Origin of the sequence: Pseudomonas sp. PDM10, assembly GCF_014852295.1 — a bacterium.
In the GTDB taxonomy this organism is placed as follows: domain Bacteria; phylum Pseudomonadota; class Gammaproteobacteria; order Pseudomonadales; family Pseudomonadaceae; genus Aquipseudomonas.
This window is the reverse complement of the sequence record NZ_JACVBJ010000003.1, coordinates 169,290-226,108: the sequence shown is the minus strand read 5'-3', so window position 1 is coordinate 226,108 and position 56,819 is coordinate 169,290. Positions and strand designations below refer to the sequence as shown.

Below are 56,819 nucleotides of genomic sequence, written 5' to 3'. Positions count from 1 at the left end.
CCCCGACACGTCTACGCTCGACTGGTTGTTCGATGAAGGCTCTTTGACCCGACGGCTGATCCGTCTGTCGAATGACGGTTTCAGCGTCACGCCACTCTTCGAAGGCTGGCAATCACTGCGCGCCGACGAATGTGCCGCGCTGGACCTGGCCGAAGGCAGCGAGGGCTGGGTTCGCGAGGTGTATCTGCGCGGCCACGGCGAAGCCTGGGTGTTTGCCCGCAGCGTGGCAGCGCGCAGTGCATTGCAGGGCGACGGTCTGCACATGGACGAATTGGGCAGCCGCTCCCTGGGCGAATTGCTGTTTTGCGATCAGGCATTTCAACGGCGCGTCATTGAGGTTTGTCACTACCCTCAGGCGTGGCTGCCGATGGAGTGCCGCGCACCTGAACTGTGGGGCCGCCGTTCGCGTTTCGACCGCGGCGCCTTGAGCGTGCTGGTGGCCGAAATTTTCTTGCCGACCTTGTGGAACGCCACCCGCGCCCATCCGGAGAACTGCTGATGTACCAGAGCCTGCTCAAGTCCCTGAATCGCTTGAACCCACGGGCCTGGGATTTCATTCAGCTGACCCGCATGGACAAACCGATCGGCATTTACCTGCTGCTGTGGCCGACGCTGTGGGCGCTGTGGATTGCTGGTAAAGGTTCGCCGTCGCTGGCCAACATCGTGATTTTCGTCCTGGGCGTGGTGCTGACCCGCGCCGGCGGCTGCGTGATCAACGATTGGGCGGACCGCAAGGTCGACGGCCACGTGAAACGCACAGAACAGCGGCCGTTGGTGAGCGGCAAGATCAGTTCCAAAGAAGCACTGGTGTTCTTCGCGCTGCTGATGGGCGTGAGTTTCCTGCTGGTGTTGTGCACCAATGCGGCTACGGTCTGGCTGTCGTTCGGCGGTTTGGCACTGGCCTTCACTTACCCGTTCATGAAGCGCTACACCTATTACCCGCAAGTGGTGCTGGGCGCGGCGTTCTCCTGGGGGATGCCGATGGCATTCACCGCCCAAACCGGTGAGCTGCCAGCGGCGGCGTGGTTGCTGTGGATCGCCAACCTGCTGTGGACGGTGGGCTACGACACTTATTACGCCATGACCGACCGCGACGACGATTTGAAGATCGGCGTGAAATCCACGGCCATTCTGTTTGGCGAAGCAGACCGGGTGATCATTTTGATCCTGCAGGGGCTGGCGCTGGGTTGCCTGCTGCTGGCCGGGTCGAAATTCGAACTCGGCGGCTGGTTCCACTTGGGATTGCTGGCGGCGGCGGGCTGTTTTGCGTGGGAATTCTGGTACACCCGTGGCAAGGACCGGATGCGTTGCTTCAAGGCGTTTCTGCACAACCATTGGGCCGGGTTGGCGATTTTTGTCGGGATCGTGCTGGATTACGCGCTGCATTGACCGTTGGAAAAGATCGCAGCCTGCGCCAGCTCCAACAGGGGGATGGAGCGACCTCAGGCTGCGAACTGTTTACGGCGCAGGCGAATCGCTTATTTATGCTCGCGCATGATGTGCCAGACTTCTTTCATATTGTCGCCTGCCATGTCACCAGGTTTTTTGTCCTTCATGAACGTGTAAAGCGGCTTGCCGTCATAGGCCCACTGCATCTTACCGTCGTCACGCTTGATCGTGCTCCACTTGCCTTCGGGCTTGGCGCCCGCCGGCGCCATCATTGGCGGCCAGTATTCAGCGCACTCGCCGTTGCACATCGACTTTCCGCCTGAGTCCTTGTCGTATGTGTACACCGTCATGCCCTTATGATCGACCATCATCCCGTCTTTCATCATCGCCGGATCGGCGGCGAAGGCCAGTGTCGGCAGCGTTAGCGCAGCCGTGACCAGCAGAGCCTTCCAGGTTTGAGCAATGTGTTTCATGGAAACCTTCCTTTGTGGTTGTCAGGAGTCGGACTTAGAGCTTAGTTCAGGATCATGACAATCGCCGGGCGACTAAAATACTGTCACACGACTGCAATAATTCCGTTATCTAATGCGGCGCAAGACAGTTAAATGACAAGAGGATTAAAGGCATGGTTGGCAGGAGCATTCTGATCGTCGACGACGAAGCGCCCATTCGCGAAATGATCGCCGTTGCGTTGGAGATGGCCGGCTATGACTGCATGGAGGCTGAGAACTCGCAACAGGCCCACGCCATCATCGTCGACCGCAAGCCGGACCTGATCCTGCTCGACTGGATGCTGCCCGGCACGTCCGGCATCGAGCTGGCCCGCCGCCTCAAGCGCGATGAGCTGACCGGGGACATCCCGATCATCATGCTCACTGCCAAGGGCGAAGAGGACAACAAGATCCAGGGCCTGGAGGTCGGCGCCGATGACTACATCACCAAGCCTTTTTCCCCACGTGAGCTGGTTGCGCGCCTGAAGGCCGTGCTGCGCCGTGCCGGGCCAACCGATGGCGAGACGCCGATCGAAGTCGGCGGCCTGCTGCTGGACCCGATCAGCCACCGCGTGACCATCGACGGCAAACCCGCCGAGATGGGCCCGACCGAATACCGCCTGCTGCAATTCTTCATGACCCACCAGGAACGTGCCTACACCCGTGGCCAGTTGCTGGATCAGGTCTGGGGCGGCAACGTGTATGTTGAAGAGCGCACCGTCGACGTGCACATCCGCCGCCTGCGCAAAGCCCTCGGTGATGCTTACGAAAATCTGGTACAAACCGTGCGCGGCACCGGCTACCGGTTCTCCACCAAGGCCTGATCCGGATCTATCTCGCTCGACAAGCTGACAAGGACGCGCGTTCAAGTGAACCAAAACTGGCATGGCACCCTGATCCGCCACATGCTTTTGCTGGTGACCGGTTGCCTGGTGATCGGCCTGATTACCGGCTATTACGGCTGGAGCCTCGCCGCGGGCCTGGGTCTTTACCTGGCCTGGACCCTCAAGCAACTGCTGCGTCTGCACGAATGGCTGCGCCTGCACAAACCCGATGAAGCACCGCCCGATGGCTATGGCCTGTGGGGCGAAGTGTTCGATAGCATCTATCACCTGCAACGTCGCGACCAACGCGTACGCGGGCGCCTGCAAGCAGTGATCGACCGGGTCCAGGAATCCACAGCCGCGCTGAAAGACGCGGTGATCATGCTCGACAGCGACGGCAACCTGGAGTGGTGGAACCGCGCCGCCGAAACCTTGCTCGGTCTCAAGACCCCGCAAGACAGCGGTCAACCGGTGACCAACCTCGTACGCCATCCGCGCTTCAAGGAATACTTCGAGCAGGACAGCTACGCCGAGCCGCTGGAAATTCCGTCACCGATCAATGATCGCCTGCGCATTCAGCTGTACATCACCCGCTACGGCAACAATGAACACTTGATGCTGGTGCGCGACGTGACGCGTATCCATCAACTGGAACAGATGCGCAAAGACTTCATCGCCAACGTCTCCCATGAACTGCGCACGCCGTTGACGGTGATCTGCGGTTATCTGGAAACCCTGCTCGACAACGTCGAGGACGTAAACCCGCGCTGGTCCCGTGCCCTGCAACAAATGCAGCAGCAAGGCGGACGCATGCAGACGTTGCTCAACGACTTGCTGCTGTTGGCCAAACTGGAAGCCACCGATTACCCGTCAGACAACCAGCCGGTGGCCATCGACGGCTTGCTGCAATCGATCAAGAGCGACGCTCAGCAACTGTCCGCCCAGCGCAATCAGAAGATCACCCTGGAAGCCGACCCGACGATTCTGCTCAAGGGCAGCGAAGCCGAGTTGCGCAGCGCGTTTTCCAATCTGGTGTTCAACGCGGTGAAATACACCCCGGCCGAAGGCAATATCCGCATTCGCTGGTGGGGGGATGAGCAAGGCGCGCACCTGAGCGTGCAGGACTCCGGCATCGGTATCGACAGCAAACACCTGCCGCGCCTGACCGAACGCTTCTATCGCGTCGATTCCAGCCGCAACTCCAACACCGGCGGCACGGGGCTGGGACTTGCGATCGTCAAACACGTGCTGCTGCGCCATCGCGCGCGGATGGAAATCAGCAGTGTGCCGGGCCACGGCAGCACGTTTACCTGCCATTTTGCGCCGGCCCAGGTCACCAAATCCCGGGTCATCAGCGCGACCGACTGATACCGGCCGGCACGCGCCACTAGGCAATCGACCAGTCAGCCGCTACATTGGCTGACTTGTGCCTGCCCTTCAGGCGCACTTTTTTCTTTCCTTTCGAATACACGGAACCCGCAAAACTCCATCATGGACCCTTCCCCTGGCTTGACCCTCGCGACACTCTTCGCCGATTTCGGCATGATTCTTTTTGCTCTGATCCTGGTTTTGCTCAACGGCTTTTTCGTTGCGGCGGAATTTGCCATGGTCAAATTGCGCTCGACCCGGGTCGAAGCCATCGCTGATAAAAACGGCTGGCGCGGGCATATCCTGCGCACCGTTCACAGTCAGCTCGATGCTTACCTGTCGGCGTGCCAATTGGGTATCACCCTCGCCTCTCTCGGCCTCGGTTGGGTCGGTGAGCCGGCGTTCGCGCACATCCTCGAACCGATCCTTGAAGCCGTCGGTGTGCAGTCGGCCGAAGTGATCAAAGGCGTGTCGTTCTTCGCCGCGTTCTTCGTCATCTCGTACCTGCACATCGTGGTCGGTGAGCTGGCGCCCAAATCCTGGGCCATCCGCAAACCCGAGCTGCTGTCGCTGTGGACCGCCGTGCCGCTGTACCTGTTCTACTGGGCGATGTATCCGGCGATTTACCTGCTCAACGCCAGCGCCAACACGATCCTGCGGATCGCCGGCCAAGGGGAACCCGGCCCTCATCACGAGCACCATTACAGCCGTGAAGAACTGAAGCTGATCCTGCACTCCAGCCGTGGCCAGGACCCGAGCGACCAAGGCATGCGCGTTTTGGCCTCGGCGGTGGAAATGGGCGAGCTGGAAGTGGTCGACTGGGCCAATTCCCGGGAAGACCTGGTGACCCTGGAGTTCAACGCGCCGCTGAAGGAAATCCTGGCGATGTTCCGTCGCCACAAGTTCAGCCGTTATCCGGTGTACGACAGCGATCGTCAGGAGTTCGTCGGCCTGCTACACATCAAGGATCTGCTGCTGGAACTGGCGGCCCTGGACCACATTCCCGAGTCGTTCAACCTCGCCGAACTGACCCGGCCGCTGGAGCGTGTTTCGCGCCATATGCCGCTGTCGCAGTTGCTGGAACAGTTCCGCAAAGGCGGCTCGCACTTCGCCCTGGTCGAAGAAGCCGATGGCAACATCATCGGCTACCTGACCATGGAAGACGTGTTGGAAGTACTGGTCGGCGACATTCAGGACGAACACCGCAAGGCTGAGCGCGGGATCCTCGCGTACCAGCCGGGCAAGCTGCTGGTGCGCGGCGACACGCCGCTGTTCAAGGTCGAGCGCCTGCTGGGCATCGATCTGGACCACATCGAAGCCGAAACCCTCGCCGGGCTGGTCTACGAAACCCTGAAACGGGTGCCGGAAGAGGAAGAAGTGCTGGAAGTCGAAGGCTTGCGGATCATCATCAAGAAGATGAAAGGGCCGAAGATCATTCTAGCCAAGGTGTTGATGCTCGATTGATCCGGGCCTGCAGGGCTTTTGTGATGAGGGGATTTATCTGTGGCGAGGGGATTTATCCCCGTTGGACGGCGAAGCCGTCCCAATGCTTCTAAATACGACGGGATCGCTTCGCGACCCAACGGGGATAAATCCCCTCGCCACATTTAAACTCTCTCACCAAAGATAAATCCTCTCACCTCAATAGATTCTCACCGCCTCTACTGCTTGCCCAACGCAAAGTTGGGCAGGTTGCCTACCGGTTGATTGAACTGGTACGGAATCGACACCAGCCCCAACCCGGTATTGCGCTGCACCACGAAATGCAGGTGCGGCCCGCTGCTGTTGCCGGTGTTGCCCGACAAGGCCAGCGGGCTCCCCACCGACACCCGTTGCCCCTCGCGAACGCTCACCGAACCTCGTTTGAGGTGCAGATACACGCCCATCGTCCCGTCATCGTGCAGCACCCGCACGAAATTACCCGACGGATCGGTGCCGCGCCCGGTCTGGGCATTCTCGGTTTTCACCACCACACCGCCACGCGCCGCGATGATCGGCGTGCCTTCGGGCATGGCGATGTCCATGGCGTAGCGGTTCTTGGGACCAAAGTGGCTGTATTGACCATTGGCGCCCTGACTCAGACGAAACGGTCCGCCACGCCATGGCAGCGGGTATCGATAGGCCATAGTGGCCCCTGAGGGGTCGCCCAAGGAGTATTCAAATTTCGGGGTGTACGCGAGCGGCCTTTCGGACTGCGTGGCCGTGAGCAGCGCCAGACGAATACTGCTGCGTGCCGGCATCACCCGACGAATCGGTCGGCTTGGCGCACCGCTGACGTTCTTCAGCCCGCCGAAGCTCAACTCGATTTCTACCGGCGCATACAGGTCATTGCGCACGTAAACGCTGTCCACGCCCTTCTTCTTCGTGATGACGAGGTACACCTGACGCTCTAGATTCTCGACCATGCGATCACGAAAAACCAACACCTTGGAGCCTGTCGTGGGGCGGTCGCTGTAGGAGACCACGCCATTGGCGTCGGTGGACTTGTAGATCGTCATGGCCAACGCCGAGGTGGAGGCCATGAAAAGACCGCAAAAAAACAGCAGGCGCGCGAGCATGGGCAAGATTCTGTCGAGTAAGTACTGGGTAGGAGCCTAGCAGCTGCAATGGACCCGGGTAGTCGGCAGATGTTTCAAAATGGGCCGTTCGGCGGATGTGTGGTGAATTCAATGGCCCCTTCGCGAGCAAGCCCGCTCCCACATTGGAATGCATTTCAAATGTGGGAGTGAGCCTGCTCGCGATGGCGGACTATCAGGCGACGCGAGGCTTAAGCGCCCGGTACGAAATGCTTCTGCGCCGTACCACGTGCGATCAACCGGGAGATGTAGTCGAGCTTCTGCGCGTCCTGATCGACGAAACGGAAGGTCAGTTGCAGCCAGTCGCTGTCGGGTTTTGGCTCGTGGGCGACGATGGCGTGCAGGTAGCCATTCAGACGGGCGGTTTCGGCGTTATCGCCCTGCTCCAGGTCGAGCACGGCGCTGTCGAGCACTTGTGGCAGGGTGTCGGTGCGTTTCACCACCAGCAGCGCTTCCTTAAGGCTCAAGGCCTTGATCACACATTGCGCAATGCCGTTCGGCAGGCGCAGTTGGCCCTGGCCACGTCCGCCCGTTGGCGCTGCGGAGGATGCTGGAGGCTTGATCGGCGGGCTGTTGAGCAGACCGCGAGACGCAGCAGCCGCCGGGGCCGGCGCGGCAGCGGCAGGTTTGGCGAACGGGTTGACCGGCGCCGCGGCGGGTGCGACCACGGCAGCCTTGCCACCGGTCAATGCGCTCAGGGAATCGTTGCCGAACGCCGAGTTCATTTTGGTCGGCGCGCTGTTCATCAAGGTGTCGAGCTTGCCGACCTTGTTCAGGGCCTGCTTGACCTTGGTCAGCAGTTGCTCGTTGGTGAACGGCTTGCTGACGTAGCCGGAAACCCCGGCCTGGATCGCCTGGACGACGTTCTCTTTATCGCCACGGCTGGTCACCATCACGAACGGCATGGTCTTGAGGTTGTCCTGCTCGCGGCACCAGGTCAGCAGCTCCAGGCCGGACATTTCCGGCATTTCCCAGTCGCACAGGACCAGGTCGAACGCTTCCCGAGCCAGCAAGGCCTGAGCCTTCTTGCCGTTGACCGCGTCTTCGATCCGGATCCCCGGGAAGTAGTTGCGCAAGCACTTCTTCACCAGGTCACGAATAAACGACGCGTCGTCCACGACCAACACACTGACCTTACTCATCCATCACCCCTTTAAAAAATCCCGGCAAGCATACCGCTTTGCTGATGGCACATTGCCAAAAACCTTCAGTCACGCCGGGACTTTTCGTTCGCGGGTGCTGCTTTCGAATTCATCAACCACAAACAAAAACGCCCGGCCAAAAGGCCGGGCGCTTTTCTCAGGCAATCTTACTTATCGTCAGCTTTGCCCGGAACATTAGCGGTTTCGCCACTTGTGCCTTCAACTTCTTCTTTCATGCGCTTGAGGCCCAGGTGCCGCACGTCGGTACCGCGCACCAGGTAAATCACCAGCTCCGAGATATTGCGCGCGTGGTCGCCGATCCGTTCCAGCGAACGCAGCACCCAAATGATGCTCAAGACCCGCGAGATAGAGCGCGGGTCTTCCATCATGTAGGTGGCCAGTTCACGCAACGCGGTCTTGTACTCGCGGTCGATGATCTTGTCGTACTGGGCCACCGACAACGCCAGGTCGGCGTCGAAGCGGGCAAAGGCGTCCAGTGCATCGCGAACCATGTTGCGCACCTGGTCACCGATGTGGCGAACCTCGACGTAACCCCGCGGGGCTTCGCCTTCTTCGCACAACTGGATGGCACGACGGGCGATCTTGGTCGCTTCGTCACCGATGCGCTCCAGGTCGATCACCGACTTGGAGATGCTGATGATCAAACGCAAGTCCGACGCCGCCGGCTGACGACGGGCCAGAATGCGCAGGCATTCTTCGTCGATGTTGCGTTCCATCTGGTTGATCTGGTCGTCGATCTCGCGAACCTGCTGGGCCAGGCCGGAGTCGGCCTCGATCAGCGCGGTCACCGCGTCGTTGACTTGCTTTTCCACCAGCCCGCCCATGGCCAGGAGGTGGCTGCGCACCTCCTCGAGCTCAGCGTTGAACTGCGCGGAGATGTGATGGGTAAGGCCTTCTTTACTAATCATGTTGGCGTCCTTGGAGCGTCCGGTAAGGTGCGGTGGACCGCAGCGTCAGTTCAGTGAGCAACAACAGCTTCCTAGCCGTAGCGACCGGTGATGTAGTCTTCGGTCTGCTTCTTCGCCGGATTGGTGAACAGGGTGTCGGTGTCGCCGAATTCCACCAGTTTGCCCATGTACATGAACGCTGTGTAATCGGAAACCCGCGCGGCCTGTTGCATGTTGTGGGTCACGATGACGATGGTGAACTTCGATTTCAGTTCGTAGATCAGCTCTTCGACTTTCAGCGTGGAGATCGGGTCGAGTGCCGAGCACGGTTCGTCGAGCAGCAACACTTCCGGCTCCACGGCAATGGTGCGAGCGATCACCAGACGTTGTTGCTGACCACCGGACAGGCCAAGTGCCGACTCGTGCAGACGGTCTTTGACTTCGTCCCACAGCGCCGCGCCTTTCAACGCCCACTCGACGGCTTCGTCGAGGATGCGTTTCTTGTTGATGCCCTGGATGCGCAAGCCGTAGACCACGTTCTCGTAGATGGTTTTCGGGAACGGGTTGGGCTTCTGGAACACCATGCCAACGCGACGACGCAGCTCGGCCACGTCTTCGCCCTTGCGGTAGATGTTGTTGCCGTACAGGTTGATCGCGCCTTCGACTCGGCAGCCATCCACCAGGTCGTTCATGCGGTTGAAGGTGCGCAGCAGCGTGGACTTGCCGCAGCCGGACGGGCCGATGAAGGCGGTCACGCGCTGTTTCGGGATGTTCATGCTGACGTCGTACAGCGCTTGTTTGTCGCCGTAGAACAGGCTCAGGCCCGGCACTTCAATCGCGACGGTTTCCTGTTCAAGGCTCAAGCTCTGTTTGTCGCGGCCCAGGGCCGACATGTTGATGCCGTGGGTATGTGCTTCGTGCTGCATGGGAGGCTCCCTGTGCTAACAAATTCGGTTCGGTTTTTGTGGGAGCCGGCCTGCTGGCGATCAGCCGGGGTCGCGCTCGACCAACGCGGTCAATCTGTAAACCGCGGTGATGCCATCGCCAGCAGGCTGGCTCCCACATAGAAATCAGTGCTGCATGAATCAACTATCCAGCGCTTTGTATTTTTCGCGCAGGTGGTTACGGATATAAACGGCCGACAAGTTAAGCGTGGCGATCACCAGCACCAGCAGCAGCGCCGTGGCGTACACCAGCGGCCGCGCGGCCTCGACGTTCGGGCTCTGGAAGCCGACGTCATAGATGTGGAAGCCCAGGTGCATGATCTTCTGGTCCAGGTGCAAGTACGGGTAGTTGCCATCCAGCGGCAGCGATGGCGCCAGTTTCACCACACCCACCAGCATCAGCGGCGCCACTTCACCCGCGGCGCGAGCCACGGCGAGGATCATGCCGGTCATCATCGCCGGGCTGGCCATTGGCAGTACGATCTTCCACAAGGTTTCAGCCTTGGTTGCGCCGAGGGCCAACGAGCCTTCGCGCACGGTGCGAGGAATCCGCGCCAGGCCTTCTTCCGTGGCCACGATCACCACCGGCACAGCCAGCAGCGCCAGGGTCAGGGACGCCCAGAGCAGACCCGGCGTCCCGAATGTCGGCGCTGGCAGCGCTTCCGGGAAGAACAACCGGTCGACCGAACCACCCAGCACATAGACGAAGAAACCCAGACCGAACACGCCGTATACGATGGCTGGAACGCCCGCCAGGTTGTTCACCGCGATGCGGATCAAGCGCGTCATGGTGTTCTGCTTCGCATATTCACGCAGGTAAACCGCAGCCAGTACGCCAAACGGGGTCACGATCATCGCCATGATCAACGTCATCATCACGGTGCCGAAAATCGCCGGGAAGATCCCGCCTTCGGTGTTCGCTTCACGCGGGTCGTCGCTCAAGAACTCCCAGACCTTGCTGAAGTAGAAGCCGATCTTGGTGAAGGTGTTCATGGCGTTCGGCTGATAGGCGTGAACCACTTTGCCGATACCGATTTCGATCTCTTTGCCGTTCGCGTCGCGGGCCGTCAGGCTGTCGCGGTTGAACTGGGCGTGCAGGTCGTTCAGGCGTGCTTCGATGTCCTGATAACGCGCGTTCAGTTCGGCACGCTCGGACTCCATGTCCGCTTGCGCGGCAGCGTCCATCGTTCCGGTCAGTTCCAGTTTGCGACCGTGCAGACGGACGCGCTCGAGGCCCGCGTTGATCGCGCCAATGTCGGTTTTTTCCAGGCTCTTGAGCTGGGCGGCGAGCTGGTTGACGCGAGCGACACGGGCCTGCAGCTCAGGCCATGCAGCTTCGCCTTCAGCGATGACCTTGCCGTCCTGTTTGACGTTGACCAGGTAGCCGTAGAAGTTGCCCCACTCGCGACGCTCGATGGTCATCAACTCGGGTGGAGTCTTCTGATTGGTCAGCCACTCGCCGACGATCCAGGTGAAGTCGTTGCCATTGAGGTCACGGTTGCCGACCTTGATCAGCTCGCGGGTCATGAACTCCGGGCCCTGATCGGGCACCGGCAGGCCAGCACTTTTAAGGCGCTCGCGCGGCACTTCTTCTTTCTGCACCACTTCGCCGATGACGAGGTGATTGGCCTGGCCCGGTACGTCGTAACTGGCGTGCACCAGGTCCGCCGGCCAGAAATGGCCCAGACCGCGCACGGCAATCACGGCCAGCAAGCCAATGGTCATGATGACCGCGATGGACACCGCGCCACCGCTGATCCAGACGCCAGGGGCGCCGCTCTTGAACCATCCTTTCAGGGAGTTCTGTTTCACAGACTTCTACCTTTCTTAAAGCGACGAGTATTTCTTGCGCAGACGCTGACGAATCAGTTCCGCGAGGGTGTTCATGACGAAGGTGAACAACAGCAGCACCAGCGCCGAGAGGAACAGCACGCGGTAGTGGCTGCCGCCGACTTCCGATTCGGGCATTTCCACCGCAACGTTGGCCGCCAGGGTGCGCAGGCCTTCGAACAGGTTCATTTCCATGACCGGGGTGTTGCCGGTGGCCATCAGCACGATCATGGTTTCACCGACCGCACGGCCCATGCCGATCATCAGCGCCGAGAAGATGCCCGGGCTGGCGGTGAGGATCACCACGCGAGTCATGGTCTGCCATGGCGTGGCCCCGAGGGCCAGGGAACCGAGGGTCAAACCGCGCGGCACGCTGAACACGGCGTCTTCGGCGATGGAATAGATGTTCGGGATCACCGCAAAGCCCATGGCCAGACCGACCACCAGTGCGTTGCGCTGGTCGTAGGTGATGCCCAGGTCGTGGGAGATCCACATGCGCATGTCGCCGCCGAAGAACCAGGTTTCCATGTACGGGCTCATGTACAGCGAGAGCCAGCCCACGAACAGGATCACCGGAATCAGGATCGCGCTTTCCCAACCGTCCGGCACTTTCAGGCGGATGGACTCAGGCAGGCGGCTGAAGGTGAAACCGGCGACCAGGATGCCGATCGGCATCAACAGCAGCAGGCTGAAGATGCCCGGCAAATGTCCTTCCACATACGGTGCGAGGAACAGACCGGCGAAGAAACCGAGGATCACCGTCGGCATCGCTTCCATCAGTTCGATCACCGGCTTGACCTTGCGGCGCATGCCCGGAGCCATGAAGTACGCGGTGTAGATGGCAGCGGCGACGGCCAGTGGAGCGGCCAGCAGCATGGCGTAGAACGCGGCTTTCAAGGTACCGAAGGTCAGCGGTGACAGGCTCAGCTTGGGTTCGAAGTCAGTGTTGGCGGCGGTCGATTGCCAGACGTATTTAGGCTCGTCGTAGTTCTCGTACCAGACCTTGCTCCACAACGCGCTCCAGGAAACTTCTGGGTGCGGGTTGTCGAGCAGCAGCGGTTGAATCTTGCCGCCCGCCTCCACGATCACCCGGTTGGCCCGTGGCGACAGGCCAAAGATGCCTTCGCCATCGACCACCTGATCCACCAGCAAGGTGCGGTGGGCGGTGCTGTGGAACACGCCGAGCTTGCCGGACGCATCAAGGGCGATGAAACCTTTGCGACGTTCTTCAGCGGTGATTTCAACGATCGGCGCAGTGCCCATCTGGAAGTTACGAATCTGCTTCAGACGCAGTTCGCCATCGTGGTCGCGGGCCATGAACCATTGGGCCAGACCACCCTTGGAATCGCCGAGGATCAGCGAGATGCCACCCACCAGCTGAGTACTGGCAGTGATTTGCGCTTCGCCATCATCCAGCAGTTTGTAGCGACCGTTGAGGCTCTTGTCGCGCAGGCTGAACACGTCGGCCTGGGCGCGACCGTTAATCACGTACAGCCACTGCTGACGCGGGTCGACGAAGATATTTTTCACCGGCTCGGTCATCTGTGGCAGATCGATACGTTTCTGCTCGTTGGTGATTTCGCCGGTCATCATGTTTTCTTCGCTGGTCAGCGACAAAACATTGAGTTGCGAACCGGTGGAGCCGACCAGCATCAGCGTCGTATCGGTCGCGTTGAGGCTGACGTGCTCAAGGGCTCCGCCCGCCTCGTTCAGCGCGATCGGCGTTTCGCCGTACGGGTATTCAATGGCTGGCGAGATGGTTTTCTTGCCGTCCGGGTAGCTGACTTTATAAGTGTGACGGAACACCAGCGCCTGGCCGTTGGACAAGCCCACCGCCACCAATGGATGGCCTGGTTGGTCTTTGCCGATGGAGGTCACGGTAGTGCCGGCCGGAATCGACAGATCGACACGCGCGAGTTCAGCGCCACTGTCGATATCGAAGAACAACGCCTGGCCCTTGTCGGAAACCCGCATGGCGACCTGGTTCTGTTCTTCCAGGGAGATCATCAACGGCTTGCCGGCGTCCTGCATCCAGGCCGGCGTGATGGCTTCCTTGGCGGTCAGGTCGGCGCCCTGAAACAGGGGCGCGACAACGTAGGCAAGGAAGAAAAAGATCAGCGTGATCGCGCCGAGAACGGCGAGGCCGCCCACAAGGACGTACCAGCGGGTCAGGCGATCTTTGAGCGCGCGGATGCGGCGCTTGCGTTGCAACTCAGGCGTATTGAAGTCAATTCGCTTGGGGGGATTTGTAGTCATGGTGGAATTGGCCAGATCATTCATTCGCACACCCTAGCGATCCTGTATGACAGAAAGATGACAATGCAGTGACGCAACAAATCCGCCGCCAGCGGGAACTGGCAGTGGACTGGAAATTTGGGGAGGCCGGGTCGCCTGCATGGCAACCCTGAGCCGTTGTAGGAGCAAAGCTTGCTCGCGATTGCGGACTGTCAGTCACATCTTTGTTGAATGTGCCGACGCCATCGCGGGCAAGCCTTGCTCCTACAGGTCCGGGTTTACCCCGGACCTACGGTTTTACTTTTTTGCGACTTCAGCGCCGCCTTCCTGCAGACCCAGGTCAGCCAGTGCTTTTGCAGCAACCTTGGCCGGCAGTGGGATGTAGCCGTCTTTCACCACAACTTCCTGGCCCTGTTTGGACAGAACCAGTTTCACGAACTCGGCTTCCAGCGGGGCCAGAGGCTTGTTCGGGGCTTTGTTGACGTAAACGTAGAGGAAACGCGACAGCGGGTACTTGCCGTTCAGGGCGTTTTCTTCGGTGTCTTCGATGAATTCAGTGCTGCCTTTCTTGGCCAGGGCCACGGTCTTCACGCTAGCGGTCTTGTAGCCGATGCCCGAGTAACCAACGCCATTCAGCGAGGAGCTGATCGACTGCACGACCGAAGCCGAGCCTGGTTGTTCGTTGACGTTTGGCTTGTAATCGCCTTTGCACAGGGCTTCTTCTTTGAAGTAGCCATAAGTGCCGGATACCGAGTTACGACCGAACAGTTGAACCGGCTTGTTGGCCAGGTCGCCGGTCACACCCAGGTCGCCCCAGGTTTTCACGTCGGCTTTGGCGCCGCACAGACGAGTCGAGGAGAAGATCGCGTCGACCTGTTCCATGGTCAGGTGCTGGATCGGGTTGTCTTTGTGAACGAAGACAGCCAAGGCATCCACAGCAACCGGGATAGCTGTTGGCTTGTAGCCGTATTTGGTTTCGAAGGCCTGCAGCTCGTTGTCCTTCATCTTGCGGCTCATCGGGCCCAGGTTAGCGGTGCCTTCAGTCAGCGCAGGTGGCGCGGTAGAAGAACCGGCAGCCTGAATCTGGATGTTTACGTTCGGGTATTCTTTTTTGTAGTTCTCAGCCCACAGGGTCATGAGGTTGGCCAGGGTATCGGAGCCGACGCTGGACAGGTTGCCCGACACACCAGTGGTTTTGGTGTAGCTCGGGATAGCAGGGTCAACAGCGGCAACCGCGTTGGCAGTCGCAACGCCAGCAGCGACAAAAGTCATTGCCGCCATCAAACGCTTCAGTTTCATGCCTTACTCCTAGCAGATAGGTGTGTTAAGTCGGGGCCAAGTATCAGCAGGCCGTGTGAACACTCTATGGCTGAAATATGACAATTGGATGAAAGGCCAGCATTCGAAATACAGAAACACCGAGGCAATGAATCAAGGTTGACAAATCACATTCAAAAGATAGTCTTGTCAATCACGAGAGGAACCGATGATCAACGACCGAATTCGCCGCGCTCGCCTTCTGCGAGGCATGTCCCTGGAAGCCTTGGCACTCCAGCTTGGCGACATCACCAAGCAAGGCCTGAGCAAATACGAGAAAGGGTTAAGTACCCCGAACTCCTCTCGCGTGCTGCAACTGGCCAAGGTGCTGCAGGTCAGTCCCGAGTACTTCTTTCGTGCCGAAGCCGTGCCTCTTGCGCCGCTGGAGTTTCGTAAACTTGCCAAGATGCCCAGGTATCGCCAGGTTCAAGTCGAAGAACAGATTCGTGAACACCTTGAGCGCTACATTGCTCTGGAAGAATGCTTTGACCCGGCAGACATCCAGACTCCGGCCACCCCCGCGCAAATGCTGCCGGTCTCCTCTATTGAGGAAGCTGAGCACGCTGCCGAGGCACTACGCGAATATTGGGGAATTGGCAGCGATCCAATTTCTAACCTCACCGAGCAACTGGAAGAGCACAGCATCAAGGTCGCGATGCTCATGGGGCCGGCTGACTTCGACGGGGCCTGCGCCGCTACCGGTGACGGTCGCCACGTCTTGATTGCACTCAATGCCGAGCGCCCAGGCGAACGAATACGCTTTACCGCAGCACATGAACTCGGTCACTGGGTCATGCAATTACCCGACGACATGCCCGAGCGTGACAAGGAAAACTGCTGCCATCGCTTCGCTGGCGCGTTCCTCTACCCGGCTAAAGGTGTCACCAGTGACTTCGGTAGCCACCCTCGCTCACGCGTCCATCCCCGCGAATTGCTCATCGCCAAGCGCCAATATGGGATCTCGATGCATGCCGCTCTGCGACGCCTCAAAGATTTGAAGCTGCTTAGCGATGGGGGCTACAAATCCATCACCATTCAATTCAGCGCGAACGGCTGGCGCAAGGCCGAGCCTGAACCCTTGCCATGCAAACCACCACAACGTTTTGAATCGTTGGTGTTCTGGGGCTTAGCGGAAGGGTTGATCACCAAATCCCGTGCAGCCGAACTTCTACGCAAACCAGTGAGCGCTCTTGACCCCAATTTTCTGGGCTCACTGGAGAGTGCATGAGTCTGATCTACATCAGCGATACGAATATCTGGATCGACTTCAGAAATGCCGGACTGCTGGAGCAGATGTTCAAACTGCCATTCACTCTTTGCTGCACAGATTTCGTATTGCATGAGCTCGAAGATTTCCCCCATGACGAATTACTCGGTCGGGGATTGATTGTTGAATCCTTCGACGAGCCAGGGGTTACCAGGCTGTTCACTCTCAAAATAGAGCACAACAACAGCTCATTGGCCGATGTGTCGTGCTACCTGCTCGCACAAGAGACAGGTCGGCCGTTGCTCACTGGAGATGGCAAGCTGAGGCGTCAAGCGCAGAGGGATGGGTTACAAGTGCATTGCGCACTCTGGTTGCTCGATTTGATGGTGGAACATCAGGTCATTAAACCCAAGAATGCTGCGGATGCTCTGGACCATATGCTTGAGCATGGAGCACGTTTACCGGCGGGCGAATGTGGAGTAAGGCTTTCGCACTGGCGAAAGCCTTAACAACTGGCGGTTTTAGCGTTATCGACCTTTCTTCCAGAGGTAGGCACCCACCAGAACCCCGACACCACAAATGATCGCTACGTAATAGGCAGGCCCCATCGGGCTTTCCTTGAGCAGCAAGGTGACCACCATCGGGGTCAGGCCGCCGAAGATGGCGTAGGCCAGGTTGTAGGAGAACGACAGCCCGCTGAAACGCACCACCGCCGGGAAGGCTTTGACCATCACGTACGGCACCGCACCGATGGTGCCGACCAGCAAGCCGGTCAAGGCGTACATCGGGAACAGCCAGTCCGGGTGGTTGAACAGGCTGTGGTAGAAGGTCCATGAACTGATCAGCAATGCAGCACTGCCGAACACGAAGACACGACCCGCGCCGAAGCGGTCAGCCAGCGCACCGGAGGCGACGCAACCCAGGCTCAGAAACACAATCGCCAGGCTGTTGGCCTGCAACGCGGTGGTTGGCGAGAAGTGGTACACGGTCTGCAGCACGGTCGGGGTCATCAGGATGACCACGATGATGCCGGCGGACAGCAGCCAGGTCAGCAGCATGGAAATCAGGATCGCCCCGCGATGGTCGCGCAACACGGCGCGCAGCGGCACTTCTTCTGCCAGGGCCTTGCGCAGTTGCAGCTCGGCGAATACCGGCGTCTCGTGCAACCAGCGGCGCAGGTAAACCGAGAACAGGCCGAATACGCCACCCAACAGGAACGGAATCCGCCAGGCGTAATCCGAAACTTCGACCGGGGTGTAAATGCTGTTGATTGCGGTGGCGACCAGCGAGCCCAGCAGGATACCGGCCGTCAGGCCGCAGGTCAGGGTGCCGCAGGCGTAGCCGATGTGCCGCTGCGGCACGTGTTCGGAAACGAATACCCACGCGCCCGGTACTTCACCGCCAATCGCAGCGCCTTGAATTACCCTCATCAGCAGCAACAGGATCGGCGCCCACATGCCGATCTGCGCGTAAGTCGGCAGCAGGCCCATGATCAGGGTCGGCACCGCCATCATGAAAATGCTCAGGGTGAACATCTTCTTGCGTCCCAGCAGGTCGCCGAAGTGCGCCATGACGATGCCGCCCAGTGGCCGCGCCAGGTAGCCGGCGGCAAAGATCCCGAAGGTCTGCATCAAGCGCAGCCACTCGGGCATGTCGGCCGGGAAGAACAGCTTGCCGACCACCGTGGCGAAGAACACGAAGATGATGAAATCGTAAAACTCCAGCGCACCGCCCAGGGCAGACAGCGACAAAGTCTTGTAATCGCTGCGGGTCAGCGGACGTGCGGATTGAGTGGACGGCGCGATGCTCGAGGGCGCTGTGGTCATGGCAAGGCTTCTCTTATAGTCGGATCTGCAACCTCAACAACGCTGGCGGAGGCTTGGGCAGGTCCGGCACGATAGCAAATTGTTCGAAAAAGCACATAGAGGTGCGTATTTGACGGTCGAAATGAGAACCGGACGGTCGTCTCGGAGTCTACCGATCGATATACTCGCAATCTTGCGACAGCTTGCAAGGGTTGCTGTGCGAAGACGCTGCTGGCTCTACCAGTCGATTTCGCAGAGTTTCCCTTTAGGCGCCTTACGAAAAACGTGACGAACGTAGTATGTTCGGGGCTGAATCGTTTTTCCTTGAGACGGCTATTCACCTGAAGTACTTATGAGAGTCACGGGTCAGAGGCACCCCCGGCATGATAGAGCTCGAACAAGAAGATCCAATCCCGCAAGGCGATCTGGCCCTGCAAATTACCGCGCTTCCCCGCGAAACCAACGGCTTTGGCGATATTTTCGGCGGTTGGCTGGTGTCGCAGATGGATTTGGCCGGCACCGCAATGGCCAGCAAAGTCGCGGCTGGCCGCGTGGCTACGGTGGCGATCGACCGCATGGCGTTTCTGGTTCCGGTCGCGGTGGGTGCCCAGCTCTCCTTTTATACCCAGGCGCTGGAAATCGGCCGCAGCTCGATTCAGATGATGGTCGAAGTCTGGAGTGACGATCCGCTGTCCAGCGAATGGCGCAAAGTGACTGAAGCCGTGTTTGTGTTCGTCGCCATCGACGGCAGCGGTCGCACCCGTTCGGTTCCGCCAAGAGCTCGTTAAACACTGCGACCTTTCTGCGGTCCATTGCAGTCATTGTTCCTGATCGAGAGTTGCCCCATGAGCACGCCCAACGTTGAAGCCGTGAAACTGGATGAACTGAACTGCTGGCGCATCCGCCACGGGCAGGCCGAATTGCTGGTTGCCCAGCAAGGCGCGCACATCCTCAGTTATCAAGTGGCCGGGGAACCGCCGCTGATCTGGCTCAACGACGAGGCAGTGTTCAAGGCTGGCAAGAGCATCCGCGCCGGGGTTCCGGTGTGCTGGCCGTGGTTCGGCAATCTGGCGCGTAACCCGCAGAGCGTTCAAGCCATGCGCGTCAGCAACGAAGCGCCGACCGCCCACGGGCTGGTAAGGGCAATGGATTGGGAACTGGGCGGCATTGAAACCGAGGGCGAAAGCCTCAAGGTGGAGTTTGTTCTGCCTTACCCTGAAGGCGGCTTGCCTGGCTGGCCGCATCAGGTGGATTTGAAGCTGAGCATTCGTCTGGATGAGCAACTCCACATCAGTCTGACCAGCCATAACCAGGGCACAGACAAAGTCACCATCAGCCAGGCGCTGCATAGCTATTTCGCGGTCAGCGATGTACGCGAAGTGCATGTCGAAGGGCTGGATGGCTTGAGTTACATCGAAACCCTGGACGACTGGAAAACCGTCACTCAGACCGGCGATCTGCGTTTTGCCGGCGAGACCGATCGTATCTATCTCAATACCCCGGCGAAGCTGAGCATTGTCGATCCGGCCTGGGAACGGCGCATCGAGCTGACCAGCAGCGGTTCACGCTCGGCGGTGATCTGGAATCCGTGGATTGAACGCGCCGCGGCGTTCAGCGACATGGCCGACGATGGCTGGCAGCGCATGCTGTGCATTGAAACGGCGAACGTGATGGATGATGTGGTGACGCTGGCGCCGGGGGCTAGTCATACCTTGGGCGTCAGCATCGGCGCAAAACCGCTCTAAGTCATACCGCAATACGAAATGTGGGAGCCAGCCTGCTGGCGATGGCGTCATGTCGGTCAAATTGAAAGTATCTGACGGACCGCTATCGCCAGCAGGCAGGCTCCCACAGTTATTTCGGGTGGCTGCTAGAGATCTGATTCTTTTACCACCCGCACTTTCGCCGCATCCAGCGCATACGCCGCGTCAGCCAGGTCATTGTTGACCTTCTCGATCTTCAGCGTGCCAGTCACCCACAGCGGTGTATAGATGTCATTCAGCTTCAAACCTTTCGGATAACGCACCAACACCAGTTGGTTTGGGGGCGGTGGTGGCACGTGGATGCAGGCGCCCGGATACGGCACGAGGAAGAACAGCGTGCTGCGGCCCTGGGCGTCGGATTCCAGCGGCACCGGATAACCACCGATGCGGATGTTCTTGTCGTTCATCGACGGCACGGTTTTGGTCGAATACATCACCGCCGGCAAGCCCTTGCTCTGCTTCATGCCACCCTTTTTGGTAAAGGTGCCATTGGCTTCGGGGGAGTTGTGGTCGATTTCGGGCATGGCCTCGAGGGCTTTCTGGTCCGACTTGGGCATCAGTTCGAGCCAGTCGGTTTCCGGCAGCTCGCCGGCATGGGCAAGGCCCGAGCCCAATAAAAGGATAGTCAGTAAAAGACGGCGCATGAAGATGCTCGGCAAAGGAGAGGACGGTACAACGCCGAGCATTCTAGCCCTCTCTGCGTGCGGCGCAGAGGGGGCTTTGTCGCTTTGGATCAGTTCTTTTTGATCAAGCCGTAGATCACCAGCAACACCACAGCGCCAACCAGCGCACCGATGAAGCCTGCACCTTCGCCCGCGTGATAGATGCCCAAGGCCTGGCCGCCATAAGTGGCCGCCAGCGAACCGCCGATACCGAGCAGGATGGTCATGATCCAGCCCATGCTGTCATCGCCCGGTTTCAGGAACCGAGCCAGCAGGCCGACGATCAAGCCGATAAAGATGGTTCCAATAATTCCCATGGCATTTCCCTCTGATTGAATGGCTATGCGAAAGCCTAGTCAGACTTCTGCATCCTGCCATGAGAGAACGGCGGCCCCTGAATGGTTCCGCCGCTGCCACATGAAACTGTTTACTCGGCGATGAGCGCTTCGACCTTGAGGATCTGCGCGGCCAGTGTTTCGCGGTTTGCACAACGCAGGTTAGCGTGACCGACCTTGCGACCGACCTTGAACGCCTTGCCATAGTGATGCAGATGGCAATCGGCGATGGCCAGGACTTTCTCGGTCTCCGGTACTTTACCGATGAAGTTGAGCATCGCGCTCTCGCCGACCTTGGCCGTCGAACCCAGCGGCAGACCGGCAACGGCCCGCAGATGGTTTTCGAACTGGCTGCACTCAGCGCCTTCAGTGGTCCAGTGACCCGAGTTATGCACACGCGGGGCGATCTCGTTGGCCTTGAGGCCACCGTCGACTTCAAAGAACTCGAACGCCATCACGCCGACGTAATTCAGCTGCTTGAGCACACGGCTGGAATAGTCTTCCGCCAAGGCTTGCAGCGGGTGGTCGGTGCTGGCCACGGACAACTTGAGGATGCCGCTGTCGTGGGTGTTGTGAACCAGCGGATAGAACCTGGTTTCGCCATCGCGAGCGCGCACGGCGATCAACGAGACTTCACCGGTAAACGGCACGAAGCCTTCCAGCAGGCAGGCCACGCTGCCCAGCTCGGCGAACGTGCCGACCACGTCTTCAGGCTTGCGCAGGACTTTCTGGCCCTTGCCGTCGTAACCCAGGGTGCGGGTTTTCAGCACGGCTGGCAGACCGATGGAAGCCACTGCAGCGTCCAGATCGGCTTGCGATTGAATGTCGGCGAACGCCGGGGTGGGAATCCCCAGGTCCTTGAACATGCTCTTCTCGAACCAGCGATCACGGGCGATGCGCAAGGCTTCGGCGCTCGGGTACACCGGGACGAATTGCGACAGGAACGCCACGGTTTCGGCCGGGACGCTTTCGAACTCGAACGTCACCAGATCGACTTCATCGGCCAGCTGACGCAGGTGGTCCTGATCGCCGTAATCGGCCCGCAGGTGTTCGCCCAACGCGGCTGCGCAAGCATCCGGCGCGGGGTCCAGGAAAGCGAAGTTCATGCCCAGCGGAGTGCCCGCCAGCGCCAACATGCGACCCAACTGGCCGCCACCGATTACACCGATCTTCATCGTCAACAACCTCAGGCGATGCGTGGGTCTGGATTTTCCAGGACGCTGTCTGTCTGTTCAGCGCGAAATTTTTTCAGCACCGCGTGGAACTGCGGGTGCTTGGCGCCGAGAATGCTCGCCGAGAGCAGCGCGGCGTTGATCGCACCGGCCTTGCCGATGGCCAGGGTGGCGACCGGAATGCCCGCGGGCATCTGCACGATGGACAGCAGCGAATCGACGCCCGAGAGCATCGACGATTGCACCGGCACGCCCAGCACCGGCAAGTGGGTCTTGGCCGCACACATGCCTGGCAAGTGCGCCGCGCCGCCGGCACCGGCGATGATCACCTCGATGCCACGCGCCTCAGCCTCTTCGGCGTACTGGAAGAGCAGGTCCGGGGTGCGGTGGGCAGAGACCACTTTCACCTCGTAAGGAATGCCGAGCTTTTCCAGCATATCGGCGGTGTGGCTAAGGGTGGACCAATCGGACTTGGAGCCCATGATCACGCCAACCAGTGCACTCATCGTCGTGCCTCTTCTCTCTGGGCGCCCGCAGGCGCGTCAAAAAACAACAAGCCACGCAATATGCGTGGCTTGATTGTACGAATTATGGCCGGACGAACCGGCCGAAGGCCGCGCAGTATACCTCAATGAAGCAGATAAACAGCCCCCGATACGACCATCTGTCATACGGCGCAAAGTGCCGGTTTTATTGACTCGAAGGTCAACCAAATACACCACAAATCCCTTGTGGGAGCGAGCCTGCTCGCGATAGCGGTCGTCCATCCAACATTGATGCTGACTGACACACCGCCATCGCGAGCAGGCTCGCTCCCACATTTGATTTTCAGCGGTCTCAGGATCCGGTTGTTCCTTGGGCTGCGCCGCCTTCCAGTTTGCGCCACAGCAACCGCACGTTCGCCTTGCGCACCAGCGCGCAGCGGTACAGACGAATCTCCAGCGGCACATGCCATTGCGGGCCGCCGCACACCACCAGCTCACCCCGAGCCAGTTCGGCGCGCACGCTGAGCCGCGGCACCCAGGCAATGCCCAATCCTTCCAGCGCCATGCTTTTAAGGCTGTCGGCCATGGCGGTCTCATAGATGGTGGTGAAGCGCAGCGCACGCTGACGCAGCAGCATGTTCACCGAACGCCCGAGAAATGCACCGGCGCTGTAGGCGAGCAGCGGCACACTGCCTTCGCCTTCCAGATCGAACAGCGGCTTGCCCTCGGCGTCCGCCGCGCAAACCGGGAGCATTTCGGTATTGCCAAGGTGCAGCGACGGAAAAATTTCCGGGTCCATCTGCATCGCGGCATCCGGGTCGTAGAACGCCAGCATCAGATCGCAACCGCCTTCACGCAGGGCATGCACGGCATCACCGACGTTGGTCGCCACCAGGCGCGTCGCGATGTTCAGGCCTTCATTACGCAACTGCGCGATCCAGCGCGGGAAGAAACCCAGCGCCAGGGAGTGAGCGGCGGCGACCTGCATCACCTCGCCCTGCCCGCCTTCCAAGTGATGAAGGTGACGCAACACTTCACCGAGCTGCTCGACCACCGTCCGCGCGGTGACCAGAAACAGCTGCCCGGCCGCCGTCAGTTCGATCGGCGTGCGCGAGCGATTGACCAGGGTCAGCCCCAGCGCGGCTTCAAGGCTGCGGATCCGTCGGCTGAATGCCGGCTGAGTCACGAAGCGCCGTTCGGCAGCCTGGGAGAAACTGCGGGTGGCGGCCAGGGCACTAAAGTCCTCAAGCCATTTACTTTCAAGGTTCATCACGGCCTCCCGGACACGCACCAATTTAGGTCACACGCTCGCCGCAGACACGGCGTCACATGGGCATTATGCCGAATGTGCATAGGCTAGTGTTTAACAGCATTGGCCCAAAATTCTCCACAAGCCTAGCATTTGCAGTGTTCCGGCACAGACCGGGTCCATATCGAGATGATTTCTATCATGTCCTCCGCTGCATCTTTCCGCACAGAAAAAGACCTGCTTGGCGTACTCGAAGTACCTGCTCAAGCGTATTACGGCATCCAGACCCTGCGAGCGGTGAACAACTTCCGTCTCTCCGGCGTTCCGATTTCGCATTATCCGAAGCTGGTTGTCGGCCTGGCGATGGTTAAACAAGCCGCCGCTGACGCCAACCGCGAGCTGGGTCACCTGAGCGAAGCCAAGCACGCTGCCATCAGCGAAGCCTGTGCACGTTTGATCCGCGGCGATTTCCACGAAGAATTCGTAGTGGACATGATTCAAGGCGGCGCTGGCACTTCAACCAACATGAATGCCAACGAAGTCATCGCCAACATCGCGCTGGAGGCCATGGGTCACCAGAAGGGCGAATACCAATACCTGCACCCGAACAATGACGTGAACATGGCGCAGTCGACCAACGACGCCTACCCGACCGCGATCCGTCTGGGTCTGCTGCTGGGTCACGACGCGCTGCTGGCCAGCCTCGACAGCCTGATCCAGGCGTTCGCCGCCAAGGGCCAAGAGTTCGCTCACGTCCTGAAAATGGGCCGTACCCAACTGCAAGACGCTGTGCCAATGACCCTCGGCCAGGAATTCCGCGCATTCGCCACCACACTGGGCGAAGACCTGGCCCGTCTGAAGACGCTGGCCCCGGAACTGCTGACTGAAGTGAACCTGGGCGGCACCGCGATCGGTACCGGCATCAACGCCGACCCGCGTTACCAGCACCTGGCTGTTCAGCGCCTGGCCCTGATCAGCGGTCAACCGCTGGTTCCGGCTGCCGACCTGATCGAAGCCACCTCCGACATGGGCGCCTTCGTGCTGTTCTCCGGCATGCTCAAGCGCACTGCGGTCAAGCTGTCGAAGATCTGCAACGACCTGCGCCTGCTGTCCAGCGGCCCACGCACCGGCATCAACGAAATCAACCTGCCAGCGCGTCAGCCAGGCAGCTCGATCATGCCAGGCAAGGTCAACCCGGTTATCCCGGAAGCGGTTAACCAGGTAGCGTTCCAGATCATCGGCAACGACCTGGCGCTGACCATCGCAGCCGAAGGCGGCCAACTGCAACTGAACGTGATGGAGCCGCTGATCGCGTTCAAGATCTTCGACTCGATCCGCCTGCTGCAACGCGCCATGGACATGCTGCGCGAGCACTGCATCGTCGGCATCACTGCCAACGAAGAGCGCTGCCGCGAACTGGTCGAGCACTCGATCGGTCTGGTCACCGCGCTGAACCCGTACATCGGCTATGAAAACGCTACCCGTATCGCCCGTATCGCCCTCGAAAGCGGCCGCGGCGTGCTGGAACTGGTGCGCGAAGAAGGCTTGCTCGACGATGAAATGCTCGCCGACATCCTGCGCCCGGAAAACATGATTGCTCCGCGTCTGGTTCCGCTTAAGGCTTGATCAAACGCTGCACACGCTCACCAGGTCGAGGGACTAGACACCTCTCACCTTTTGAGGGCTTGGGGATTTATTCCCCAAGCCCTTTTTTTTAACTATTTGGCAGCAAAAGGATGTCTGGAGGCTGAGAAATGTGGGAGCGAGCCTGCTCGCGAAAGCGGTTGTTCAGTCACATCGATGCTGGATGTGCTACGCCTTCGCGAGCAGGCTCGCTCCCACAGAAAAGCAGCTCCCGCATAAGCCTGGCACCGAAAATGTCAGGTGATTCAAAGCCTTGCTACATCGCTTGCACCACAACCGTGCAGACGGACGGCGCGCTCATAGGTATAGTGCCGCCCCTCTTCGCGTGAGCGGTCGTCGGTAACGAGGCCCAAACCCATGCGAAACCCGAACTAATAACAAACCCGCAATATGAAATCGGGACGAACCTTCGCCTCACCTGTTTTGCCGCGCGCAATCCGGTGTAACGCGATATTTCTGACCGCACAGCATTTGCCTACACAAAAAACAGCGAGGAATAATCCATGCTCGAAGTCATTAACGACTTCCTCTCAGGGAAAGTACTGATCGTGCTCATTGTCGGGCTCGGTAGCTACTTCACGATCCGCTCGCGTTTCGTTCAATTGCGTCACTTCTTCCACATGTTCGCGGTGTTCCGCGACAGCCTCAAAAGCAGCGCCGGGCAACTCAGTTCGTTCCAGGCCTTGATGCTCAGCCTCGCCGGCCGCGTCGGTGCGGGTAACATCGCCGGTGTCGGTATCGCCGTGACCCTGGGTGGTCCAGGTGCGGTGTTCTGGATGTGGGTGACCGCGCTGGTCGGCATGTCCAGCAGCTTCTTCGAATGCTCCCTCGGCCAGCTCTACAAGCGCTGCGATTCCGACGGCACCTACCGTGGCGGTCCGTCCTATTACATCCAGCACGGCCTGCAGAAACGCTGGCTGGGCATGATCATGGCGTTCCTGCTGCTGATCACCTTCGGCTTCGCTTTCAACGGTCTGCAATCCCACGCCGTGACCCACTCGCTGAACAACGCGTTCGGCCTCGACACCACTTACACCGGTCTGGCCCTGGCGGTGTTGCTAGGTCTGGTGTTCATCGGTGGGATCAAGCGCATCGCCAAGGTCGCTGACCTGCTGGTGCCGGTGAAAACCCTGGTGTACATCGGCGTGACCATCTACGTGATCGTGCTGCAATTCGATCACGTGCCGGCGATGCTGATGACCATCGTCAAAAGCGCCTTCGGTCTGGATCAAGCCTTCGGCGGCCTGATCGGCAGCGCCATCGTCATGGGCGTGAAGCGTGGCGTGTTCGCCAACGAAGCAGGCCTGGGCAGTGCGCCAAACGTGGCTGCTGTCGCGTCGGTCGAGCACCCGGTGGCACAGGGTGTGGTTCAGGCGTTCAGCGTGTTCCTCGACACCTTCGTGATCTGCACCTGCACCGCGTTGCTGATCCTGCTCTCGGGCTTCTACACCCCAGGCTTCGAAGGCGATGGCATTGCCCTGACCCAGAACTCCCTGGCCGCCGTGGTCGGTGACTGGGGCCGGAGTTTCATCTCCGTGGCCCTGTCGTTGTTCGTGTTCACCTCGATCCTCTACAACTACTACCTGGGCGAGAGCAACCTGCGTTTCCTGATCGGTGAAAACCGCAAAGCGCTGATCGGCTACCGCGCGCTGGTATTGGTGCTGATCTTCTGGGGCGCTATCGAAAACCTCGGCACGGTGTTCGCTTTCGCGGACATCACCATGACCCTGCTGGCATTCGTGAACCTGATCGCGCTGTTCCTGCTGTTCAAAGTCGGCATGCGCATCCTGCGTGACTACGATGACCAGCGCGCGGCCGGCATCAAGACGCCCGTGTTCGATTCGAGCAAATTCCCGGATCTGGACCTGGACTTGAAAGCGTGGCCAGCCAATCCGCCAGCGGCCGCCACCAAGGCTGAAGCCGAGCCGCAAGGCGTACCCGCAGCGCAACGCTGATCGGTAAACGACGGGTGCACAACCTGTGGGAGCCAGCCTGCTGGCGATGACGGACTGTCAGATGACACATTAGTGTCTAACATACCGCTATCGCGAGCAGGCTCGCTCCCACCTGCCAGGAGATTTCCCCCATGACTCCCAATTCCTTCCCTGCCGCCCAGCACGTCATGGTGCTCTACACCGGTGGCACCATCGGTATGCAAGCCAGCGCCCACGGCCTGGCCCCGGCGTCCGGTTTCGAAGTACGGATGCGCGAGTATCTGCACAGCCAGCCTGACCTGGTCGTGCCGCAGTGGCGCTTTCGTGAGATGTCGCCGCTGATCGACAGCGCCAACATGACCCCTGATTACTGGCAGCAACTGCGTGAAGCGGTCGTCGACGCCGTCGATGTCCAGGGCTGCGACAGCGTGTTGATCCTGCATGGCACCGACACCCTCGCCTACAGCGCGGCGGCCATGAGTTTTCAATTGCTTGGTCTGCACGCCCGCGTGGTGTTCACCGGTTCCATGCTGCCGGCCGGCGTGGCCGACAGCGATGCCTGGGAAAACCTCAGTGGCGCGCTGGTTGCTTTGGGTCAGGGCCTGGCGCCGGGCGTTCATCTGTACTTCCATGGCGAGCTGCTGGACCCGACCCGTTGCGCGAAGGTGCGCAGTTTCGGTCGTCATCCGTTCAAGCGACTTGAGCGTCAGGGTGGCGGTGAAAAGGCTTCTTCGATACCGGCATCGCTGACCTACAACCAGCCCAGGCAATTGGCGAAAGTCGCTGTGCTGCCGCTGTTCCCCGGCATCGGCGCCGAGATACTGGACGGCCTGCTCGACAGCGGCATTCAAGGCCTCGTGCTGGAGTGCTACGGCAGCGGCACCGGACCGAGCGACAATCCAGAGTTCCTCGCCAGCCTGGAACGGGCGCGGGACAAGGGTGTTGTGGTGGTCGCGGTTACGCAATGCCATGAAGGTGGCGTCGAGCTGGATGTTTACGAGGCAGGAAGTCGGTTGCGCGGTGCAGGCGTGCTTTCGGGTGGCGGCATGACTCGCGAAGCCGCGTTCGGCAAGTTGCATGGCTTGTTGGGTGCCGGGCTCGACACCGCTGAAGTTCGGCAGCTTGTAGAACTCGACCTCTGCGGTGAGCTCACCTGACACCCTGCAAAACCCTGTGGGAGTGAGCCTGCTCGCGATAGCGATCGTCCATCCAACATTGATGCTGACTGACACACCGCCATCGCGAGCAGGCTCGCTCCCACAGGATCTCCATCAGGCATGTAACTTGCTGCCGTTCCAGCATCCCAAGGCTGGAACACCCCATGCTCCACTCCCACCTCACCACCCTCAACGCTGTCTCTCTGGTGCTCAACACCTTCAAGGCCGAGGGCTTGTCCAGCGAAGCGCTGCTGGCCGGCAGCGGCATCAGCGCGGCGGATCTGAGCCGGGCGGATACGCGTATCACCACCAATCAGGAGATGCAGGTCTGCGCCAACGCCGTCGCGCTCAAGCGTGACATCGGCCTGGAACTGGGCCGGCGAATGCATGTTTCGTCCTACGGCATGCTCGGGTACGCCTTACTCACCAGCGCCACTTTAGGTGACGCCTTGCGGCTGGCACTGCACTATCCGGCGCTATTAGGAACACTGTTCGAGTTGAGCCTGGAAGAAGATAACGAGCGCATCTGGCTCACCGCTGGCGACTATCGGGAAAACCCTGCGCTGGCGCCATTCAATGTCGAGTTTTGCCTGGTGTCGATGAAGGTCACTTGCGAAGACCTGCTCGGCCAACCGTTGCCGCTGCTGGGCGCCCGCTTCGAATACCCGGCGCCGGACTATCAGGCACGCTACACCGAACGTTTCGATTGCCCCTTGCAGTTCGACGCTGCGTCCAACGCCTTTGCCTTCGACAAAGCCTGGCTGGAGCACCCCCTGCCTCTGGCCGACGCCGTCACCCATCAGGCCATGGCCGAACGCTGCCGCAAACAAAACACCGAGTTCACGGGTCGTCAGGTTTGGCTGGGCCGCATCCGCCAACTCCTCGCCGCACAATTGAGCGCAGCGCCGGGCCTGGATGGGCTGGCTGAACAGTTGAACTGCTCGGCACGCACCTTGCGCCGACATCTCAAGGACTTGGGGTGCAGCTATCAAGAGTTGCTCGATGAACTGCGGTTCGAGCAGGCCAAACGCATGCTCTGCGAGGACCAACTGCCGATCTATCAAATCGCCGAGGCATTGGGGTTCAGCGAGACCGCGAGTTTCCGTCATGCGTTCGTGCGCTGGAGCGGCGTGGCGCCGAGTCAGTTCAGGCCCTGACCACCCACTGATCGTTCCCACGCTCTGCGTGGGAATGCAGCCAGTGACGCTCTGCGTCACCGGGACGCGGAGCGTCCCAAGAGGCATTCCCACGCAGAGCGTGGGAACGATCGGCCAGGGCTCGCGCCAATAAGGGGGCGAATTCCGGTCAATTCTTTTGGCCATATCGATCCCCTTTTGGCCTTTCCTGCCGTTCTCTCAAACGCCGCGCGCCGCAAGACTGTGTTCAACCGAATCAGCCTGCGGAGAACAAGAAATGCTGACGATCTACTCGGACGATCACCACCTGCACCACGGCCGTTGCGAATTGATGGACGGGCAACTGATGCCCTGCTTCGAAATGCCTTCGCGAGCCGACCATGTTCTGCAGCGCGTGCAGTGCCGCGACCTCGGTCCGGTCGAAGCGCCGCAGGATTTCGGCCTCGCCCCGATCGCGCGCGTCCACAGCCGCGACTATCTCGACTTCTTCAAAGGTGCCTGGGCGCGCTGGACCGAATTCGGTACCGACGGCGACTTGCTGCCCTACACCTGGCCGGCCCGCACCCTGCGCCGGATCATCCCCACCAGCCTGCACGGCCAACTCGGTTATTACAGCTTCGACGGCGGCGCACCGATTACCGCCGGCACCTGGCAAGCGGCGTACAGCGCGGCGCAAGTCGCGTTGACCGCTCAAGCCGTCATTCAACGCGGCGCCCGCAGTGCCTTCGCCCTGTGTCGCCCACCAGGACATCACGCCGCCAGCGATTTGATGGGCGGTTATTGCTACCTCAACAATGCCGCCATCGCTGCACAGGCGTTCCTCGATCAGGGCCATAAAAAGGTCGCGATCCTCGACGTCGATTACCACCACGGCAATGGCACTCAATCGATTTTCTATGAGCGCAGCGACGTGCTGTTCACCTCGATCCATGGTCATCCCGAAGCCGAGTTCCCGTTCTTCCTCGGCTATGAAGATGAACGGGGTGAAGGGGCCGGCGAAGGCTTCAACTTCAACTACCCTTTGCCCGCCGGGAGCGGTTGGGACAGTTGGAGTGCCGCGCTGGAACAAGCCTGCAAAGAGATCGAAAAGTACGGCGCCGATATCGTCGTCGTCTCCCTGGGCGTCGATACGTTCAAGGACGATCCGATCTCCCAGTTCAAGCTCGACAGCCCGGATTACCTGGCCATGGGCGCACGCATCGCGGGCCTCGGCAAGCCAACGCTGTTCGTGATGGAAGGCGGCTATGCGGTAGAAGAAATCGGCATCAATGCCGTGAACGTTCTCGAAGGTTTTGAAAGCGCCCAATGAGGAATTAGACCAATGATCAGTCTCAAGCGTTTTATCGCTCCCGCTCTGTGCGCCACCGTGCTCAGTGGCGCCGTTCATGCTGAAGAGCGAACGTTGCGCGTCTACAACTGGTTCGACTACATCACCCCCAAAGCGCTGGAAGACTTCAAGGCCCAGAACACCCAGACCAAACTGGTCTACGACATCTTCGACACCAACGAAGCGCTAGAGGCCAAGCTGCTGACCGGCAACTCCGGTTATGACGTGGTGGTGCCGTCCAACGTGTTCCTTGCCAAGCAGATCGAGGCCGGCGTTTTCCAGCCACTGGACCGCAGCAAACTACCGAACTGGAACCACCTCGATCCCAAGCTGATGAAGCTGATCGAAGCCAACGATCCGGGCAACAAATTTGCCGTGCCATACATGTACGGGACCATCCTGATCGGCTTCAACCCGGACAAGATCAAGGCTGCGCTGGGTGACAACGCACCGGTGGACAGCTGGGACCTGATCTTCAAGGAAGAGAACATCAGCAAGCTCAAGCAGTGCGGCGTGGCCTTGCTCGACTCGCCGTCGGAGATTCTGCCACTGGCCCTGCAACACCTCGGCCTGGACCCCAACAGCAAGAAACCGGCGGATTACGAAAAGGCTGAAGCACTGTTGATGAAGATTCGTCCGTACGTCACCTACTTCCATTCCTCGAAGTACATGGCCGACATCGCCAACGGTGACATCTGCGTCGCGGTCGGTTATTCCGGCAGCTTCTCCCAGGCCGCCAACCGCGCCAAGGAAGCCAAGAACGGCGTGATCGTCGACATGCGCCTGCCCAAAGAAGGCGCGCCGATCTGGTTCGACATGCTCTCCATCCCCAAAGGCGCGAAGAACCCGGAAGACGCCTACACCTTCATCAACTACTTGTTGCAGCCGCAGGTGATTGCGCCGGTCAGCGACTTCGTCGGCTACCCGAACCCGAACAAAGACGCCACGGAAATGGTCGACCCGGCGATCCGCAACAACCCGAACCTGTACCCGACCGAAGCGGCGATGAGCACGCTGTACACCCTGCAACCGCTGCCCCGTGACGCCGAACGGGCGCGGACCCGGGCCTGGACCAAGATCAAGTCGGGGACCTGAAACCTGACGGATGTCCTCGACCTCAGGGACGCCAAGCCTTTTGCAATCGCCCGAGCGCTGCGCTGATCGCCGCCTCGGGCACCGCCGCAAAACCCAGCACCAGCCCCGCTCGCTGATCCGCCGGAGTACTCGAATCCGGTAGCCAGTAACTGCTCAGGCCATTGATTTCGACATCGACACTCACGGCCGCTTCGATCAATTCGCGTTCACGGGCCTGAGTGTCGACCGCCACCGTCAGGTGCAGCCCTGCCGCCACACTCGGCAGGCTGCCAACCCCGGGAATGTCCGAGGGCCAGTTGGCCAGAAGCGTATTGCGACGACTCAACGCGGCGCGGCGCATGCGGCGGATGTGCCGTTGGAAATGCCCGGCCGCCATGAACTCGGCCATGACGGCCTGGGTGCTCACCTCGGAATGCCGAACATCGACCGCGCGACGCTGGGCGAAAGCGTCCACCAATGCCGGTGGCAGCACCAGATAACCCAAGCGCAATGCCGGGAAAGCCACTTTGCCGAAGGTGCCGACGTAGAGCACCCGCCCGTGACGATCCAGCGCAGCCAGCGGTGCCAGTGGCGCCCCGCTGTAACGGTATTCGCCGTCGTAATCATCCTCCACGATCCAACCTTCGGTTCGCTCGGCCCAGGCCAACAACTCCAGCCGCCGCGCCAGACTCATCACCACCCCGGTCGGGTATTGATGTGACGGCGTGACATAGGCCAATCGACAATCGTCGAGCCCGTTCAATTCGGTGCAGTCGATGCCCTCGCTGTCCACCGCCACCCCGTCCAATCGCGCACCGGCCACGGCGAATGCATGACCTGCCGCCCGATATCCTGGATTCTCGATCGCCACGCCATCGCCTGGCTCAACCAGCAGCTGTGCACAAAGGCTAATCCCCTGCTGTGCGCCACTGGTGATCACTATTTGCTCAGCCGTACACTGCATTCCCCGGGAGCTGCGCAAATACGCGGCAATCAGGCCGCGCAAACGGGCGTCGCCTGCGGGATCGCCGTAACACAACTGCTGCAAATCCGGTTTACGCCAGAAAGCCGCATTCAGCTTGGCCCACACCTCGAAAGGAAACAGGTCGAACGCCGGTACACCGACCCGAAACGCACGAGGCGGACCACTCGGCGGCAAGGCCAAATGGTTCTTTTCCACGCGACCGAGTGCACCGCTGTGGATAACTTTGCTGGATGAAACCACAGGTAAATCCAGCCAATTTGTGGATAAGGCTGTGGGTAACCCTGTTGACAACCCTGTGGATACTTTTGTGGATAGTTTTTTCACCGGCAACACGGATTGAGGCAATTGCGCGACATACGTCCCGTCACCTACACGTCCTTCAATAAAGCCCTCGGCGTAGAGCTGATCGTAGGCCCGAACCACGCTGTTTCGGGAAATCGACAATGCCGCCGCCAGATCGCGACTGGCCGGTAATCGCGTACCGCTGGCCAGCCGACCGTCGAGTACTCGCACCCGCAAGGCTTGATAGAGCTGACGACTCAAACCCTGACGGCGATCGAGTTCGATACCCGCCGGGTTGAATGACAAGGACAGTGGGTCGCGGGTCATGGCAATGGACCTATGAAATTGGTCGTTAATGGCTCTTACAACAGACCAATAGCCTGCCTAGGATGCAGGCATTCGCCAAGGAAAATCTCCATGTACACGCCAAGCAGCTTTGCCATCGATGACTTGCATGAACTGCACCAGCAGATACTTGGCACCCGCCTCGCGGTGTTGGTTACACACGGGGAACAAGGTCTGCAAGCCAGTCATTTGCCGCTGCTGTTGAGTTCAGACCAGGGCCCGAATGGCACGCTTTACGGACACTTTGCCAAGGCCAATCCGCAATGGAAGGAACTGCAGAACGGCGCCGAAGCCCTGGTGATTTTTGCCGGCGCCGACGCTTACGTCAGCCCGGGGTTTTACCCGAGCAAAACCGAGCATGGCAAAGTCGTTCCGACCTGGAATTACGTCGCCGTGCATGCGTACGGCACGGCCGAAGTGTTCACCGACGCCGATCGCCTGCGCACGCTGGTCAGCGCGCTGACTGATCGTCATGAAGCGGGTCGCGCCAGTCCATGGAAGGTCGCCGATGCCCCCGCCGACTACATTGACGGAATGCTCAAGGCCATCGTCGGTTTTGCCTTGCCGATCCAGCGGCTGGAAGGCAAACGCAAGCTCAGCCAGAACCGCAACGCTGCAGACATCACCGGTGTGCGCGAGGGGCTTGCCGCCAGCCCTGATGTGCACGACCAGGCCCTCGCCCACTTGATGCGTTAAGGAATGAACATGAGTCAGATCGACATCCGCCAGGTCACCGCCGACGACCACGCCGCCTGGTTGCCCTTGTGGCAAGCGTACCTGCGTTTCTACAACACCGAACTGTCAGAGGCCGTCACCCAAAGCACCTGGCAGCGCCTGCTCGACCCGAGCGAACCGACCCATGCCGCGCTGGCCTGGGCCGATGGCAAGGCGGTGGGCATGGTGCACTTCATCTACCATCGTTCGAACTGGAGCATCGAAAACTCCTGCTACCTGCAAGACCTGTTGGTAACGCCTGAAACCCGCGGCACTGGCGTCGGCCGGCAGTTGATCGAATACGTTTACGCCACAGCCAAAGAGGACGGTTGCTGCAAGGTCCACTGGCTGACCCACGAAACCAACGCCACCGCGATCCAGCTCTACGAGCGCATCGCCGAACGCCCCGGTTTCATCCAGTTTCGCAAAGCCCTGTAAGGTTCAAGGAGAACAGCATGTCGACTTCACTCGCCGACTGGAAAGGCGTTCCGGCGCCATCCGTCCAAACCATTGAAGGGCGTTTCATCCGCCTGGAAAAACTCGATCCGGCGCGTCATGCCGACGGATTGTGGAAGGCCCTGCAAGGCCCGGGTTCCGACCCGAAACTCTGGGACTATTTGCCTTACGGGCCGTTCCCGGAACGCAGTGCGTTCAACGATTGGCTGAACAATCACGCGGCCAATAGTGATCCATATTTTTTCAGTGTGATCGACCGTACCAGCGGCGATGTGCAAGGCCTCCTCAGTTTGATGTCGATTGTTCCTTCGCAAGGCCGAATCGAGATCGGCCATGTCACTTTCGGTGCGCCGATGCAGCGCTCGCCGAAAAGCACCGAGGCGGTTTATTTGCTCGCCAGGGAATCCTTTGCGCTGGGTTATCGCCGTCTGGAGTGGAAGTGCAACAACGGCAACGCCCGCTCCAAATACGCGGCCGAGCGGCTGGGGTTCAGCTTTGAAGGGGTGTTTCGCCAGCACATGGTGGTCAAGGGGCAGAATCGGGACACGGCGTGGTATTCGATTCTGGACTCGGAATGGCCAGCAATCGGGGCGGGGTTTGAGCGCTGGCTGTCCGATGAAAACCAGACGGATTCGGGGCAGGTGAAAACGTTGGCGGAGTGTCGCGGGTAAATCAGCGGCGCCTGGACGGACGCCATCGCGAGCAGGCTCGCTCCCACAGGGTTTTGGGTTGACCACAAAATTGTGATCAGCCCCAATCCAATGTGGGAGCGAGCCTGCTCGCGATTGCCTTCACGCCAATTTCTGGGCAAGTACCGCAATATGCTCCGGCCCGATCCCGCAGCAACCACCCAAATGACTGGCGCCGCGTTCTTTCCAATCAGCCGCCCACTGCAAATAACCCGGTGGATCAAGGTCTTCGCGCAGCGGGTCCAGACCGTCGTTGGCCGTGGCCTCTTTCGGTTGCGGCGGGAAGGCATTGGCGTAAGCGCCGATGTGAATTTTCACCCCCAGACGTTCGAAGGTTTCCCGCGCGGCATCAATCGCAGCACCGATCACTTCCGGCTGGCTGCAGTTGAACAGCAACGTCTCGACGCCCAGCTCCGCCGCCACGGTGGCGGCTTCAGCCACCGGCTCACCCGAACGCAAGCGCGGCACTTCATCCGTGTCCTCATCCTTCAAGGTAAACGACAGCCAGAACGGCTTGCCGTCTGTTGGCAGACCGGCGTGGATCGCTCGCGCTTCAACGATCGAGCTCTGGGTTTCCGCCAGCCACAGATCGACATGAGGCGCCAACCCCTTCACCAGCGGCGCCAACAATTCAGTCGCCCGAGCAGCGTCGAAAAGGTCCGGACGATAGGACCCAAACAGCGGCGGCAATGAGCCGGCCACGCGCACCGCTTTGCCCGAAGCCTCTACCGCGCGTCGCGCCAGCTCGCCGGCCAATGCCGCGAGCGCCTGCCCTTCTGCTGCAAAACGCTCTTCGCCAATGTGAAACGGCACCACTGCGTAACTGTTGCTGGTGATCACGTTCGCACCGCTTTCGATATAAGCCGTGTGCACCGCCTCTACCGCTTGCGGCGCTTCGCTCAAGGCCAGCGCCGACCACTCGGGCTGTCTGAACGGCGCGCCTCGACGCTGCAACTCACGACCCATGCCGCCATCCAGAATTACCGTGCTTGCTGCGCCCATATGCTTTTCACTCATAAGCTTATGAAAATAACTCACTATCAGAGTCGTTCTTATAACTATTTAATACGCACCATCCGGTTAATAACAACCTCTTTTTTATCAGGGATCGACTGTGAAATTCCAACCACTCCTGGCCCTGGGCCTGACGATTCTGGCTGCCTCCACCCAAGCCTTTGGCGGCGCCACGCTGGATCGCGTCGAAAAAAACAAAGAGCTCGTGGGCGTGTTGATGGAAAGCTATCCACCCTTCTCGTTCCTCAATGATCAGAACCAGCTCGATGGATTCGACGTCGACGTGGCCAAGGCCGTGGCAGACAAACTGGGCGTCAGACTGCGCCTCGAAACCCCGTCCTGGGACGTGATCGCCGCTGGCCGCTGGAGTGGGCGCTACGACATCTGCATCTGCTCCATGACCCCGAGCAAGGCCCGCGCCGAGGTCTTCGACTTCCCGGTCGAGTACTACGCCTCGCCAGCGGTGATCGTGGTCAACGCCAAGGACGACAGCATCCACGGCGCCAAGGACTTGAGTGGCAAGAAAGTCGGCCTCACCAGTGCCTCCAGCTACGAAAGCTACCTGAACAAAAACCTGGTGATCGAAGGCGCCGAAGACACTCAATTGCAGTACCCGTTCGAGGACGTGCAGATCGCGCCGTATGACACCGACAATGTCGCTTTCCAGGACCTCGGCCTGGGCGCCGGCGTACGACTGGACGCGATCCTCACCAACCTTGTCACTGCACAACCGCGCCTGACCGAGGACAAACGCTTCAAGCTCGCCGGTAAGCCGCTGTACTCGGAACCAAACTCGGTGGCCATTGAAAAAGGCGACGCCCAGTGGGACGCCAAAGTGCGTGACGTCTTCGCTCAGCTGAAACAGGACGGCACCCTGAGCAAGCTGTCGCAAAAATGGATCGGCGCCGACATCAGCAAATGACTGCTTTCCCAAAACCTCCCCAGCCGCCGCAACCGGTGGCTGAGTCGCGGCTGCAACGGATCTTCGGTTTTCGCACGCGGCTGTACCTGACCTGGGCAGCGATGCTCGGGTTGTTCGCCAGTTTCTTCCTGAGCTTCGACCTGAAGTTCTCGATCATCCTCGACAAACTGCCGAACCTGATCGGCCTGCACCTGGCGCCTAACGGCTTCCTGCAGGGCGCGGCGCTGACGCTGTTTCTGTGCCTGTGTTCGATCGTGACCTCCTCGCTGCTGGGCTTCATCACCGCCCTGGCGCGGCTGTCTAAAAGCGCCGTGGCCTTCGGAATTGCGAGCTTCTATGCCTCGTTCTTTCGTGGCACACCACTACTGATCCAGATCCTGCTGATCTACCTCGGCCTGCCACAACTCGGCATCGTCCCGGGCGCCATCGCCGCCGGTATCATCGCCCTGTCGCTCAACTACGGCGCGTACCTGAGCGAAATCTTCCGCGCCGGCATCCTCGGCGTCCCCCACGGCCAACGCGAAGCCTCCCTGGCCCTGGGCATGCGCGAAACCGTGATTTTCTGGCGCGTCACCCTGCCCCAGGCCATGCGCACCATCATCCCGCCGACCACCAACCAATTCATCTCGATGCTCAAAGACTCCTCGCTGATCTCGGTAATGGGGGTTTGGGAAGTGATGTTTTTGGCGCAATCGTATGGGCGCTCGAGCTATCGCTACATCGAGATGCTGACAACAGCGGCGGTGATTTATTGGCTGATGTCGATTGGGCTGGAGCTGATTCAGGCGCGGATGGAGCGGCATTATGGGAAGGCGTATTTGAGCCGTAGTTAGCGAAAGGCAGATGAGTTTCCGAGTTGCGATAGCCGACCATGTCTCGATTTGTTGTAAGAAAAAGCGCCAGCCTGAACGGGTAAAAACAGCCTTCCTCAGAGGGCCGGCAATTTTCTACACAACCTTCTGACAACCCCCGCAAGCCTGCGGGAAGCAGCTGACATCGGTACCTATAGCCTGCCTCTTAGAGTTTGGCCTCCTGTCAAAAGAGGCCGAGTTCGATGCCCGTTCAACACAAATACCGACCGAAACATCTGGCGCTGGCCATTGCGCTTGCAGTGGGTTGCATAGAAGTCTCCATGGCGCAGCAACCGGAGCCTCAAGTCAATTCCGACGCGCCGGCCACCAAACCTCGTAAAAAAACCGCCAAGCCCAATGAGCGCTTCGATGATCTTTTCGCGATCAAGGCGTTCATCGCCCCCCGTGAAAACACTGCCCGAGCCACAAACGGGCCGGGGGAAGAGCAGGCCGTTCGGCCTGTAACAACCGAACCGCTTGCCAGCGTTGCAGTCGATTTCGATGATGCCTTCTATGAGTCTCTTGTCTTTCCCGAGCCCACCGCTTCCGAAGTAGCATCCGCTCCTGCGGAGGTAGACCCGTTCGTTGAGTTCCAGAACGACTACACCACTACACACACGCTCATTTCAAAGCCACTCCAAACCATCGACGGTGTCTCGCTGGAATTGGGCGACGCGAATGACCTTCTGGTCATCAACAAAGGCGCTCGATGGGAGGGCACACTCGATGGCGGCAACGGAGTCAACGGTCTGCTCCTTAACTCCGCAGACGGTGGCACAGTAGGAGACACAACCAATTTTGCTGCCCTGCGGGTCACGAAAGGCGCATGGACATTAAACGGCAGCAACGACTTCCATAAAGGCGCCGAAGTAAGGGAAGACGCTACGCTATTTAACCTTGGCGCTATAGAAGGCACTGTGTACGTCGATAACGGAGGCACCTACGGCGGCTACGGTAAAGTAGGCGGCTTGCACGTGGACGGTCAGTTACTGGTCAGTGAAAATTTGGGGGCTCCTTCCATCAGAGGGGACCTTACACTTAGCGAAAGCGCCACACTCGCCTATGAAGTAACGGATAACGCTGATACTTCACAGACGATTTTCGTCGAGGGAGTCGCCAGGCTTGGCGGCGCGTCTTTACTGGTTACCGCTCTGCCAGGCGACTACGCACAAACCACTAATCACACTTTACTTTCCGCAGATCGGGTCGAAGGAACATTCGGTCGAGTCAGCAGCACCCTTGCGTTCATGACGGCTACCCCGGACTACGGCGACGAAAAGGCCGTCCGCCTGACCTACGCTCGCAACGAAATACCTATCGAAAATCTCGCGACCAACGAAAACGGTCGGGAACTCGCCCGCAGTATTGAAGAGCCCAAATCCAGTCCGACGGCGCAGACACCTCCCAATACCGCGAACGCCGCTGTCACAGCCCTGCTCGCCTCCACCACCGAAACAGCCTCCCAGGCCATCGACCAACTGGACGGCGGCCAAAACGCCAACCTTGCAAAAGCGACCCTGAACAGTGACAGCCCAATCAGCGCCAGCATGCTCTCGGCCATGCGTCAGCTGGACAGCGCCAGTCGCTATAGCAATTCCAGCAGGCGCAATGCACCACGCCTGGCCGCCGGCAGCGAAGACAATGGCCGAGTCTGGCTTCAAGCATTGGGTCACGGTGGGACGCTGGATCGCGACTACGACGCTCTGAAACACACAACCCACGGCCTGGTACTGGGAGCGGATTGGGGCATCGATGAGGAATGGCGCATCGGTGTAATGAGCGGCAAATCCGAAACGCGCCTGGATAGCCGTGGACTCGACGGCGATCTCGACAGCTGGCATTTGGGAGCTTATGCCCTGCGTCAAAACGGACCAATGTCCCTGCGCCTGGGCGCGACCTATAGCAACCACGACGGCAGCACTAAACGCCGGGTTGCCTTCAAAGGTTTCAGCGACCGCCCCGAAGGCCGTTACGATGCCAACACCCAGCAGGCCTTTGCGGAGTTGGGTTACAACCTGGGCCAGTCAAACGTCAGCATCGAACCGTTTGCCAGCCTGGGCTACCAACGCTATCAGCGCGACACTTACACGGAAAAAGGTGGCGCAGCGGCACTGAAGGTACATGGTCAAACGCAGAACAACTTGAACAGCACATTCGGCCTGCGGCTGGCAAAGCTCAACACGCTGGATAACGGCATGCAACTGACGCCGCGGTTCAGTGCTGGCTGGAAACACACCTACGGGGACGTCTACAGCGATACCCGCCAACGATTGGTGACGGGCGGAAAAAACTTCAGCGTTTCCGGCGCGCCGCTGGATCGTGACAGTCTGCTGGTCGATGCCGGGCTGGACCTTGGATTGTCAGCAAAACACACCCTGGGCGTCGGCCTCACTGGCGAGGTCGGCACCGACAGCCGAAACCACGGCGTCACGGGTCAGTGGCGAATGAGTTTCTGACAGCCGCAAATCCGGGGCGAAAAAAAGGGGAGCACATGCCCCCCCGAGGTTTAAAGCGGTATATCGAGGCTGTTAACTCAGCCTTCGATCTCGATCAGGATTTCGCCCGGGTTCACCCGGTCGCCCTTGGCCACGTGGATGGCGGTGACTTTGCCGGCGATGGCCGATTGGACTTCGGTTTCCATCTTCATCGCTTCGGTGATCAGCACGGCCTGGCCGGCTTTCACGGTATCGCCTTCCTTGACCAGCACGTCGACGATGTTGCCCGGCATGGTGGTGCTGACGTGGCCCGGTGCAGTGGCTTGCTTGCGCTTGCTGCTGCCGCCGCTGACGAATTCGTTGAGCGGTTCGAACACCACTTCTTCCGGCATGCCGTCGATAGACAGGTAGAAGTGACGCTTGCCTTCAGCCTTGACGCCGACACCGGTGATGTCGACGCGGTAGGTTTCGCCGTGGACATCGATGACGAACTCGGTCGGCACACCTTCGCCACCGGCCGAGGTCACACCGCCTGCTTCAGGAATCGGCAGCAGCACTTCTGGAGTCAGGGTGCCGGCGGCGCGTTCTTCTAGGAACTTGCGACCGATGTCCGGGAACATGGCGTAGGTCAGCACGTCTTCTTCAGACTTGGCCACCGCGCCGATTTCGCCACGCAGCTTGGTCATTTCCGGCTTGAGCAGGTCGGCCGGACGCACGTCGATCACTTCTTCGCTGCCGATGGCCTGGCGACGCAGTTTTTCGTTCACGGTGCCCGGCGCCTTGCCATAGCCGCCTTGCAGGTAAAGTTTCACTTCGTTGGTGATGGTCTTGTAGCGCTCGCCGGCCAGCACGTTGAAGAACGCCTGGGTGCCGACGATCTGCGAGGTCGGTGTGACCAGCGGCGGGAAGCCGAGGTCTTCACGAACGCGCGGGATTTCGGCCAGCACTTCATTCATGCGGTTCAGGGCGCCCTGCTCTTTCAACTGGTTGGCCAGGTTGGAAATCATCCCGCCCGGTACCTGGTTGACTTGAACGCGGGTGTCGACGGCGGTGAACTCGCTTTCGAACTGGTGGTATTTCTTGCGCACGGCGTAGAAGTACAGACCGATCTCTTGCAGCAGCTCCAGATTCAGTCCGGTGTCGAACTCGCTGCCTTTAAGGGCGGCAACCATCGACTCGGTGCCCGGGTGGCTGGTGCCCCAGGCGAAGCTGGAGATCGCGGTATCGATGTGGTCCGCACCGTTTTCGATGGCCTTGAGTTGGCACATCGCGGCCAAACCAGCGGTGTCGTGCGAGTGAATGAACACTGGCAGCGATTGCTCGGATTTCAATGCTTTGACCAGTTCGCCGGTAGCGTATGGAGTCAGCAGGCCAGCCATGTCCTTGATCGCCACCGAGTCGCAACCCATGGCTTCCATTTGCTTGGCTTGCGCCACGAACGCCTCGATGGTGTGCACCGGGCTGGTGGTGTAAGCGATGGTGCCTTGAGCGTGTTTGCCGGCGGCTTTCACCGCTTCGATGGCGACTCGCAGGTTACGTACGTCGTTCATCGCATCGAAGATGCGGAACACGTCGATACCATTGACCGCAGCCTTGGCGACGAAGGCTTTGACCACGTCGTCGCTGTAGTGGCGGTAGCCCAGCAGGTTCTGGCCACGCAGAAGCATTTGCAGGCGAGTGTTAGGCAAGGCCGCGCGCAGTTGGCGCAGACGCTCCCACGGGTCTTCCTTGAGGAAGCGTACGCAAGCGTCGAAGGTCGCGCCGCCCCAGACTTCCAGCGACCAGTAGCCGACTTTGTCGAGCTTGTCGCAGATCGGCAGCATGTCTTCAGTGCGCATGCGGGTCGCGAGCAGCGATTGGTGAGCGTCGCGCAGGATTGTGTCGGTAACGTAGATTTTCTTGCTCATTGTTCTTTTCCTCACAGGCCTGCGTGGGCGGCGATGGCGGCGGCGATGGCCAGGGCCAGCTCTTCGGGTTTGCGCTTGATCGAGTAGTTGGTCAGTTCAGGGTGGCTTTCAACGAAGCTGGTGTTGAACTGGCCGCTACGGAATTCCGGGTTACGCAGGATTTCCTGGTAGTACGCGGCGGTGGTCTTGACCCCTTGCAGACGCATGTCGTCGAGGGCGCGCAAGCCACGGTCCATCGCCTCTTCCCAGGTCAGCGCCCACACCACCAGTTTCAGGCACATGGAGTCGTAGAACGGCGGAATGGTGTAACCGGTGTAGATCGCCGTGTCGGTGCGCACGCCGGGGCCGCCGGGTGCGTAGTAACGGGTGATCTTGCCGAAACTCGGCAGGAAGTTGTTCTTCGGGTCTTCGGCGTTGATCCGGAATTGCAGCGCGAAACCGCGGTGCTGGATGTCTTCCTGTTTCACCGAAAGCGGCAGACCGGAGGCGATGCGAATCTGCTCGCGAACGATGTCGATGCCGGTGATTTCTTCGGTGATGGTGTGTTCCACCTGCACCCGGGTATTCATCTCCATGAAGTACACCTCGCCCTCGGCGAGCAGGAACTCCACGGTGCCGGCGTTCTCATAACCCACGGCCTTGGCTGCGCGCACCGACAGGTCGCCGATGTAGGCGCGCTGTTCCGGGGTCAGTTGCGGGCTCGGGGCGATCTCGATGAGCTTCTGGTTGCGACGCTGGATCGAGCAGTCACGCTCGAACAGGTGCACCACGTTGCCAAAGCTGTCGCCGAGGATCTGCGCTTCGATGTGTTTCGGATTGACGATGCATTTTTCCAGGAACACTTCCGCCGAACCGAAAGCCTTGGTGGCTTCGGAAATGACTCGCGGAAATGCTTGTTCAAGTTCTTCTCGGCTGTCGCAGCGGCGGATACCACGGCCACCGCCACCGGAAGTCGCCTTGAGCATCACCGGATAACCGATGCGGTCGCCTTCGACCAACGCTTCTGCGATATCCGCGACGTTGCCTTCGGTCCCCGGAGTGACGGGTACGCCAGCCTTGATCATGCTGCGACGGGCTTCAGTCTTATCGCCCATGCGGCGAATCACTTCAGCCGATGGACCGATGAACTTGATGCCGCGCTCGGCGCAGATATCTGCCAGTTCAGCGTTTTCCGAGAGGAAGCCGTAGCCGGGGTGCAGCGCATCGCAACCGGTTTCTACCGCCAGATTCACCAGCTTGCGCGCATTCAGGTAGCCGGCCAGTGGCTCGGCACCGATGCTGTGGGCCTCGTCCGCACGCTTCACATGCAACGCATGGCGGTCGGCGTCGGAATAGATCGCGACCGAGCGAATGCCCATCTCGGCGCAGGCACGCACGATTCGTACGGCAATCTCACCACGGTTGGCGATCAGGATCTTTTTTATCACTTGGAGGTTCCCTTGAGCCGGTGGTACCCACGACCTGCTAGATCAGGTCGACGCGTGACCAAATGTTTCAATTCAGTCGCAGGCCCACACTAGCCCCCACAAGGGATTAACAAAAATGATTAATTATTGGGTCAGGCATAAGTAAAGACTTATAGTTGACTCATCAGCCTGCGATGAGAGCACCTAAAAAATGCGTAAGTCTTTGATGCGTATGACATTGCGCCAATTGCAGATCTTCAATGAAGTCTGTGATTTGAGGTCCTACAGCCGCGCAGCCGATGAAATGTCTCTCACACAACCTGCCGTGAGCCTACAGATTCGTCAACTTGAAGAGCTGATCGGTCAGCCTTTGTTCGATTACGTCGGTAAAAAGCTCTACATGACCGAGGCAGCCGAAGCCCTTCAACGCGCCAGCCGGGACATTTTCGGACGCCTGGAAAACCTCGACATGCAGCTTTCGGACATGCAGGGATCGTTGCAGGGTCAGCTGAAACTGGCGGTGGAATCGAGCGCCAAATACTTTGTGCCGCACCTGTTTGCCGCCTTCAAGCGCCAACATCCAGAAGTGAACCTGCAACTGACGGTGGTCAATCGCGGGCAGGTCATTCGACGACTGTCGGACAACCGCGACGACTTGGTGATCATGTCCATGGTGCCGCAGGACATGGGGCTGGAGTTCTTGCCATTTCTCAACAACCCGATCGTTGCCGTGGCGCCACCGGATCATCCGCTGTGCCACATGGGCCCGCTGCGTTTGCAGGATCTTGAACCCTACACACTGCTGATGCGCGAATCCGGCTCCGGGACGCGGCTGGCTTGCGAAGAATATTTCAAAGAGAAGCGCGTGCACTTCAACCAGACCCAGGAAGTCTCGTCAGCCGAAGCGCAGCGTGAATGTGTGCTGGCGGGTCTGGGCGTGGCGCTGTTGACGCGTCACGCCCTGAACCTTGAGTTGGCGACCGGCGGATTGATCGAGTTGCCGGTCGAAGAGCTGCCGTTGTACCGCAGCTGGTGCCTGGTGCAAGCCAAGGCGAAACGGCTGTCACCGGTGGCGCACGCGTTCCTTGCGTTTATTCGCAGCGAGCGGGTGCAGATCAGCGCGCTGGTTGAGCGTTTCGACGGGAAGTTGCCGGTGCCGCCTGCCAGTAGTTGAGCTCCAGCTCAGGGAAATCACCAATCTCGGCCAGCAGTTGGCGACGTTCGCAGCGATCTTCGATAGCGCGGCGAAACTCCATGCGGCGCTGGTCTTCCTGCTGACGACGGGTTCTGACGGCGCTGTTGCGTTCTTCGTAGGGCTGGGCCATTTCGAGTCTCCCAAGGCGATGACGGGAGTTTCAAGATAGGCGCGAGGGATGACGGTTTGGCGGCGTGCGGGTTACAGAGAGATGAACGTTGTTCTGTGGCGAGGGGATTTATCCCCGTTGGGCTGCGAAGCGGCCCCTAAACCCGTGAGCACGACGCCGCATCCGATAGTTTTGCGACTGCTCCGCAGCCGAACGGGGATAAATCCCCTCACCACAGGGTCGGTGTCGTCTTGAATCAGTCGTCCAGCGCTTTTACCGATTTGGGTGACAGCCGCAAGCTGCGCAGGCTGCGCTTGACGCTCTTGAGGTGATTGACCAGGCTCGGCCCGCGCGCCATGGCCACGCCCATCGCCAACACATCGATCACCACCAGGTGGGCAATGCGCGAGGTCAGCGGCGTATAGATCTCGGTGTCTTCGTGCACATCGATCGCCAGGTTGACGGTCGACAGCTCGGCGAGCGGTGTCTGGCTCGGGCACAAGGTAATCAGCGAAGCGCCGCTTTCGCGCACCAGATTGGCGGTGATCAACAAATCTTTGGAACGCCCGGACTGGGAAATACAGATCGCCACGTCGGTCGGTTTCAACGTGACCGCCGACATCGCCTGCATGTGCGGGTCGGAATACGCCGCCGCCGTCAGCAACAAGCGGAAGAACTTGTGCTGGGCATCGGCCGCCACTGCACCCGACGCGCCAAAGCCATAAAACTCGACCCGCTGGGCCTGCGACATGAGCGACACGGCACGCTGCAACTCCACCGGATCAAGCTTCTCGCGAACTTCCATCAGCGTGTGCAGGGTGGTGTCGAAGATTTTCAGGCTGTAGTCAGCGACCGAGTCGTCTTCATGAATCGCGAATTGTCCGAAGCTCGCACCGGCAGCCAGGCTCTGTGCCAGTTTCAGCTTCAAGTCCTGGAAACCAGAGCAACCGATGGCGCGACAGAACCGCACGATGGTCGGTTCGCTAATGCCCACGTTGTGGGCCAGGTCGGCCATGGAACTGTGCATCACCGCCGCAGGATCAAGCAGCACGTGGTCGGCGACCTTGAGCTCCGACTTGCGTAAGAGGTGGCGTGACTGGGCGATGTGTTGCAGCAGATTCAAAGGGCTGGACTCTTTGTTATTGGCAGGTGCCGGGGATGTAGCACGCTTGTAGTTATACTACATGAATCGGCTTTTTGCCTGCTCAATGCGTAACTCGATGTCCCCATTTCACGCCACATGCGCTCCATGTAGCCCTTACAAGTGTTTCTCGTCCGCACGCAACAGTGCCGCCAGGCCATCGGCCTCGACAGGACGGCTAATCAAATAGCCCTGCACTTCATCGCAGTGCTCGGCTTTCAAAAACTCCAACTGCTCTGTCCGCTCCACCCCTTCAGCCACCACTTTCAGTGACAAGCCGTGCGCCATGGCAATGATTGCCCGGGTGATCGCCGCATCCTCGCTACCCTCCCCCAGACCGCGGATAAACGCCTGATCGATCTTCACGTAATCCACAGGGATGCGCTTGAGGTAGCTCAGGGACGAATACCCGGTGCCGAAGTCATCAATCGCCAACTTCACCCCCAAATCACGCAATTGCTGGAAGGTCGCGATGATGTGCTCGACGCTGTCCAGCAACTGACTTTCGGTGAGCTCCAGCTCAAGGTAGTGCGGCGCCAGACCGGTTTCTTCCAGCACCTGACGCACCAGGCTGACCAGTTTGCCCTGACGTAATTGATGCACCGACAGATTGACCGACACCCGAATCGGCGCAAGCCCCTGACGCTGCCACTCACAGGCTTGCCAGCAGGCCTGACGCAACACGAACTCGCCGATCGGGCCGATCAACCCGGTTTCCTCGGCCAGGCCGATGAAGTCCCCTGGCGGCACACGGCCCATGGTCGGGTGATCCCAGCGCACCAGCGCTTCGGCGGCATTCAACCGACCCGTGGCGAGGCACAGTTTCGGTTGATAAAACACCATCAACTGTTTCTCTTCGATCGCCTTACGCAGTTGATTTTCCAGCTGCAAGCGCTCCAGCGTGCTGGCTTGCAGGCTGTCGGTGTAGAACTGGAAGTTATTTCCGCCCAAGTGCTTGGCGTGCTGCATGGCCATATTGGACTGATGGACCAGCGCGGAAATTTCTCGCGCGTTGTCCGGCAACATACTGATGCCCATGGACGCGCTAACCACCAGCTCATGGCCCTCGACAGTGATCGGCAAGCGCAGCTTGGTCGACAGTCGGGTCGCCACCCGCGCCAGGCTAGACAGGTTGCCGTAGGCATTGAACAACACGGCAAACTCATCACCGGACAAGCGAGCGATGGTGTCGGCTTCAGGCAATGCGTTGACCAGCCGCCGAGCCATCTTCTGCAAGAGCTGGTCGGCGATTTCATGGCCAAGGCTGTCGTTGAGCAGCTTGAAACGATCCAGATTGATGTGCAGCAACGCCAGACTGCGGTAGCCGCCCTGGCGCACCCGCTGATGAGCCTCACTTAGCCGTTCCCGGAACAGTGAACGGTTAGCCAGACCTGTCAATTCGTCGTAATGCGCCAGGTAACGCATGCGTTCTTCAGATTCGCGCCGGGCCGATAGATCGGCGAAGAAGCCCACGATATGGCTCACATTTCCCCGAGCATCACGCACCGCGTTCAGTTGCAACCATTGCGGATACAGCTCGCCATTCTTGCGGGTTTCTACCAGCTCGCCCTGCCAACTGCCGTGCTGCTCCAGCGCCTGATGAATCGCAGCGTAGTGCCGGCGGGCATCGCGGCTGCACGGCAACTCGACCACGTTGCGTCCAATCATGTCTTCAATGTCATAGCCGGTGACTCGGCTGAAGGCCTGATTGACCGCGATCAACGCGTAATTCGGATCGAAAATCACGATGCCTTCACTGGCGGCTTCGAACACCGTTGCGGCCAGTTGCCGTTGCTCTTCCAGCGCTTTACTGACGCTGATGTCGCGACGGGTGCCGACCATGCGGATCACCCGGCCATTTTCGCTGCGCTCAACCGCTCGACCACGGTCTTCGATCCAAACCCAATGGCCATCGCCGTGACGTACGCGGTACTCAATTTGGTAGTCCTCGCTGCGGCCCTTCAAATGCTCGACCAGTGCGCGCTTGAGCGAAGGCAAGTCATCGGGATGCAGGCGTGGCTTGAGGTGGCGAAGCATCGCCGTCACGAATTCTGGCTCCAGGCCGAACAGCTCCTGAAGATGGGTGTGATGGACTTCGTCGGTTTGCAGGTTCCAGTCCCATAGACCGAGCTCACTGGCCTTCAACGCCAGCGCCAGACGCGCTTCACTCTTGCTCAGGGCCTGATTGGCAGCGTCCAGCTCCAGGCTGCGCTGGGCAACACGGCTTTCAAGCTCGATCTGAATTTGCCGCAACTCGTCTTCGGCACGACGGCGCTGGTCGATTTCCTTGGCCAGCTTTTGATTGAGCTGATCGCTGCTGTTTTGAGCCTGCTGCAAGTGCTCGATCAGTGCCTGATTCTGGAAGCGCCGCAACAACCCGCTATCGATGAGTCGATTGACCTGCCAGGCAACCACACTCAACGCGCCCAACAAAATCAGACCGAACCAGCCCCATCCCTGATCTTGTTCATCGCCGCCCCAGAACAGATAGCCGATGGCCGGCAACAGACAGGGCAAGGTAAAGGACAGGAATGCCGGCAGGCTGACCGCGTAGGCAACACTGGCCGAAAGCGCTGCAGCGCCGATCAGGCCGAACACCCAGGCTTGTTGCATGAAGTTATCGGCGGGTACCAGCGCAATGCCAGCGCCGGCCAGGGTCAGGCCGGTCATGGCCGAACCCAGCAAAAACATGCGGCGCCAGATCGGATGGGCCTGACGGTTGGGTATCGCTGAATCGAAGGCCGCGACTTGAATCACCCGCAACGCCACCAGCGACAACAGCCACACCAGCCAGACGCTGACCAGGAAGTAACGCTGCGGGCTCCAAAGCAAGCCAGCGCAGACCAGACCGTTGATCAACATGAATAACGTGGGCAGCAACGAGCCCTGATAAAGCAGACGCGTGCGTTCGACCGCCATTTCCATGGCGTACTGTTTGCGGATAACCCGGGGCTCCACGACGGGGCCCGACAGGTCGGTGCTGAGGGTCATAGGCAATGTTCTTGTTCTTATAATGGTGAGCATGCGCCCGAAACGTCGACGGAGCATACACAAGCAAATGCCCGGACCAAACTGCCCCAGATCATAAATAGACCAAAGTATCGACTGCCTGGCCCCGTGTAAAAGCAGCCAAGCGAGCCCCGCCAACGCTTGCAGCCAGTGACTGACCGGTCGTCCTGCACCTATCTTTCATCGGCTAAAACAATGCAGGGTTTGCCCGGTGTGACGCCGCCCCCTAGAATGCCCCGATGCGCGATGATCTCTCCCTTCTGCTGAACTCCCTCAACGATGCCCAACGCCAGGCCGTAGCTGCCCGCGTGGGTCGTCAGTTGGTCCTGGCCGGTGCTGGTTCCGGTAAAACCCGAGTGCTGGTGCACCGTATCGCCTGGTTGATCCAGGTCGAAAACGCCTCGCCCCACTCCATCCTGTCGGTGACCTTCACCAATAAGGCCGCTGCCGAGATGCGTCATCGCATCGAGCAACTGATGGGTATCAACCCGGCCGGCATGTGGGTCGGCACCTTCCACGGCCTGGCGCACCGCTTATTGCGGGCGCACTGGCAGGAAGCCGGTCTGAGCCAGACGTTCCAGATTCTCGACAGCGACGACCAGCAACGACTGGTCAAGCGGGTGATCCGCGAGCTGGGCCTGGACGAGCAACGCTGGCCGGCCCGCCAGGCCCAATGGTTCATCAACGGGCAGAAAGACGAAGGTCTGCGTCCGCAACACATTCAAGCCAGCGGTGATCTGTTTCTGGCGACCATGCGCAGCATTTATGAAGCCTATGAGGCTGCGTGCCTGCGCGCTGGCGTGATCGACTTCTCCGAACTGCTGCTACGCGCCCTCGACTTGTGGCGCGATCATCCGGGCCTGCTGGCGCACTATCAGAAGCGCTTCCGGCACATTTTGGTGGACGAGTTCCAGGACACCAACGCCGTGCAGTACGCCTGGTTGCGACTGCTGGCCAAGGGTGGCGACAGTCTGATGGTGGTTGGCGACGACGATCAGTCGATCTATGGCTGGCGCGGCGCGAAAATCGAAAACATTTATCAGTATTCCGACGATTTTCCAGATGCCGAAACCATTCGTCTGGAGCAGAACTACCGCTCCACCGCCGGCATCCTTAAAGCAGCCAACGCCCTGATCGCCAACAACACGGGACGCATGGGCAAAGAGCTGTGGACCGACGGCGGCGAAGGCGAAGCGATCAACCTGTACGCCGCGTTCAACGAACACGATGAAGCACGCTACGTGGTGGAAACCATCGAAAGCGCGCTGAAAACCGGCTTGGCTCGCAGCGATATCGCGATTTTGTACCGCTCCAACGCCCAATCACGCGTTTTGGAAGAAGCCTTGCTGCGTGAGCGCATTCCGTACCGCATCTATGGCGGTCAGCGCTTCTTCGAACGGGCAGAAATCAAAAACGCCATGGCCTACCTGCGCTTGCTGGAAGGTCGCGGCAACGATGCAGCGCTGGAGCGGGTGATCAACGTTCCGGCCCGGGGCATCGGAGAGAAAACCGTTGAAGCGATCCGCGACCATGCCCGTCACAGCGATGTGTCGATGTGGGAAGCCATGCGCCTGCTGGTGGCTAACAAAGGCCTGACCGGCCGTGCGGCCGGCGCGCTGGGCGCATTCATCGAGCTGATAGAGAACCTCGCCGCCAAGTGCATGGAAATGCCGCTGCATCTGATGACCCAGACCGTCATCGAGCAGTCCGGGCTGATCGCCTATCACGAAGCGGAAAAAGGCGAGAAAGGCCAGGCCCGGGTAGAAAACCTTGAGGAACTGGTCAGCGCCGCGCGCAACTTCGAAAACGCTGAAGAAGATGAAGACCTGACGCCATTGGCTGCGTTCCTCGGTCACGCGTCCCTGGAGGCCGGGGATACTCAGGCCGACGAGCACGAAGACAGCATTCAGTTGATGACGCTGCACAGCGCCAAGGGTCTGGAATTCCCTTACGTGTTCCTGGTGGGCATGGAAGAAGGCCTGTTCCCCCACAAGATGAGCCTTGAAGAACCGGGTCGTCTTGAAGAGGAGCGCCGTTTGGCCTACGTCGGTATCACCCGGGCCATGCAGAACCTGGTGATGACCTACGCTGAAACCCGACGCCTGTACGGCAGCGAGACTTACAACAAGGTGTCGCGTTTCGTACGTGAAGTGCCGAAAGGCCTGATCCAGGAAGTGCGGCTGTCCAACAGCGTCAGCCGTCCGTTCGGCGGTGGCCAGCAGCAGAGCTCCAGCAGCCTGTTTGGCGGTAGCGAGATCCCGGATACCGGGTTCAGCCTCGGCCAGGCCGTACGGCATTCGGTGTTTGGCGACGGTGTGATCCTGAACTTCGAAGGTGCCGGGGCCCAGGCTCGGGTGCAGGTGAACTTCAGCGAAGGCAGCAAGTGGCTGATGTTGGGTTACGCAAAGCTGGAAGCGATTTAAAGCCCACCAGTGATTGATCGTTCCCACGCTCTGCGTGGGTATGCATCCCGTGACGCTCCGCGTCACAGTGGACGCAGAGCGTCCATGGCGGCGTTAACACGCAGAGCATGGGAAACGATCTACGCAGAGGAATATGCATGGGCTCAGGCTTCTTTTCTTCCTGGACATTCTGGGCCCTGTTGTCAGCGGCATTTGCTGCCATGACCGCGATCTTCGCGAAAATTGGCATCGAAAACGTCAACTCCGACTTCGCCACCCTACTGCGCACCGTGGTGGTTTTGGTCAGTCTGGCCTTGATTTTGTACGCCACGGGCCAATATCAGTCATTAGGATCGATCTCTGCCAGGAGCTACCTGTTCCTGCTGCTGTCGGGACTTGCCACCGGTGCCTCGTGGATTTGCTACTTCCGCGCACTGAAACTGGGGCCGGCCTCACTGGTCGCTCCGGTGGACAAGCTCAGCGTGGTACTGGTGGCGGTGCTCGGCGTGATCCTGTTGGGCGAAAAACTCGATCTGCGCCAATGGGGTGGAATCGGCCTGATTACAGCCGGTGTGATCATGCTGGCGCTGCGCCGCTAGGCACCCTTCCTACAGAACTTATCCACTTACCCTACAGACCAAAGTTAACAGGCCTTATTGCGCTGACTGAAGCTGAACACAACCTGTCAGGCAAAAGCCCGAAACACTCTGCCGCTAGCCAGTAACCCTTCAGCTGTGCAACATGGCGCGCGTGCCATCCACAAATGGGAATTCCCTTTATGAAACGTTTTCTTAGCATCGCCATGGCGTTGTGCATCGGCCTGACGATGAGCCTCGACGCCAACGCCAAGCGCTTTGGTGGCGGTAAGAGTTCCGGCGCTGCGCCGACTCACCAGACCAGCCAAATGGCGCCTTCTTCTGCCGCAGGTGGTGCTGCCGCCACTGCGGGCGCGGCCGGTGCCGCTGGCGCTGCCGCCAAAGCCGGCGGTGCTTCGCGCTGGCTCGGCCCTCTGGCCGGCATCGCGGCCGGTGGCCTGCTGGCCTCCATGTTCATGGGCGGCGGCTTCCAGGGCATGCAGATCTTCGACATCCTGATCATGGCCGTCATCGCCTTCCTGATCTTCCGTTTCATCGCCGCTCGTCGTCGCAAGCAGCAGGAGCACATGGCTCCAGCTGGCGCACCGATGCAGCGTGAAGTGTTCGAGCAGAAGCCAACGGCCATGGGTTCGGTCTTCGGCGGCTCGGCAGCACCGGTTGCCGCTCGTCCGGTGATCAACGCTCCGGCCTGGTTCAATGAAAAGAACTTCATTGAAGCGGCCCGCAACCACTTCCAGTCCCTGCAGCAGCACTGGGACGCCAACGAAATGGACAAGATCGCCGAGTTCGTGACCCCGCAACTGCTGGAGTTCCTCAAGCGCGAACGTGCCGATCTGGGTGACGGTTTCCAGTCCACCTACATTGATAACCTCAATGTTCAACTGGACGGCGTGGATGACCGTGCCGACAAGACCATCGCCACCCTGACCTTCACCGGTGTGTCGAAGACCTCGCGTTTCGACCAGGGCGAAGTGTTCAGCGAAAGCTGGAACATGGAGCGTCCGCAGGGCGAGAACCAGCCTTGGCTGGTCGCCGGTATCCGCCAGAACGGCTGATCCCTCCTGCATTAAGCATGCTGTAACGAAAACCCCGGCCTGGCCGGGGTTTTTCTATTTCACGGTTACATCTATAGCGAGCTACTGTATAAACCGCCCCAACTAAACCGCGCCATCAAGCAAGAGGATCCCGGACGTGGAAGAAATCATCGAACAACTGCGTGAAGCCAACGAACCGGTACCGGTCCCCTTGGAGTTGCCCGACGAAGATCAATTGGTGGAAATCGAAGAACAGCTGTTCATCGACATTCCGTTTGTCTTCAGAGAGTTTTTGCTGACCGTCAGCGACGTCGTCTACGGCAGCCTGGAGCCGGTGACCGTCACCGACCCGCAATCCCACACCTACCTGCCAGACGTTGCCGCCAACGCCTGGGATGCGGGTGTTGATCGCAGCATGATTCCGATCTGCCAGGACGGTGACAACTACTACCTGGTCGAAGAAGACGGCACCGTGGTGCTGTGGTTGGCCGAAGAAGAGCTGATCGCCGAAGAAACCTGGGAATCGGTATGGCACTGGGCGCGGGACGTCTGGCTGGAAAGCTGAGACGCCTGACGCGCTACAGGGTTAATGCCCGGACGAATCCTTGTGGTTGTCCAGTGTTTCGAGCAACGCCACCTGCATCCGCGTGTGCACGCGGATGAACCAGCGCCAGAGCAGCGCCGCTACAGCGGCCGCGACGACAACGATCAGCACCAGCAACTTGTTGGTCGGCAGAATACTGGCCGACAAGGCTGCCAGCAGCAGAAAAATCACCAGCAGCGAGAGGATCGGGATCACTTCGGCGATCACCCGACGCACTCGCTGCGTGTGGCGGCCGGCCATCTCCGGCTTCACGCCCATCTCCGCCAACAGCATCGAGAGCGCCTTGAGCTTGCGATAGGCGGCGATCAGGAACGGCAGCGACAACAGCAACGCCCCGCCCCAAATCAACGCTTTCTGCCAGCTCGGGTCGCTGATCCAGTCTTGCAGGTAAGCGGACATGCGCTCGGCGAAAAAAGCACCCGAGAAGAAGATCGCAATCACCAGCGCCAGATTGACCCCCACCTGCAACAGAATCCGCCGAATCATCGACGCCAGCAGCGCGCCCTCGCCCTGAGGCTGGATGCTGCGCAGCCATTCGCCGTACATCCCCAATACCCTGCCCAGTCGCTTCGGCATCACCGCGGCAAGCTTGATCGACAGCGGATCAGCCGCGCGAATCAGGTAGGGCGTCAGCAACGTGGTGATCACCGAGACGGCAACCGCGACCGGGTAGAGGAAGTTGCTGGTGACCTGCAACGTCATGCCCAACGCGGCGATGATGAAAGAAAATTCGCCAATCTGCGAAAGCCCCATCCCGACTCGAAGTGAGGTACGTCCATCATTGCCAGCGATAAAGGCGCCAAGACCGCAAGAAAACATCTTGCCCAGCACCACGGCCACGGTAATCACTGCAATCGGCCACGCGTACTGCAGCAGGATCATCGGATCGAGCATCAGCCCAATGGCGACAAAGAAGATCGCACTGAACAGGTCGCGAACCGGTTCGATCAAACGCTCGATTTTCAGCAGTTGCCGGGATTCAGCCATGATCGCGCCAATCAGGAAGGCACCGAGCACCATGCTGTACTCAAGTTTTACCACCAGCAAACAGAAGCCGAAACACAGGCCTAACACCGTGATCAGCAGCATTTCATTGCTTTCGAACTTCGCCACGTAAGCCAGCAATCGCGGCACCAGCAGGATGCCTATGACCAGTGCGACAACCATGAACAGCGAGAGCTTGCCGACCGTTGAAAACACTTCGCCGGAACTGACCGTGCCGCTGACTGCGATGCTCGACAGCAAGGCGATGATGCCGATGCCAAGGATGTCTTCAACGATCAGCACGCCGAAAATCAGCTGCGCGAAGCGCTCGTTCTTCATCTTCAGGTCGTTGAGCGCCTTGACGATGATGGTGGTCGAGGAAATCGCCAGGATCGCGCCAAGAAACAGCGAGTCCATGGTGTTCCAGTCGAACCAGCGACCGATCTCGTAGCCGATCCAGATCATCAGCACGATTTCCAGGAACGCCGCAATGAACGCTGTGGCGCCGACCTTGAACAGCTTGCGCAGGCTGAACTCCAGGCCCAGGCAGAACATCAGGAAAATCACCCCGAGTTCGGCGAGGGTTTTGATGGTGTCTTCATCGTGGATCAGGCTGAACGGCGGGGTGTGCGGGCCGATGATGAAGCCAGCGACGATGTAGCCGAGCACCACCGGTTGTTTGAAGCGATGAAACAGCACGGTCACCACACCCGCGATCAACATGATCACTGCCAGATCCTGAATGAAACTGATGGCGTGCATGGTGTGGGGCTCCTATTCGAGCAAGGTGAAAAATCCACTTTCCGCGTGGGAATTACCCTTGAGAAGGGGCTTTTGAAGGGTATCACCGCGACTTCTGGCAGAAAGGCGGTGCAATATATGGAAACAGATCGCTCCAGGCGTGACGGCAGCCACCCGCCCGGCGTCCCGATAACTGTTGGTTTGAAAAGCTGACAAGGCCCCCGCAGAGGTGCCGCCCTTCCGAAATTCTGCCTTGAACCGTGAGAACGCTATGGAACCCGGAAACGCACAACTGTCGATGACGGTATTGATGACCCCCGACATGGCCAACTTCTCTGGCAATGTCCACGGCGGTACCTTGCTCAAATACCTCGACGAAGTGGCCTACGCGTGCGCCAGCCGTTATGCCGGCCGCTACGTGGTGACCCTGTCGGTGGATCAGGTGATTTTCCGCGAGCCGATTCATGTCGGCGAACTGGTGACCTTTCTGGCCTCGGTCAATTACACCGGCAACACCTCCATGGAGGTGGGCATCAAGGTAGTGACCGAGAACATCCGCGAGCGCTCGGTGCGCCACACCAACAGCTGCTTCTTCACCATGGTCGCAGTGGATGACGACCGCAAACCGGCTGTTGTCCCGCCTCTGCAACCGCAGAACAGCGAAGACAAACGCCGCTTCATGCAGGCCCAGCAACGTCGGCAGATTCGTCAGGAACTGGAAAAGCGCTATCAGGACATCAAGGGCGATGCCTGACATGTTTTGTCGTTAGATCGCATTCGCGGGCAAGCCTCGCTCCTACAGATTTCTCACCGTACCTGTAGGAGCGAGGCTTGCCCGCGAAGCTTTAAAGGCTGATCGGTGCCGCCTCAAACCGCACCCGCGGATGGGCGATCCGGTCCTGAGCCCGTACCAGTTCCAGCTCATAGCTGGAGCAAGCCTGGGTTTCCAGCAGCACTTCATGTACCGCCGACGCGGCGAATTCGAAAGCCGCCACCAGGCTATCGCCCAACAGTACGCGAGCCA

50 protein-coding genes (2 of these 50 cut by a window edge) are annotated in these 56,819 nt (G+C 59.7%); 27 read left to right on the top strand and 23 right to left on the bottom strand.

Translation table 11 applies throughout. The features are described 5' to 3' along the window. Together IB252_RS12145 and ubiA are read left to right on the top strand one after the other, a co-directional pair. On the top strand, nucleotides 1–499 hold the 3' portion of the coding sequence (locus IB252_RS12145) for a chorismate--pyruvate lyase family protein (RefSeq protein WP_111448243.1). The gene continues 65 nt to the left of window position 1, outside the view; only the last 499 of its 564 coding nucleotides appear in the window; its start codon lies off the left edge, out of view; its stop codon occupies nucleotides 497–499. Beyond that, entirely contained in the window at nucleotides 499–1,389 is an 891-nt protein-coding gene (ubiA, locus tag IB252_RS12140; RefSeq protein WP_111448242.1) for a 4-hydroxybenzoate octaprenyltransferase, read from the top strand. The genes IB252_RS12145 and ubiA overlap by 1 nt, the downstream gene beginning before the upstream one ends. Nucleotides 1,390–1,478: 89 nt before the next feature. Here the strand turns inward: ubiA and IB252_RS12135 are convergent, their stop codons facing one another. Continuing rightward, nucleotides 1,479–1,862, bottom strand: a complete 384-nt coding sequence (locus tag IB252_RS12135) for a hypothetical protein (RefSeq protein ID WP_111448241.1) — start codon at nucleotides 1,860–1,862, stop codon at nucleotides 1,479–1,481. A gap of 152 nt (nucleotides 1,863–2,014) precedes the next feature. Between IB252_RS12135 and phoB the strand changes: the two genes are divergently transcribed. The 3 genes from phoB (at nucleotide 2,015) to IB252_RS12120 (ending at nucleotide 5,536) form a co-directional block, all read left to right on the top strand. Further along, nucleotides 2,015–2,704 (top strand): phosphate regulon transcriptional regulator PhoB, encoded by a 690-nt coding sequence (gene phoB, locus IB252_RS12130; protein WP_046045002.1) that lies wholly within the window; start codon nucleotides 2,015–2,017, stop codon nucleotides 2,702–2,704. 45 nt (nucleotides 2,705–2,749) lie between these two features. Continuing rightward, nucleotides 2,750–4,072, top strand: a complete 1,323-nt coding sequence (gene phoR, locus IB252_RS12125; RefSeq protein ID WP_095126878.1) for a phosphate regulon sensor histidine kinase PhoR — start codon at nucleotides 2,750–2,752, stop codon at nucleotides 4,070–4,072. Nucleotides 4,073–4,195: 123 nt separating this feature from the next. Continuing rightward, nucleotides 4,196–5,536 carry a hemolysin family protein gene (locus IB252_RS12120; protein WP_033059291.1) on the top strand — a complete coding sequence of 447 codons (1,341 nt, stop codon included), beginning with the start codon at nucleotides 4,196–4,198 and terminating at the stop codon, nucleotides 5,534–5,536. Between the two features lie 197 nt (nucleotides 5,537–5,733). On the opposite strand, the gene IB252_RS12115 is transcribed toward IB252_RS12120, so the two are convergent. The 7 genes from IB252_RS12115 to IB252_RS12085 all read right to left on the bottom strand — a co-directional run bounded on the left by IB252_RS12115 (nucleotide 5,734) and on the right by IB252_RS12085 (nucleotide 15,006). Continuing rightward, nucleotides 5,734–6,630 (bottom strand): peptidoglycan DD-metalloendopeptidase family protein, encoded by an 897-nt coding sequence (locus IB252_RS12115; RefSeq protein WP_192408851.1) that lies wholly within the window; start codon nucleotides 6,628–6,630, stop codon nucleotides 5,734–5,736. Nucleotides 6,631–6,839: 209 nt separating this feature from the next. Then, nucleotides 6,840–7,790: a response regulator gene (locus IB252_RS12110; RefSeq protein WP_192408850.1), complete on the bottom strand. Its 951-nt coding sequence runs from the start codon at nucleotides 7,788–7,790 to the stop codon at nucleotides 6,840–6,842. Nucleotides 7,791–7,957: 167 nt separating this feature from the next. Further along, the gene (gene phoU / locus IB252_RS12105; protein ID WP_008150055.1) at nucleotides 7,958–8,719 is read right to left on the bottom strand and encodes a phosphate signaling complex protein PhoU; all 762 of its coding nucleotides are present in this window, start codon (nucleotides 8,717–8,719) and stop codon (nucleotides 7,958–7,960) included. A gap of 71 nt (nucleotides 8,720–8,790) precedes the next feature. After that, nucleotides 8,791–9,624, bottom strand: a complete 834-nt coding sequence (gene pstB / locus IB252_RS12100; RefSeq protein ID WP_008150054.1) for a phosphate ABC transporter ATP-binding protein PstB — start codon at nucleotides 9,622–9,624, stop codon at nucleotides 8,791–8,793. Between the two features lie 159 nt (nucleotides 9,625–9,783). Then, nucleotides 9,784–11,454 carry a phosphate ABC transporter permease PstA gene (gene pstA, locus IB252_RS12095; RefSeq protein WP_192408848.1) on the bottom strand — a complete coding sequence of 557 codons (1,671 nt, stop codon included), beginning with the start codon at nucleotides 11,452–11,454 and terminating at the stop codon, nucleotides 9,784–9,786. 15 nt (nucleotides 11,455–11,469) lie between these two features. Continuing rightward, complete coding sequence (locus IB252_RS12090) at nucleotides 11,470–13,503, bottom strand: ABC transporter permease subunit (RefSeq protein WP_192409296.1); 2,034 nt, start codon at nucleotides 13,501–13,503, stop codon at nucleotides 11,470–11,472. Nucleotides 13,504–14,004: 501 nt separating this feature from the next. Continuing rightward, the gene (locus tag IB252_RS12085) at nucleotides 14,005–15,006 is read right to left on the bottom strand and encodes a phosphate ABC transporter substrate-binding protein PstS (protein ID WP_111448236.1); all 1,002 of its coding nucleotides are present in this window, start codon (nucleotides 15,004–15,006) and stop codon (nucleotides 14,005–14,007) included. Nucleotides 15,007–15,193: 187 nt separating this feature from the next. Between IB252_RS12085 and IB252_RS12080 the strand changes: the two genes are divergently transcribed. Continuing rightward, complete coding sequence (locus IB252_RS12080) at nucleotides 15,194–16,252, top strand: helix-turn-helix domain-containing protein (RefSeq protein WP_192408846.1); 1,059 nt, start codon at nucleotides 15,194–15,196, stop codon at nucleotides 16,250–16,252. After that, complete coding sequence (locus IB252_RS12075) at nucleotides 16,249–16,740, top strand: type II toxin-antitoxin system VapC family toxin (RefSeq protein ID WP_192408844.1); 492 nt, start codon at nucleotides 16,249–16,251, stop codon at nucleotides 16,738–16,740. The genes IB252_RS12080 and IB252_RS12075 overlap by 4 nt, the downstream gene beginning before the upstream one ends. An 18-nt stretch (nucleotides 16,741–16,758) precedes the next feature. Here the strand turns inward: IB252_RS12075 and IB252_RS12070 are convergent, their stop codons facing one another. Continuing rightward, nucleotides 16,759–18,057: an MFS transporter gene (locus tag IB252_RS12070; protein WP_008150042.1), complete on the bottom strand. Its 1,299-nt coding sequence runs from the start codon at nucleotides 18,055–18,057 to the stop codon at nucleotides 16,759–16,761. Between the two features lie 362 nt (nucleotides 18,058–18,419). Here IB252_RS12070 and IB252_RS12065 point away from each other — a divergent pair, with 362 nt between their 5' ends. Next, a complete protein-coding gene (locus IB252_RS12065; RefSeq protein WP_111448233.1) occupies nucleotides 18,420–18,824 on the top strand; it encodes an acyl-CoA thioesterase in 405 nt (134 codons plus the stop codon). A 57-nt stretch (nucleotides 18,825–18,881) separates the two neighbouring features. Beyond that, nucleotides 18,882–19,781, top strand: a complete 900-nt coding sequence (locus IB252_RS12060) for a D-hexose-6-phosphate mutarotase (protein WP_192408842.1) — start codon at nucleotides 18,882–18,884, stop codon at nucleotides 19,779–19,781. Nucleotides 19,782–19,906: 125 nt separating this feature from the next. Here the strand turns inward: IB252_RS12060 and IB252_RS12055 are convergent, their stop codons facing one another. The 5 genes from IB252_RS12055 to IB252_RS12035 form a co-directional block, all read right to left on the bottom strand. Further along, on the bottom strand, nucleotides 19,907–20,443 hold the full coding sequence (locus IB252_RS12055; protein WP_192408840.1) for a DUF3299 domain-containing protein: 537 nt from the start codon (nucleotides 20,441–20,443) through the stop codon (nucleotides 19,907–19,909). A gap of 89 nt (nucleotides 20,444–20,532) precedes the next feature. Next, a complete protein-coding gene (locus IB252_RS12050; protein ID WP_027926291.1) occupies nucleotides 20,533–20,778 on the bottom strand; it encodes a GlsB/YeaQ/YmgE family stress response membrane protein in 246 nt (81 codons plus the stop codon). A gap of 110 nt (nucleotides 20,779–20,888) precedes the next feature. Next, nucleotides 20,889–21,971, bottom strand: coding sequence for a 5-(carboxyamino)imidazole ribonucleotide synthase (locus IB252_RS12045; RefSeq protein ID WP_008150034.1), 1,083 nt, complete (start codon nucleotides 21,969–21,971; stop codon nucleotides 20,889–20,891). Nucleotides 21,972–21,982: 11 nt separating this feature from the next. Further along, nucleotides 21,983–22,474 carry a 5-(carboxyamino)imidazole ribonucleotide mutase gene (gene purE, locus IB252_RS12040; RefSeq protein ID WP_008150032.1) on the bottom strand — a complete coding sequence of 164 codons (492 nt, stop codon included), beginning with the start codon at nucleotides 22,472–22,474 and terminating at the stop codon, nucleotides 21,983–21,985. 331 nt (nucleotides 22,475–22,805) lie between these two features. Continuing rightward, nucleotides 22,806–23,723, bottom strand: a complete 918-nt coding sequence (locus IB252_RS12035) for a LysR substrate-binding domain-containing protein (protein WP_008150030.1) — start codon at nucleotides 23,721–23,723, stop codon at nucleotides 22,806–22,808. A 180-nt stretch (nucleotides 23,724–23,903) separates the two neighbouring features. Between IB252_RS12035 and aspA the strand changes: the two genes are divergently transcribed. The 6 genes from aspA (at nucleotide 23,904) to IB252_RS12005 (ending at nucleotide 31,995) form a co-directional block, all read left to right on the top strand. After that, nucleotides 23,904–25,328, top strand: a complete 1,425-nt coding sequence (gene aspA / locus IB252_RS12030; protein ID WP_111448231.1) for an aspartate ammonia-lyase — start codon at nucleotides 23,904–23,906, stop codon at nucleotides 25,326–25,328. A 521-nt stretch (nucleotides 25,329–25,849) separates the two neighbouring features. Then, nucleotides 25,850–27,301 (top strand): alanine/glycine:cation symporter family protein, encoded by a 1,452-nt coding sequence (locus IB252_RS12025; protein ID WP_192408838.1) that lies wholly within the window; start codon nucleotides 25,850–25,852, stop codon nucleotides 27,299–27,301. A 131-nt stretch (nucleotides 27,302–27,432) separates the two neighbouring features. Continuing rightward, entirely contained in the window at nucleotides 27,433–28,437 is a 1,005-nt protein-coding gene (locus IB252_RS12020) for an asparaginase (protein ID WP_192408836.1), read from the top strand. Between the two features lie 164 nt (nucleotides 28,438–28,601). Further along, nucleotides 28,602–29,594: an AraC family transcriptional regulator gene (locus tag IB252_RS12015; RefSeq protein WP_192408834.1), complete on the top strand. Its 993-nt coding sequence runs from the start codon at nucleotides 28,602–28,604 to the stop codon at nucleotides 29,592–29,594. Between the two features lie 256 nt (nucleotides 29,595–29,850). Continuing rightward, the gene (locus IB252_RS12010) at nucleotides 29,851–30,882 is read left to right on the top strand and encodes a histone deacetylase family protein (protein WP_192408832.1); all 1,032 of its coding nucleotides are present in this window, start codon (nucleotides 29,851–29,853) and stop codon (nucleotides 30,880–30,882) included. Nucleotides 30,883–30,894: 12 nt separating this feature from the next. Further along, a complete protein-coding gene (locus tag IB252_RS12005) occupies nucleotides 30,895–31,995 on the top strand; it encodes a polyamine ABC transporter substrate-binding protein (protein ID WP_192408830.1) in 1,101 nt (366 codons plus the stop codon). Between the two features lie 22 nt (nucleotides 31,996–32,017). Here the strand turns inward: IB252_RS12005 and IB252_RS12000 are convergent, their stop codons facing one another. After that, nucleotides 32,018–33,568 carry a PLP-dependent aminotransferase family protein gene (locus IB252_RS12000; protein ID WP_192408828.1) on the bottom strand — a complete coding sequence of 517 codons (1,551 nt, stop codon included), beginning with the start codon at nucleotides 33,566–33,568 and terminating at the stop codon, nucleotides 32,018–32,020. A 90-nt stretch (nucleotides 33,569–33,658) separates the two neighbouring features. On the opposite strand from IB252_RS12000, the gene IB252_RS11995 reads away from it, so the two are divergent. From IB252_RS11995 to IB252_RS11985, 3 genes are read left to right on the top strand one after another with little or no spacing between them, the layout of a single operon-like run. Then, nucleotides 33,659–34,282, top strand: coding sequence for an FMN-binding negative transcriptional regulator (locus tag IB252_RS11995; RefSeq protein WP_192408826.1), 624 nt, complete (start codon nucleotides 33,659–33,661; stop codon nucleotides 34,280–34,282). A gap of 9 nt (nucleotides 34,283–34,291) precedes the next feature. Next, nucleotides 34,292–34,738: a GNAT family N-acetyltransferase gene (locus IB252_RS11990; RefSeq protein ID WP_192408824.1), complete on the top strand. Its 447-nt coding sequence runs from the start codon at nucleotides 34,292–34,294 to the stop codon at nucleotides 34,736–34,738. A gap of 17 nt (nucleotides 34,739–34,755) precedes the next feature. Further along, nucleotides 34,756–35,427 carry a GNAT family N-acetyltransferase gene (locus IB252_RS11985; RefSeq protein ID WP_192408822.1) on the top strand — a complete coding sequence of 224 codons (672 nt, stop codon included), beginning with the start codon at nucleotides 34,756–34,758 and terminating at the stop codon, nucleotides 35,425–35,427. Between the two features lie 120 nt (nucleotides 35,428–35,547). On the opposite strand, the gene IB252_RS11980 is transcribed toward IB252_RS11985, so the two are convergent. After that, on the bottom strand, nucleotides 35,548–36,447 hold the full coding sequence (locus tag IB252_RS11980) for a homocysteine S-methyltransferase family protein (protein ID WP_192408820.1): 900 nt from the start codon (nucleotides 36,445–36,447) through the stop codon (nucleotides 35,548–35,550). A 112-nt stretch (nucleotides 36,448–36,559) separates the two neighbouring features. Here IB252_RS11980 and IB252_RS11975 point away from each other — a divergent pair, with 112 nt between their 5' ends. The 3 genes from IB252_RS11975 to IB252_RS11965 all read left to right on the top strand — a co-directional run bounded on the left by IB252_RS11975 (nucleotide 36,560) and on the right by IB252_RS11965 (nucleotide 40,688). Beyond that, a complete protein-coding gene (locus IB252_RS11975) occupies nucleotides 36,560–37,381 on the top strand; it encodes an ABC transporter substrate-binding protein (protein ID WP_192408818.1) in 822 nt (273 codons plus the stop codon). Beyond that, a complete protein-coding gene (locus IB252_RS11970; RefSeq protein WP_192408816.1) occupies nucleotides 37,378–38,214 on the top strand; it encodes an amino acid ABC transporter permease in 837 nt (278 codons plus the stop codon). The genes IB252_RS11975 and IB252_RS11970 overlap by 4 nt, the downstream gene beginning before the upstream one ends. A gap of 221 nt (nucleotides 38,215–38,435) precedes the next feature. Next, nucleotides 38,436–40,688, top strand: a complete 2,253-nt coding sequence (locus IB252_RS11965) for an autotransporter domain-containing protein (RefSeq protein ID WP_225607410.1) — start codon at nucleotides 38,436–38,438, stop codon at nucleotides 40,686–40,688. Between the two features lie 77 nt (nucleotides 40,689–40,765). On the opposite strand, the gene oadA is transcribed toward IB252_RS11965, so the two are convergent. Together oadA and IB252_RS11955 are read right to left on the bottom strand one after the other, a co-directional pair. Next, entirely contained in the window at nucleotides 40,766–42,574 is a 1,809-nt protein-coding gene (gene oadA / locus IB252_RS11960) for a sodium-extruding oxaloacetate decarboxylase subunit alpha (RefSeq protein WP_192408814.1), read from the bottom strand. An 11-nt stretch (nucleotides 42,575–42,585) separates the two neighbouring features. Next, nucleotides 42,586–44,001: an acetyl-CoA carboxylase biotin carboxylase subunit gene (locus IB252_RS11955; RefSeq protein ID WP_046030798.1), complete on the bottom strand. Its 1,416-nt coding sequence runs from the start codon at nucleotides 43,999–44,001 to the stop codon at nucleotides 42,586–42,588. Between the two features lie 190 nt (nucleotides 44,002–44,191). Here IB252_RS11955 and IB252_RS11950 point away from each other — a divergent pair, with 190 nt between their 5' ends. After that, a complete protein-coding gene (locus IB252_RS11950; protein ID WP_008007793.1) occupies nucleotides 44,192–45,154 on the top strand; it encodes a LysR family transcriptional regulator in 963 nt (320 codons plus the stop codon). On the opposite strand, the gene IB252_RS11945 is transcribed toward IB252_RS11950, so the two are convergent. The 3 genes from IB252_RS11945 to IB252_RS11935 all read right to left on the bottom strand — a co-directional run bounded on the left by IB252_RS11945 (nucleotide 45,096) and on the right by IB252_RS11935 (nucleotide 49,416). Further along, nucleotides 45,096–45,305 (bottom strand): PA3496 family putative envelope integrity protein, encoded by a 210-nt coding sequence (locus IB252_RS11945; RefSeq protein WP_008156646.1) that lies wholly within the window; start codon nucleotides 45,303–45,305, stop codon nucleotides 45,096–45,098. The two genes, IB252_RS11950 and IB252_RS11945, sit on opposite strands and share 59 nt — an antisense overlap. Before the next feature lie 235 nt (nucleotides 45,306–45,540). Further along, nucleotides 45,541–46,407, bottom strand: coding sequence for a transcriptional regulator HexR (gene hexR / locus IB252_RS11940; protein WP_008156648.1), 867 nt, complete (start codon nucleotides 46,405–46,407; stop codon nucleotides 45,541–45,543). A gap of 135 nt (nucleotides 46,408–46,542) precedes the next feature. Next, on the bottom strand, nucleotides 46,543–49,416 hold the full coding sequence (locus IB252_RS11935) for an EAL domain-containing protein (RefSeq protein ID WP_192408812.1): 2,874 nt from the start codon (nucleotides 49,414–49,416) through the stop codon (nucleotides 46,543–46,545). A gap of 257 nt (nucleotides 49,417–49,673) precedes the next feature. On the opposite strand from IB252_RS11935, the gene uvrD reads away from it, so the two are divergent. The 4 genes from uvrD to IB252_RS11915 all read left to right on the top strand — a co-directional run bounded on the left by uvrD (nucleotide 49,674) and on the right by IB252_RS11915 (nucleotide 54,031). Further along, a complete protein-coding gene (gene uvrD, locus IB252_RS11930) occupies nucleotides 49,674–51,857 on the top strand; it encodes a DNA helicase II (protein WP_056738578.1) in 2,184 nt (727 codons plus the stop codon). Between the two features lie 137 nt (nucleotides 51,858–51,994). Then, entirely contained in the window at nucleotides 51,995–52,435 is a 441-nt protein-coding gene (locus IB252_RS11925) for an EamA family transporter (protein ID WP_192408809.1), read from the top strand. A gap of 179 nt (nucleotides 52,436–52,614) precedes the next feature. Further along, entirely contained in the window at nucleotides 52,615–53,487 is an 873-nt protein-coding gene (locus IB252_RS11920; RefSeq protein WP_111448213.1) for a Tim44 domain-containing protein, read from the top strand. A 136-nt stretch (nucleotides 53,488–53,623) separates the two neighbouring features. After that, on the top strand, nucleotides 53,624–54,031 hold the full coding sequence (locus IB252_RS11915) for an SMI1/KNR4 family protein (protein ID WP_008156656.1): 408 nt from the start codon (nucleotides 53,624–53,626) through the stop codon (nucleotides 54,029–54,031). A gap of 21 nt (nucleotides 54,032–54,052) precedes the next feature. On the opposite strand, the gene IB252_RS11910 is transcribed toward IB252_RS11915, so the two are convergent. Further along, complete coding sequence (locus tag IB252_RS11910; RefSeq protein ID WP_192408808.1) at nucleotides 54,053–55,816, bottom strand: cation:proton antiporter; 1,764 nt, start codon at nucleotides 55,814–55,816, stop codon at nucleotides 54,053–54,055. Between the two features lie 250 nt (nucleotides 55,817–56,066). On the opposite strand from IB252_RS11910, the gene IB252_RS11905 reads away from it, so the two are divergent. Further along, the gene (locus IB252_RS11905) at nucleotides 56,067–56,549 is read left to right on the top strand and encodes an acyl-CoA thioesterase (protein ID WP_008156660.1); all 483 of its coding nucleotides are present in this window, start codon (nucleotides 56,067–56,069) and stop codon (nucleotides 56,547–56,549) included. A gap of 91 nt (nucleotides 56,550–56,640) precedes the next feature. Here IB252_RS11905 and pdxY read toward each other — a convergent pair whose 3' ends face one another. Beyond that, on the bottom strand, nucleotides 56,641–56,819 hold the 3' portion of the coding sequence (gene pdxY, locus IB252_RS11900) for a pyridoxal kinase PdxY (RefSeq protein ID WP_134098355.1). Its footprint extends 694 nt past the window's final position; the window shows 179 of its 873 coding nt (coding positions 695–873); the start codon falls outside the window, past its right edge; its stop codon occupies nucleotides 56,641–56,643.

What these genes read in the sequence shown, in the direction of transcription:
- uvrD (WP_056738578.1), top strand. Translation starts at nt 49,674, where the DNA reads ATGCGCGATGATCTCTCCCTTCTGCTGAACTCCCTCAACGATGCCCAA.
- IB252_RS12135 (WP_111448241.1), bottom strand. Translation starts at nt 1,862, where the DNA reads ATGAAACACATTGCTCAAACCTGGAAGGCTCTGCTGGTCACGGCTGCG.
- IB252_RS11990 (WP_192408824.1), top strand. Translation starts at nt 34,292, where the DNA reads ATGAGTCAGATCGACATCCGCCAGGTCACCGCCGACGACCACGCCGCC.
- IB252_RS12000 (WP_192408828.1), bottom strand. Translation starts at nt 33,568, where the DNA reads ATGACCCGCGACCCACTGTCCTTGTCATTCAACCCGGCGGGTATCGAA.
- IB252_RS11970 (WP_192408816.1), top strand. Translation starts at nt 37,378, where the DNA reads ATGACTGCTTTCCCAAAACCTCCCCAGCCGCCGCAACCGGTGGCTGAG.
- IB252_RS11995 (WP_192408826.1), top strand. Translation starts at nt 33,659, where the DNA reads ATGTACACGCCAAGCAGCTTTGCCATCGATGACTTGCATGAACTGCAC.
- IB252_RS11920 (WP_111448213.1), top strand. Translation starts at nt 52,615, where the DNA reads ATGAAACGTTTTCTTAGCATCGCCATGGCGTTGTGCATCGGCCTGACG.
- IB252_RS12070 (WP_008150042.1), bottom strand. Translation starts at nt 18,057, where the DNA reads ATGACCACAGCGCCCTCGAGCATCGCGCCGTCCACTCAATCCGCACGT.
- IB252_RS12020 (WP_192408836.1), top strand. Translation starts at nt 27,433, where the DNA reads ATGACTCCCAATTCCTTCCCTGCCGCCCAGCACGTCATGGTGCTCTAC.
- purE (WP_008150032.1), bottom strand. Translation starts at nt 22,474, where the DNA reads ATGAGTGCACTGGTTGGCGTGATCATGGGCTCCAAGTCCGATTGGTCC.
- IB252_RS12025 (WP_192408838.1), top strand. Translation starts at nt 25,850, where the DNA reads ATGCTCGAAGTCATTAACGACTTCCTCTCAGGGAAAGTACTGATCGTG.
- IB252_RS11965 (WP_225607410.1), top strand. Translation starts at nt 38,436, where the DNA reads ATGCCCGTTCAACACAAATACCGACCGAAACATCTGGCGCTGGCCATT.
- IB252_RS12055 (WP_192408840.1), bottom strand. Translation starts at nt 20,443, where the DNA reads ATGCGCCGTCTTTTACTGACTATCCTTTTATTGGGCTCGGGCCTTGCC.
- IB252_RS12115 (WP_192408851.1), bottom strand. Translation starts at nt 6,630, where the DNA reads ATGCTCGCGCGCCTGCTGTTTTTTTGCGGTCTTTTCATGGCCTCCACC.
- IB252_RS11950 (WP_008007793.1), top strand. Translation starts at nt 44,192, where the DNA reads ATGCGTAAGTCTTTGATGCGTATGACATTGCGCCAATTGCAGATCTTC.
- IB252_RS12120 (WP_033059291.1), top strand. Translation starts at nt 4,196, where the DNA reads ATGGACCCTTCCCCTGGCTTGACCCTCGCGACACTCTTCGCCGATTTC.
- IB252_RS12110 (WP_192408850.1), bottom strand. Translation starts at nt 7,790, where the DNA reads ATGAGTAAGGTCAGTGTGTTGGTCGTGGACGACGCGTCGTTTATTCGT.
- IB252_RS11935 (WP_192408812.1), bottom strand. Translation starts at nt 49,416, where the DNA reads ATGACCCTCAGCACCGACCTGTCGGGCCCCGTCGTGGAGCCCCGGGTT.
- IB252_RS11945 (WP_008156646.1), bottom strand. Translation starts at nt 45,305, where the DNA reads ATGGCCCAGCCCTACGAAGAACGCAACAGCGCCGTCAGAACCCGTCGT.
- pstB (WP_008150054.1), bottom strand. Translation starts at nt 9,624, where the DNA reads ATGCAGCACGAAGCACATACCCACGGCATCAACATGTCGGCCCTGGGC.
- IB252_RS12065 (WP_111448233.1), top strand. Translation starts at nt 18,420, where the DNA reads ATGATAGAGCTCGAACAAGAAGATCCAATCCCGCAAGGCGATCTGGCC.
- phoB (WP_046045002.1), top strand. Translation starts at nt 2,015, where the DNA reads ATGGTTGGCAGGAGCATTCTGATCGTCGACGACGAAGCGCCCATTCGC.
- IB252_RS12085 (WP_111448236.1), bottom strand. Translation starts at nt 15,006, where the DNA reads ATGAAACTGAAGCGTTTGATGGCGGCAATGACTTTTGTCGCTGCTGGC.
- oadA (WP_192408814.1), bottom strand. Translation starts at nt 42,574, where the DNA reads ATGAGCAAGAAAATCTACGTTACCGACACAATCCTGCGCGACGCTCAC.
- IB252_RS12015 (WP_192408834.1), top strand. Translation starts at nt 28,602, where the DNA reads ATGCTCCACTCCCACCTCACCACCCTCAACGCTGTCTCTCTGGTGCTC.
- IB252_RS12080 (WP_192408846.1), top strand. Translation starts at nt 15,194, where the DNA reads ATGATCAACGACCGAATTCGCCGCGCTCGCCTTCTGCGAGGCATGTCC.
- IB252_RS12050 (WP_027926291.1), bottom strand. Translation starts at nt 20,778, where the DNA reads ATGGGAATTATTGGAACCATCTTTATCGGCTTGATCGTCGGCCTGCTG.
- IB252_RS12060 (WP_192408842.1), top strand. Translation starts at nt 18,882, where the DNA reads ATGAGCACGCCCAACGTTGAAGCCGTGAAACTGGATGAACTGAACTGC.
- IB252_RS12075 (WP_192408844.1), top strand. Translation starts at nt 16,249, where the DNA reads ATGAGTCTGATCTACATCAGCGATACGAATATCTGGATCGACTTCAGA.
- aspA (WP_111448231.1), top strand. Translation starts at nt 23,904, where the DNA reads ATGTCCTCCGCTGCATCTTTCCGCACAGAAAAAGACCTGCTTGGCGTA.
- IB252_RS11985 (WP_192408822.1), top strand. Translation starts at nt 34,756, where the DNA reads ATGTCGACTTCACTCGCCGACTGGAAAGGCGTTCCGGCGCCATCCGTC.
- IB252_RS11905 (WP_008156660.1), top strand. Translation starts at nt 56,067, where the DNA reads ATGGAACCCGGAAACGCACAACTGTCGATGACGGTATTGATGACCCCC.
- IB252_RS12045 (WP_008150034.1), bottom strand. Translation starts at nt 21,971, where the DNA reads ATGAAGATCGGTGTAATCGGTGGCGGCCAGTTGGGTCGCATGTTGGCG.
- IB252_RS12005 (WP_192408830.1), top strand. Translation starts at nt 30,895, where the DNA reads ATGATCAGTCTCAAGCGTTTTATCGCTCCCGCTCTGTGCGCCACCGTG.
- phoU (WP_008150055.1), bottom strand. Translation starts at nt 8,719, where the DNA reads ATGATTAGTAAAGAAGGCCTTACCCATCACATCTCCGCGCAGTTCAAC.
- IB252_RS12010 (WP_192408832.1), top strand. Translation starts at nt 29,851, where the DNA reads ATGCTGACGATCTACTCGGACGATCACCACCTGCACCACGGCCGTTGC.
- IB252_RS12035 (WP_008150030.1), bottom strand. Translation starts at nt 23,723, where the DNA reads ATGAACCTTGAAAGTAAATGGCTTGAGGACTTTAGTGCCCTGGCCGCC.
- IB252_RS11925 (WP_192408809.1), top strand. Translation starts at nt 51,995, where the DNA reads ATGGGCTCAGGCTTCTTTTCTTCCTGGACATTCTGGGCCCTGTTGTCA.
- ubiA (WP_111448242.1), top strand. Translation starts at nt 499, where the DNA reads ATGTACCAGAGCCTGCTCAAGTCCCTGAATCGCTTGAACCCACGGGCC.
- IB252_RS11910 (WP_192408808.1), bottom strand. Translation starts at nt 55,816, where the DNA reads ATGCACGCCATCAGTTTCATTCAGGATCTGGCAGTGATCATGTTGATC.
- IB252_RS11980 (WP_192408820.1), bottom strand. Translation starts at nt 36,447, where the DNA reads ATGGGCGCAGCAAGCACGGTAATTCTGGATGGCGGCATGGGTCGTGAG.
- IB252_RS12090 (WP_192409296.1), bottom strand. Translation starts at nt 13,503, where the DNA reads ATGCAGGACGCCGGCAAGCCGTTGATGATCTCCCTGGAAGAACAGAAC.